Origin of the sequence: Desulfogranum marinum, assembly GCF_016918565.1 — a bacterium.
Classification (GTDB): Bacteria; Desulfobacterota; Desulfobulbia; order Desulfobulbales; family Desulfobulbaceae; genus Desulfogranum; species Desulfogranum marinum.
This window is the reverse complement of record NZ_JAFFQD010000034.1, coordinates 1-57,671: the sequence shown is the minus strand read 5'-3', so window position 1 is coordinate 57,671 and position 57,671 is coordinate 1. Positions and strand designations below refer to the sequence as shown.

General features: G+C 48.0%; 45 protein-coding genes and 2 tRNA genes (1 of these 47 running past the window's edge). 34 read left to right on the top strand and 13 right to left on the bottom strand.

All coding sequences use genetic code 11. The annotated features are described in order from the left end of the window. Both JWH17_RS17150 and JWH17_RS17145 read left to right on the top strand, forming a co-directional pair. Nucleotides 1-164, top strand: the 3' end of a protein-coding gene (locus JWH17_RS17150; RefSeq protein ID WP_205223883.1) for a roadblock/LC7 domain-containing protein. Its footprint begins 190 nt before the window's first position; 164 of the gene's 354 nt are visible here — the last part of the coding sequence; its start codon lies off the left edge, out of view; its stop codon occupies nucleotides 162-164. A 57-nt stretch (nucleotides 165-221) separates the two neighbouring features. Next, nucleotides 222-1,298: a cache domain-containing protein gene (locus JWH17_RS17145; RefSeq protein ID WP_205223882.1), complete on the top strand. Its 1,077-nt coding sequence runs from the start codon at nucleotides 222-224 to the stop codon at nucleotides 1,296-1,298. A 284-nt stretch (nucleotides 1,299-1,582) separates the two neighbouring features. Here the strand turns inward: JWH17_RS17145 and JWH17_RS17140 are convergent. The 5 genes from JWH17_RS17140 to JWH17_RS17120 all read right to left on the bottom strand — a co-directional run bounded on the left by JWH17_RS17140 (nucleotide 1,583) and on the right by JWH17_RS17120 (nucleotide 4,987). Continuing rightward, nucleotides 1,583-1,659 (bottom strand) — tRNA-Met (locus JWH17_RS17140). Between the two features lie 181 nt (nucleotides 1,660-1,840). After that, nucleotides 1,841-1,917, bottom strand: a tRNA-Met gene (locus tag JWH17_RS17135). Nucleotides 1,918-1,972: 55 nt separating this feature from the next. Next, nucleotides 1,973-2,431 (bottom strand): acyl-CoA thioesterase, encoded by a 459-nt coding sequence (locus JWH17_RS17130; protein ID WP_205223881.1) that lies wholly within the window; start codon nucleotides 2,429-2,431, stop codon nucleotides 1,973-1,975. Further along, complete coding sequence (locus tag JWH17_RS17125) at nucleotides 2,424-3,656, bottom strand: cofactor-independent phosphoglycerate mutase (protein ID WP_205223880.1); 1,233 nt, start codon at nucleotides 3,654-3,656, stop codon at nucleotides 2,424-2,426. The genes JWH17_RS17130 and JWH17_RS17125 overlap by 8 nt, the downstream gene beginning before the upstream one ends. A gap of 20 nt (nucleotides 3,657-3,676) precedes the next feature. Continuing rightward, a complete protein-coding gene (locus JWH17_RS17120; RefSeq protein WP_205223879.1) occupies nucleotides 3,677-4,987 on the bottom strand; it encodes a homoserine dehydrogenase in 1,311 nt (436 codons plus the stop codon). A 464-nt stretch (nucleotides 4,988-5,451) separates the two neighbouring features. Here JWH17_RS17120 and JWH17_RS17115 point away from each other — a divergent pair, with 464 nt between their 5' ends. The 6 genes from JWH17_RS17115 (at nucleotide 5,452) to JWH17_RS17090 (ending at nucleotide 10,827) form a co-directional block, all read left to right on the top strand. Next, the gene (locus JWH17_RS17115) at nucleotides 5,452-6,126 is read left to right on the top strand and encodes an adenylate kinase (protein ID WP_205223878.1); all 675 of its coding nucleotides are present in this window, start codon (nucleotides 5,452-5,454) and stop codon (nucleotides 6,124-6,126) included. Between the two features lie 102 nt (nucleotides 6,127-6,228). After that, on the top strand, nucleotides 6,229-6,813 hold the full coding sequence (locus JWH17_RS17110) for a D-sedoheptulose-7-phosphate isomerase (RefSeq protein ID WP_205223877.1): 585 nt from the start codon (nucleotides 6,229-6,231) through the stop codon (nucleotides 6,811-6,813). Nucleotides 6,814-6,861: 48 nt separating this feature from the next. Continuing rightward, entirely contained in the window at nucleotides 6,862-7,821 is a 960-nt protein-coding gene (locus JWH17_RS17105) for a GSU2086 family protein (RefSeq protein WP_205223876.1), read from the top strand. A 60-nt stretch (nucleotides 7,822-7,881) separates the two neighbouring features. Next, nucleotides 7,882-8,814, top strand: coding sequence for a hydroxymethylbilane synthase (gene hemC, locus JWH17_RS17100; protein WP_205223875.1), 933 nt, complete (start codon nucleotides 7,882-7,884; stop codon nucleotides 8,812-8,814). Nucleotides 8,815-8,869: 55 nt separating this feature from the next. Then, nucleotides 8,870-10,453: a uroporphyrinogen-III C-methyltransferase gene (gene cobA, locus JWH17_RS17095; RefSeq protein ID WP_205223874.1), complete on the top strand. Its 1,584-nt coding sequence runs from the start codon at nucleotides 8,870-8,872 to the stop codon at nucleotides 10,451-10,453. Nucleotides 10,454-10,545: 92 nt separating this feature from the next. Continuing rightward, a complete protein-coding gene (locus tag JWH17_RS17090) occupies nucleotides 10,546-10,827 on the top strand; it encodes a hypothetical protein (RefSeq protein WP_205223873.1) in 282 nt (93 codons plus the stop codon). A 27-nt stretch (nucleotides 10,828-10,854) separates the two neighbouring features. On the opposite strand, the gene JWH17_RS17085 is transcribed toward JWH17_RS17090, so the two are convergent. After that, nucleotides 10,855-12,048, bottom strand: a complete 1,194-nt coding sequence (locus tag JWH17_RS17085) for a glycosyltransferase family protein (protein ID WP_205223872.1) — start codon at nucleotides 12,046-12,048, stop codon at nucleotides 10,855-10,857. Nucleotides 12,049-12,494: 446 nt separating this feature from the next. Between JWH17_RS17085 and JWH17_RS17080 the strand changes: the two genes are divergently transcribed. Continuing rightward, nucleotides 12,495-12,977, top strand: a complete 483-nt coding sequence (locus tag JWH17_RS17080) for a hypothetical protein (RefSeq protein WP_205223871.1) — start codon at nucleotides 12,495-12,497, stop codon at nucleotides 12,975-12,977. A 322-nt stretch (nucleotides 12,978-13,299) separates the two neighbouring features. On the opposite strand, the gene JWH17_RS17075 is transcribed toward JWH17_RS17080, so the two are convergent. Then, nucleotides 13,300-13,506: a hypothetical protein gene (locus tag JWH17_RS17075; protein ID WP_205223870.1), complete on the bottom strand. Its 207-nt coding sequence runs from the start codon at nucleotides 13,504-13,506 to the stop codon at nucleotides 13,300-13,302. Between JWH17_RS17075 and JWH17_RS24420 the strand changes: the two genes are divergently transcribed. Beyond that, nucleotides 13,499-15,238, top strand: a complete 1,740-nt coding sequence (locus JWH17_RS24420; RefSeq protein WP_205223869.1) for an FG-GAP repeat domain-containing protein — start codon at nucleotides 13,499-13,501, stop codon at nucleotides 15,236-15,238. The two genes, JWH17_RS17075 and JWH17_RS24420, sit on opposite strands and share 8 nt — an antisense overlap. A gap of 417 nt (nucleotides 15,239-15,655) precedes the next feature. Beyond that, the gene (locus tag JWH17_RS17065) at nucleotides 15,656-16,900 is read left to right on the top strand and encodes a hypothetical protein (RefSeq protein WP_205223868.1); all 1,245 of its coding nucleotides are present in this window, start codon (nucleotides 15,656-15,658) and stop codon (nucleotides 16,898-16,900) included. Between the two features lie 124 nt (nucleotides 16,901-17,024). Here the strand turns inward: JWH17_RS17065 and JWH17_RS17060 are convergent, their stop codons facing one another. After that, nucleotides 17,025-18,845 (bottom strand): response regulator, encoded by a 1,821-nt coding sequence (locus tag JWH17_RS17060; RefSeq protein WP_205223867.1) that lies wholly within the window; start codon nucleotides 18,843-18,845, stop codon nucleotides 17,025-17,027. Nucleotides 18,846-19,431: 586 nt separating this feature from the next. Here JWH17_RS17060 and JWH17_RS17055 point away from each other — a divergent pair. The 9 genes from JWH17_RS17055 to JWH17_RS17015 all read left to right on the top strand — a co-directional run bounded on the left by JWH17_RS17055 (nucleotide 19,432) and on the right by JWH17_RS17015 (nucleotide 28,902). After that, nucleotides 19,432-19,875, top strand: coding sequence for a HEAT repeat domain-containing protein (locus JWH17_RS17055; RefSeq protein ID WP_205223866.1), 444 nt, complete (start codon nucleotides 19,432-19,434; stop codon nucleotides 19,873-19,875). Next, complete coding sequence (gene yoaA / locus JWH17_RS17050; RefSeq protein WP_205223865.1) at nucleotides 19,868-21,847, top strand: DNA repair helicase YoaA; 1,980 nt, start codon at nucleotides 19,868-19,870, stop codon at nucleotides 21,845-21,847. Before JWH17_RS17055 ends, yoaA begins: the two co-directional genes overlap by 8 nt. Beyond that, nucleotides 21,834-22,847 (top strand): polyprenyl synthetase family protein, encoded by a 1,014-nt coding sequence (locus JWH17_RS17045; RefSeq protein ID WP_205223864.1) that lies wholly within the window; start codon nucleotides 21,834-21,836, stop codon nucleotides 22,845-22,847. The genes yoaA and JWH17_RS17045 overlap by 14 nt, the downstream gene beginning before the upstream one ends. A gap of 9 nt (nucleotides 22,848-22,856) precedes the next feature. After that, a complete protein-coding gene (locus tag JWH17_RS17040) occupies nucleotides 22,857-23,783 on the top strand; it encodes a divergent polysaccharide deacetylase family protein (protein WP_205223863.1) in 927 nt (308 codons plus the stop codon). Nucleotides 23,784-23,785: 2 nt separating this feature from the next. Then, complete coding sequence (locus JWH17_RS17035; protein ID WP_205223862.1) at nucleotides 23,786-25,060, top strand: glycosyltransferase family 4 protein; 1,275 nt, start codon at nucleotides 23,786-23,788, stop codon at nucleotides 25,058-25,060. A gap of 145 nt (nucleotides 25,061-25,205) precedes the next feature. Next, nucleotides 25,206-26,342, top strand: coding sequence for a glycosyltransferase family 4 protein (locus JWH17_RS17030; RefSeq protein ID WP_205223861.1), 1,137 nt, complete (start codon nucleotides 25,206-25,208; stop codon nucleotides 26,340-26,342). After that, complete coding sequence (locus JWH17_RS17025) at nucleotides 26,339-26,956, top strand: histidine phosphatase family protein (protein ID WP_269755877.1); 618 nt, start codon at nucleotides 26,339-26,341, stop codon at nucleotides 26,954-26,956. Before JWH17_RS17030 ends, JWH17_RS17025 begins: the two co-directional genes overlap by 4 nt. Before the next feature lie 6 nt (nucleotides 26,957-26,962). Then, a complete protein-coding gene (locus tag JWH17_RS17020; protein ID WP_205223859.1) occupies nucleotides 26,963-28,114 on the top strand; it encodes a glycosyltransferase family protein in 1,152 nt (383 codons plus the stop codon). Next, nucleotides 28,111-28,902, top strand: a complete 792-nt coding sequence (locus tag JWH17_RS17015) for a DUF2334 domain-containing protein (protein ID WP_205223858.1) — start codon at nucleotides 28,111-28,113, stop codon at nucleotides 28,900-28,902. The genes JWH17_RS17020 and JWH17_RS17015 overlap by 4 nt, the downstream gene beginning before the upstream one ends. Here JWH17_RS17015 and ispH read toward each other — a convergent pair. Continuing rightward, complete coding sequence (gene ispH, locus JWH17_RS17010; RefSeq protein ID WP_205223857.1) at nucleotides 28,899-29,819, bottom strand: 4-hydroxy-3-methylbut-2-enyl diphosphate reductase; 921 nt, start codon at nucleotides 29,817-29,819, stop codon at nucleotides 28,899-28,901. The genes JWH17_RS17015 and ispH overlap by 4 nt on opposite strands. Before the next feature lie 135 nt (nucleotides 29,820-29,954). Between ispH and JWH17_RS17005 the strand changes: the two genes are divergently transcribed. The 6 genes from JWH17_RS17005 to JWH17_RS16980 all read left to right on the top strand — a co-directional run bounded on the left by JWH17_RS17005 (nucleotide 29,955) and on the right by JWH17_RS16980 (nucleotide 41,642). Then, nucleotides 29,955-31,271, top strand: a complete 1,317-nt coding sequence (locus JWH17_RS17005) for a BamA/TamA family outer membrane protein (protein WP_205223856.1) — start codon at nucleotides 29,955-29,957, stop codon at nucleotides 31,269-31,271. Between the two features lie 83 nt (nucleotides 31,272-31,354). Beyond that, nucleotides 31,355-32,005: an ABC transporter permease gene (locus JWH17_RS17000; RefSeq protein ID WP_205223855.1), complete on the top strand. Its 651-nt coding sequence runs from the start codon at nucleotides 31,355-31,357 to the stop codon at nucleotides 32,003-32,005. A gap of 79 nt (nucleotides 32,006-32,084) precedes the next feature. Next, nucleotides 32,085-32,813, top strand: a complete 729-nt coding sequence (locus tag JWH17_RS16995; RefSeq protein ID WP_205223854.1) for an ABC transporter ATP-binding protein — start codon at nucleotides 32,085-32,087, stop codon at nucleotides 32,811-32,813. Continuing rightward, the gene (locus JWH17_RS16990; RefSeq protein WP_205223853.1) at nucleotides 32,803-37,653 is read left to right on the top strand and encodes an FtsX-like permease family protein; all 4,851 of its coding nucleotides are present in this window, start codon (nucleotides 32,803-32,805) and stop codon (nucleotides 37,651-37,653) included. The genes JWH17_RS16995 and JWH17_RS16990 overlap by 11 nt, the downstream gene beginning before the upstream one ends. After that, complete coding sequence (locus JWH17_RS16985; RefSeq protein ID WP_205223852.1) at nucleotides 37,650-39,641, top strand: DUF6785 family protein; 1,992 nt, start codon at nucleotides 37,650-37,652, stop codon at nucleotides 39,639-39,641. The genes JWH17_RS16990 and JWH17_RS16985 overlap by 4 nt, the downstream gene beginning before the upstream one ends. A 42-nt stretch (nucleotides 39,642-39,683) precedes the next feature. Next, nucleotides 39,684-41,642 (top strand): peptide transporter, encoded by a 1,959-nt coding sequence (locus tag JWH17_RS16980; protein ID WP_205223851.1) that lies wholly within the window; start codon nucleotides 39,684-39,686, stop codon nucleotides 41,640-41,642. A 130-nt stretch (nucleotides 41,643-41,772) separates the two neighbouring features. Here the strand turns inward: JWH17_RS16980 and JWH17_RS16975 are convergent, their stop codons facing one another. Then, the gene (locus JWH17_RS16975) at nucleotides 41,773-43,512 is read right to left on the bottom strand and encodes an AAA family ATPase (protein ID WP_205223850.1); all 1,740 of its coding nucleotides are present in this window, start codon (nucleotides 43,510-43,512) and stop codon (nucleotides 41,773-41,775) included. Nucleotides 43,513-43,909: 397 nt separating this feature from the next. Here JWH17_RS16975 and aat point away from each other — a divergent pair, with 397 nt between their 5' ends. Beyond that, nucleotides 43,910-44,611, top strand: a complete 702-nt coding sequence (gene aat / locus JWH17_RS16970; RefSeq protein ID WP_232371156.1) for a leucyl/phenylalanyl-tRNA--protein transferase — start codon at nucleotides 43,910-43,912, stop codon at nucleotides 44,609-44,611. A 209-nt stretch (nucleotides 44,612-44,820) separates the two neighbouring features. Here the strand turns inward: aat and JWH17_RS16965 are convergent, their stop codons facing one another. Then, nucleotides 44,821-46,929, bottom strand: coding sequence for a RelA/SpoT family protein (locus tag JWH17_RS16965; protein ID WP_232371155.1), 2,109 nt, complete (start codon nucleotides 46,927-46,929; stop codon nucleotides 44,821-44,823). A gap of 163 nt (nucleotides 46,930-47,092) precedes the next feature. On the opposite strand from JWH17_RS16965, the gene rnr reads away from it, so the two are divergent. From rnr to JWH17_RS16950, 3 genes are all read left to right on the top strand, one after another. Next, nucleotides 47,093-49,297 (top strand): ribonuclease R, encoded by a 2,205-nt coding sequence (rnr, locus tag JWH17_RS16960; RefSeq protein ID WP_205223849.1) that lies wholly within the window; start codon nucleotides 47,093-47,095, stop codon nucleotides 49,295-49,297. Between the two features lie 276 nt (nucleotides 49,298-49,573). Next, nucleotides 49,574-50,080 carry a hypothetical protein gene (locus tag JWH17_RS16955; protein ID WP_205223848.1) on the top strand — a complete coding sequence of 169 codons (507 nt, stop codon included), beginning with the start codon at nucleotides 49,574-49,576 and terminating at the stop codon, nucleotides 50,078-50,080. 115 nt (nucleotides 50,081-50,195) lie between these two features. Next, nucleotides 50,196-50,951, top strand: coding sequence for an RNA methyltransferase (locus JWH17_RS16950; RefSeq protein ID WP_205223847.1), 756 nt, complete (start codon nucleotides 50,196-50,198; stop codon nucleotides 50,949-50,951). Here JWH17_RS16950 and JWH17_RS16945 read toward each other — a convergent pair. Together JWH17_RS16945 and JWH17_RS16940 are read right to left on the bottom strand one after the other, a co-directional pair. Continuing rightward, on the bottom strand, nucleotides 50,937-51,578 hold the full coding sequence (locus JWH17_RS16945; protein WP_205223846.1) for an endonuclease III domain-containing protein: 642 nt from the start codon (nucleotides 51,576-51,578) through the stop codon (nucleotides 50,937-50,939). The two genes, JWH17_RS16950 and JWH17_RS16945, sit on opposite strands and share 15 nt — an antisense overlap. 8 nt (nucleotides 51,579-51,586) lie before the next feature. After that, nucleotides 51,587-52,675: a 6-phosphofructokinase gene (locus JWH17_RS16940; protein ID WP_205223845.1), complete on the bottom strand. Its 1,089-nt coding sequence runs from the start codon at nucleotides 52,673-52,675 to the stop codon at nucleotides 51,587-51,589. Nucleotides 52,676-53,039: 364 nt separating this feature from the next. Here JWH17_RS16940 and JWH17_RS16930 point away from each other — a divergent pair, with 364 nt between their 5' ends. From JWH17_RS16930 to JWH17_RS16915, 4 genes are all read left to right on the top strand, one after another. Next, complete coding sequence (locus tag JWH17_RS16930; protein WP_369125065.1) at nucleotides 53,040-53,372, top strand: IscA/HesB family protein; 333 nt, start codon at nucleotides 53,040-53,042, stop codon at nucleotides 53,370-53,372. Nucleotides 53,373-53,737: 365 nt separating this feature from the next. After that, complete coding sequence (locus JWH17_RS16925) at nucleotides 53,738-54,073, top strand: IscA/HesB family protein (protein ID WP_205223842.1); 336 nt, start codon at nucleotides 53,738-53,740, stop codon at nucleotides 54,071-54,073. 177 nt (nucleotides 54,074-54,250) lie between these two features. Continuing rightward, nucleotides 54,251-56,842, top strand: a complete 2,592-nt coding sequence (gene clpB, locus JWH17_RS16920; RefSeq protein WP_205223841.1) for an ATP-dependent chaperone ClpB — start codon at nucleotides 54,251-54,253, stop codon at nucleotides 56,840-56,842. A gap of 228 nt (nucleotides 56,843-57,070) precedes the next feature. After that, nucleotides 57,071-57,358: a hypothetical protein gene (locus JWH17_RS16915; protein ID WP_205223840.1), complete on the top strand. Its 288-nt coding sequence runs from the start codon at nucleotides 57,071-57,073 to the stop codon at nucleotides 57,356-57,358. Nucleotides 57,359-57,671: the final 313 nt, after the last annotated feature.

Sequence of the window (57,671 nt, the reverse complement as noted above, 5' to 3'; positions counted from 1 at the left end):
GTTCCCTTAGCTTTGCGCAGAGCAAGGGGCAAGGATTACACATATTCCCGCTCCAGCAATATTATCTCGGAGTCATCCAACAACCGGGTTACCCGGTTGAAAAAGTGATCAGCCAGGTAAACCACCTGCTCAGCCATGTTAAAGCTGGTAGCTCAAAAAAGTAAAATACCCTGAGTGCACTGTTCATTCGTTATCCCAGAAAAATTATAGCGGAGAAAGAAATGGAAGCGAAAGTAAAATTTGGAATATCGCAAAAGTTATCAATTATGCTTCTCATAGTGGCATTGGTCCCACTTATGGCTATCTGGTTCCTGAGTTATAAAAATATTACGAAACTTACCAATGACAAGGTCAATCTAGGGCTTTCAGCTATAAATGAACAGCTTGTTACCTATGTCGATGCCTGGATCGATATGAACGAAAGGATGCTCATCCAGAATGCGTCCCTTGCTTCGATGCAGTCCATGGAAGCTTATCAACAGACTTCGATTTTAAAATCAATTATCAAATATTACGATTGGTCGTATCTCACCTTTACCGTTGACATCAAAGGAGACAATGTCAGTCGCAGCGATGGTAAGCCATTAAAGTATTATGGTGACCGCGCATATTTTAAACAAGTTGCAGCAGGCCAACAGATAGGCAGACAAGTTTTGATCGGGAAGACATCGGGTAAGCCGGCAATGGTATTAGCAACAGGCATTTTTGATGCTGACAGTAATCTAAGAGGTGTCTTAGCCCAGGCTATGACCTTGGCAGAGCTCTCTGAAAAAATTGTTAACAATACAATAGGCGTGACAGGCTTTACGTTCCTGCTTGACGAACATGGTCAGGTCATCGCCCATCCTGATGCTGAAATGACCGAAGCAAGGGTAGACCTGAGCAAGCATCACGCCTTTACCGCTCTGCAAAACGGACAGGCCAAAACGATTTTTGAAAATTTGAATGGAGAGAAAATCGTTGCTGTTGCCCAGAAAACAGCGCAAGGATTCACGATGATAAGTCAACAGAGCTACGCTGAAGCCTATCAACTGATTAAAGCGGAAAACCAAAAAAATCTTATTTTATTCGCGATTACCCTGGCCATGATTATGGTGAGTGCATTACTCGTTTCAAAATGGCTGACCGGGCCAATCCGTAACTTGACTGATATCGCAGACAAATACAGCCAGGGACAACTCGACCTGGAAATAACCGGCCTAAAAAGAAGTGATGAGATTGGTCAACTCAGCCGAGCCATCGAACGTATGGGAACAAGTATTCGTCTGGCAATGAAACGGCTCCGGAAAAAGAAATGATTTTTCTTCACCACTAAACACGTTGTTTGGGCTTCGATTTCTCAAAGGCAAATCAGACAAAATAGACCGAAAGAGTATTGCCGACAAAATTTACTCCTCCCCCAAAAAGGGTATGTAGCTTTAAGCTACATACCCTTTTTCATTTGGCGGCACTGTGCGCCTATCTCTACAGTTTATTTTTTTTTTACAACCCTTTTTATTTGGATTGATCAGTCTGCTGGCAATGCACTTAAAAACAAAAAAAAAGGACTCACAGCAAACAAGCCGTAAGTCCTTGAATCTATTGGTAGCGGGGGCCGGATTTGAACCAGCGACCTTCGGGTTATGAGCCCGACGAGCTACCGAACTGCTCCACCCCGCGTTCCGTGCGAGGCACTATATCAGAGACTGAGATATTGTCAAGGGAAACAGTGAACAGGTCACGTTTTCTCTTTCCAAAAGGTACCCTGTACCGAATGGCGCTCATTTAAGCTGTTTTTATTCAACGTGCTTACAAAAAAAAAAGGACTCACAGCAATTATACTGTAAGTCCTTGAATCTGTTGGTAGCGGGGGCCGGATTTGAACCAGCGACCTTCGGGTTATGAGCCCGACGAGCTACCGAACTGCTCCACCCCGCGTTCCGTGCGAGGCACTATATCAGAGACTGAGATATTGTCAACAATATTTTTAGCATTACACCTCTTTTTGGGGTACCAAGGCTGAAATTTTTTCCATCAACTCGTCGGGAAAGGCAGTGAGCCTGCCTTCTGCATTGATGCAGGCAAGGCTTGTAAAGCCTCTTACAAGCAACTGTTCCCGCCCACCTTCCTCTGTGCGATAAATAGCATAGTGGAAACGGCATGAGACTCTTTTCACTTCGACCAGTGATGTTGCGATGGTCAACAAATCATCATAGCGGGCTGGTGCTTTAAAACGGATATAACTTTCGGTAATGGGCAGCACACACCCCATCTGTTCCACTTGGCTATACGGTATAGCCCATGCCCGCATCATCTCGGTGCGCCCTATCTCAAAATAACGGAGATAGTTGGCATTATACACCACGCCTGCGGCATCTGTATCACCGTAAATAACTCGGTAGTTCGTCCTGAAAATCGGTTCGTGGAGACTTGCTGAAAAAGATTTAGCCATTATCAACCACCCGCTCCATGAAACGGCTGAAAAATGCTGCGCCGGAAGCCAGCTTCAAGCCATTTTGCTCTACCGCAGCCAACACCTCTTTTTCGGTATAGGGTCGACCGGAAGGGTTTTCCAGGCCACGGCTATCATACATCAGCATGGGCACAGGCCAGTCTTCATGGGTCCGGCGATAAACAGGTGTATAATGATCCATGGTGACCACAACCCGAAATGGTTCTTCGCTTGCCTCAACTCCTTTGATGATGGGCGCTACAATCTGGTGGTCAAAGTCTTCGATGGCCTGCACCTTTTCAGCTGCCAACCCTTGATGGCCGGTCTCGTCAGGTGCCTCGACATGAACAACCACAAAATCTTTTTCAGCCAGTACCTGCAAGGCAGCCTCAGCCTTACCTTTATAATTCGTATCCAGATAGCCGGTTGCGCCTTCGACTTTTACCACTTCCAGACCACTGAGAACGCCAAGCCCCATCAACAGATCAACCGCTGAAATCATACCGCCATTCACCTTATAACGTGCGGGTATAGTCTCCATTGCCGGCCGCTTACCTTCCCCCCACAGCCAGAGAGAGTTGGCTGTTTTTTTCCCCTCTTTTGCTCGCTGCGCGTTGACAGGATGATTTGCCAGTACTTCAGCAGCCTGTTCCATCAATTTGAACAAAGCAGCATCATGTTTATAGAGATTATAATACGCAGTAACGTCTTGATCCATGTGATCATGGGGAGGGACTGTCTGGAGCGCACTTGGAATAGCGCCCTTATACACAACCAGGTGCCGGTAACTGATCCCGGGATACAGCCGTAAAACCTCAGTCCCGCAGGCTTCCTGTACCGCTTCTATCAGTTGCCGACTTTCCTCAGTGGAAATATGACCGGCACTGTAATCGATCATCGTCACCCGATCACCCAGCCACTCGACATTCACCAGATTACAGCGAAAAGCCAGCTCATCGGCCTCAATTTCTACGCCCATACTGGCTGCTTCAAGCGGCGCTCTGCCGGTATAATATTTCTCCGGCTCATAACCAAGCAGGGAAAGATTGGCAACATCGCTGCCCGGTGGATATCCGTCTGGAACGGTCTGCACAAGCAACAGTTCTCCTTCTTTGGCCAAACGATCCATGGCCGGGGTGGCAGCAGCCTCCATCGGCGTCTTATCGCCGAGCAAAGGGACAGGCACGTCGCCCATGCCGTCGCCGATCAGTAATATATATTTCATATCTTTTCCCCTGGCTCAGGTTACTCCTGTTCTTCTTCAAGAAGACGAATTTTCACAATCGGTGCCACAACAGCATCAAGCGCCTTAATTTCCTCCAACGCTGCCGCCACGGATGATTCTTTGGCTGTATGCGTCAACATGACCAACGGTACGGCACTGTTTTGCTCGCGTATCTTCTGCACCACCGATTCGATGCTGATATTATGCTGACCAAGGATGCCGGAAATAGCTGCCAACACTCCGGGCTCGTCCCGCACGGTAAAGCGGAAATAGTAGGGCCCGAACAGTTCGTTCATGGGTGTGATCCGGCGGTCCTGAATTTGATCCGGCATATATGCCAGCGGTGGGACTCTGCCCACTGAACCGGAGTTGATATTACGCGCAATGTCAACCACATCTGCAGCCACAGCACTGCCGGTTGGCACCTTCCCTGCTCCCAATCCATACAGCAGCACGTTGCCGACGGTATCACCGGTGAAATGAATGGCATTATAGGCCCCATTAATAGAGGCAAGCAGATGATTCTCCGGCACCATGGTTGGGTGTACTCTCGCCTCGACATGTTCGCCATGGTTACGACTGATCGCGAGCAGCTTGATCCGGCAGCCGAACTCACGGGCCAACTCAATGTCCAGCGGCTCTATCTGAGAAATCCCCTCAGTGGCGATTTCGTTATGGGTGATATTCATCCCATAGGCCATGCACATAAGAATCGCGAGTTTATGGGCCGTATCTATCCCTTCAACATCATAGGTGGGATCAGCTTCTGCAAAACCCTTTTCCTGGGCATCCTTAAGCACGACGTCAAAAGGCACGCCTTCGTCCGTCATCCTGGTTAAAATATAATTGGCGGTCCCATTCATGATACCCATGATGGACAAAATCCTGTTGGCAACCAGCCCTTCACGAAGCGACTTAATAACCGGTATGCCTCCACCAACGCTGGCTTCAAAACCGATTTCAACTCCATGTTCAGCAGCAGCACTAAAAATATCATGCCCTTCCTGGGACAAAAGGGCCTTGTTGGCGGTAACCACGTGTTTACCGGCCTTAATGGCTTCCATGACAAAAGTTTTAGCAGGTTCTATGCCCCCTATCAATTCCGCAACAATGTCAATATCAGGGTCATTGATTATCTCTTTGGCATCTTGGACCAAGGTAACATCACTAAAATGATCGGGCAGGACAGTCAAGGAGGTGTCAGCAACTTTGGTCAAGGAAATATCTATCCCCGTTCGTTTCATAATCCGTTCCTGCTGGCTATACAAAACCTCAGCAAGCCCGCTGCCTACCGTACCAAAACCAATTATTCCAACCTGAATTTTTTTCATGGTCAATCAACCTATATTGAGGGTATCTTGAATTGTTAGTAATTTCGTTCGAGATCAAGGCATGTGAAAAATTTTACCACAGGCATATATTTAATATTCCAAGGATAAAATTTTGAGCATAACGCTGAGGTCGGGCGAAATGGCAATTATTCAAGATAGCCTTGAGTTTAAGGGACATACAACCTCGCACGTTTTTTTAATCGCTTTACCATCGGTTGTCAAAAAATATAGCTTCTCTCTTTCTGGAATATAACTTCACTAAACATCAGTCTGGGATTCTATGTTGTTGAATTGGCGACAAGCCAAAGCTCACCTGACCAATCATTTTCATAGCCAAAGCTTTCGACTTGCTGTATACTCGGCGAGTTAATGAGAGACTATTCATTTTTTCCGCCTTGTTTTCTTATTAGAATTCAAGACGTTAGACACTTATTACCATTGAAAAATACTCAAAGGAGACCGGCATGAACATTCTTACTTTCGGCCCTAACGGCAGCGGTAAAGGTACCCAAGGTGCCATCGTAAAAGAGAAATATGGTATCGACCACATTGAATCCGGAGCAATTTTCCGTGAGCACATCAAAGGCGGCACTGAACTTGGTAAGAAAGCAAAAGAATATATTGACCGAGGCGATTTGGTACCGGACGACATTACCATCCCTATGGTTCTGGAAACCCTCAACAAATCTAAAGAAAATGGCTGGCTCCTTGACGGTTTTCCACGTTCTCTTGCACAAGCAGAGGCTCTTGACAAGGCACTGAAAGAAGCCGGCATGAAACTCGACTGTGTCGTTGAGATCGAATTGGACCGCGAAATTGCTAAAGAGCGCATCATGGGTCGTCGCCTGTGTGCCAACGACAATAACCATCCAAACCACATCGCTTTTGACGCCATCAAGCCGGTAGAAAAAGACGGCAAGCTGGTTTGCCGTGTTTGTGGCGGAGAATTGTCCACCCGCGCAGATGACCAGGATGAAGAAGCAATCAACAAGCGCCATAACATCTACTATGATGACAAAACAGGCACCATGGCCGCTGTTAACTACTTCAAAAACCTTGATGGTATCCCTGTGATCTCTGTTGATGGTTCCATGGCCATCAAAGAAGTATCTGATGCTATTATGAAAGACCTGCCGTAAGCAGCCTTATTTCATACATGACAAAAACGTTTCCGTACATAACTTGTACGGAAACGTTTTTTTATTTGACAGCTGCCCTTTTTTCAATCATTGATGGTGGTCATGAAAGCACTTATAGTTTCAAATCTTGTTCAATCCATCACAGCTAAAGAAGCCTTTGCACAAAGCTCCATTGACAAAATCATTGAGCTGACCGAGTGGACCCAAAACACGCTTGAATCCGGCGGGAAATTGCTGATTTTCGGCAATGGTGGCAGCGCAGCAGATGCACAGCACCTTGCCGCAGAGTTTGTCAATCGTTTCCTGATTAACCGCCGTCCACTCCCTGCCTTGGCACTCACCACCGACACCTCGGTTATCACCTCCATCGGCAATGATTTTTCCTTTGACGTTATTTTCGCAAAACAGGTTGAGGCCTTTGGCAAACCCGAAGACCTGGCCCTTGGGATATCTACCTCAGGAACATCTACCAATGTGGTCAAAGCAATGGAAGCAGCCGAAAAGATCGGCATGAAAACCGTTGCGCTCACGGGCGGAACCAAAAGACCCGGCGGAGATCTGGCTGAGATCTGTGACATGGTCTTGAATGTACCATCAGACGAGACCCCGCATATCCAGGAAGCCCATCTTTGGGTCGAGCATATGCTTTGCGAAATTGTTGAAATGAAAATGTTTGCCGACCAGTAGTAATAGTTTCCAGTTTCTTCCAGAAATTCACTCCTCCCACTGTAGACAATGTCTAGATATACTATCGACCCTCTGCAATTTGACAAACTGAATACCTACTCTGTCCATGACCGGCACTCCAAGGTCAGCGTTGACGACTTTGCCGGACCGGTTCACCCGGCAATGACAGTCAGCCAACTGATAAACTGTTTACCCACTCAACTCATGGGCATTGATTTCCCTGAGTTTATCAGCCGGACAGCACTGGCACATCAGCAACAGCACCCAATTATTCTTGGCATGGGAGCCCATGTAATCAAGGTTGGTCTTAATCCGATCCTTATCTCACTTATGGAACAGGGCATCATCTCCGCCATAGCGCTCAATGGAGCGGGAATTATCCATGATACGGAAATTGCCATGGTCGGACGCACCTCAGAGGAAGTTGCCGATGTACTCGGCGAAGGTGCATTTGGTGCTGCCAGAGAGACGGGAGAACATCTTAATACCGCCATCAACCAGGGAGCAGCACAAGGGATCGGGATAGGTGAAGCAGTCGGCAAAATGCTCTGTGAGCAAAACTTCCCCCACAATAAGCACAGCCTCCTTGCTGCAGCCTATAAGCTCAAGGTACCGGTAACAGTACACGTTGCCATGGGCACCGATATTATCCATATTCACCCCAGTGTTGACGGTGGCTCCATCGGCAGTGCAGGGCACCACGATTTCAGGCTATTTTGCAGCCTGATCAGTCATCTCCAGGGAGGAGTTTACCTCAATGTCGGCTCGGCAGTGCTGTTACCGGAGGTTTTTTTAAAAGCCCTTACCGTGGTCCGCAATCTAGGCCACCAGGTGACCCAATTCACCACTGCTAATTTTGATTTCATTCGTCATTACCGCCCTGCAACCAACGTTGTCCATCGTCCCAACCTGGAAGGCGGCAAGGGATTTAATTTCACCGGCCATCATGAGCTGATGCTGCCTCTGTTTGCTGCGGCCTTACTCGATGAAATTGACAAATCTCAGTAGAGCCTGTATATGGCTCCTGTGACATACACCTGATAATAACTCAACACCGGAAGATACTTCATGCGTCCCCTGTTACGTATAGGAACTCGAGCCAGCCTGCTGGCAGTCACCCAATCTACCTGGGTCAAAAATCAGATTGAAAACCAATACCCTGACACGAAGGTTGAACTCGTTCGAATCACTACCAAGGGTGATAAGATCCTAGATGTTCCTCTGGCCAAGGTCGGCGGCAAAGGACTTTTTGTCAAAGAGATAGAAGACGCTCTCCTGGCCGACGAAGTCGACATTGCTGTACATTCCATGAAGGACGTCCCCACCGAACTGCCCGCAGATTTGCATGTCGCGATAATTCCTGAAAGAGAAACTGCAGCCGATGCCTTTGTTTCCGTCCACTACAAAAGCATTGAAGGCCTTCCCCAAGGGGCAAAAATTGGGACATCCAGCCTACGCAGAAAATCACAGCTAGCCGCAATGCGTCCTGATTTATGCATACTTGACCTGCGAGGCAACCTTGACACCCGGTTAAAAAAAATGGAGCAAGGAGAGTACGATGCCATCATTCTTGCCGGTGCAGGACTCAACAGACTGGGCATGCAAAAACGTATAGCAGCCCTCTTTACTCCTACCCAAATGCTGCCTGCAATTGGTCAGGGGTCACTGGGCTTGGAGCTGCGCAAAGATGATACAGAGCTCCTCCAGGGATTGCAATTTCTTCACCACGATCATACCGCAACCACAGTCTCTGCGGAAAGAGCCTTTCTCATCCGACTCGATGGCGGCTGCCAGGTTCCTATCGGTGCCCATGCAACCCTTGAGGGCGACAAGGTATGCCTCACAGGGCTTGTGGCAAGTGTTGACGGTACCACCATTTTAAAAGACTCCATCGAAGGACCTGCCGTAGAAGCGGCTCAACTCGGCACTCAACTGGCAGAGATCCTGCTCGACCGAGGCGGAAAGGCTATTTTAGATGAAGTGTACAGCGCCCAAGATTGATTGTTCCTTTGGGTCAGCCTTACTCATGATATACTATTCAACGGTACAGTAACCAGTGACCACACAAAAAACAGACCAGAAAAAACCTGCCGGCAAAGTTTATCTGATTGGAGCCGGCCCCGGCGATCCAGGACTTATTACTCTTCGCGGAAAATACCTGCTCGAACGAGCCGAGGTTGTTGTCTACGATTACCTGGCCAATAAAAAACTGCTCAACTATGTGCCTAAAACCGCCAAATTCATTTATGCCGGAAAAAAAGGTGGCGGCCTGCATGCCTACACCCAGGAAGGTATCAACCAGCTCCTGGTGGACCATGCAAAAGCTGGCAATATAGTTGTCCGCTTAAAAGGTGGCGACCCTTTTATATTTGGACGTGGCGGCGAGGAAATAGAAGAAATTGTTGCCGAAGGGATTGATTTTGAAGTGGTCCCAGGTGTCACTTCCGCTACAGCTGCTGCCACCTACGCCGGCATTCCCATTACCCATCGAGACTATACAGCATCTGTTGCCTTTGTTACCGGGCACGAAGACCCCACCAAAAAATATTCCAATATTCAGTGGGACAAACTCGCCACAGGGGCGGGAACCATTGTTATCTATATGGGAATAAAAACCCTGCCGCTTATTACCAAAAAACTGATCGACTACGGTAGATCTCCCGACACTCCGGTTGCAGTTGTTCGCTGGGCGTCCACCCCGCAGCAACGATCGGTGGAAGGAACCCTTGCCACTATTACGGAAGTCGTGCAGAAAGCAGATATTAAGCCCCCTGCCCTGGTTATAGTCGGTGAGGTAGTCAAGCTGCGCAAGACCATTGATTGGTACGAAAAAAGGCCTCTTTTTGACAAGCGAGTCGTTGTCACCAGAACCAGGGAACAGGCCAGTGAACTGGTTGCCAAGCTTGAGGAACACGGAGCTGATTGCCTTGAATACTCAACCATCCACATAGAGCCGGTCAGCGACTACACACCTCTGGATCAAGCCTTTGCCGATATCAAACAATATCAGTGGATACTTTTTACCAGTCTTAACGCGGTAACGTATTTTTTCAAACGACTGTACCAAAGTGGGCTCGATAGCCGCAGCCTTGCCGGTCCAAAGATTGCGGCAGTTGGGAAAGCAACGGCAGAGGAGCTGCTCAAATACGGGCTGCGGGCAGATCTTATCCCGCAACGATTTACAGGTGAAGGCCTGGCAGAGGCCCTGCTGGAATCAAAGGTCGGCGCAGGATCTAAAATACTTCTTCCGCGCGCCCTGCGTGCAAGTGAAGTTTTACCAGAGACACTGGTCGACGCCGGAGCCGATGTCGACGTGGTGCCGGTGTATCAAAACGTACCGCCGCAAGGCAGAAAAGAAGAACTCCGCGACCAGCTGATTGAAGGCGATATCGACCTACTGACCTTTACCAGTTCCTCGACGGTAACCAACTTTCTCTCCATGGTTGACGCCAAGGACAATGACGAGCTACAGCAGCTGTTGAACAAGGTAACCATCGCCGCCATCGGTCCGATTACGGCAAAAACCGTCACAGAAAGCGGCTTGCAAGTAGATATACAACCCGAGAGTTATACCATTAACGACATGGTAAACACCATTGTTGACCACTACAAGAATAGCCCTGCCAAAGACAAGGAGTAGAAGAGCTTTTCCGTTTAATTGTCGTATTCAACTGGACCCGGTCAAAAAGGGAGTGCCCCTGACAGATGATGACTGTGGTCCAGGAGAAAACGATGAGCATGGAATACGCTGCAGCGTCTGCAGCTCCATCATCACCACTTCCAAGCACACTGCTGTTATTAACAACAGCCACGAACACACCTTTTTCAATCCTGCCGGCATCGTGTTTGAACTTCGCTGTTTCCATGAAGCAGTGGGGGTATATCCGGAAGGAAAACCATCAAATGCATTTAGCTGGTTTGCCGGATATAGGTGGCAGATGGTACTCTGCAGGAATTGCCATCGACATATGGGGTGGAGGTTCAGCGGCAATGGCCTGTTTTTTGGTCTTATAAAAAACAATTTACGGCAAGACTGAACTGCTATCCAACCTCACGAAAGACCTGTAGCCGTTGCTTTATGCAGTCTATGCCTCGCAGCTCAAACTGATCCATCGCCTGCTGATAAGGCTGCAGATTAGCCAGCATTCCATTTATTTTTCCGCCTAGCTTTTGCGGTGTCAATTCGTTCCAGGGAAGATAGTCTATCAATTGCTGATGCTGGAAGGCCTGCGCTCTTATAAGCTGTTCTTTGCGTGGCGTCTCACGAGGGATGATGAGAGAGGGCGTTTTCTGACTCAGAATTTCGCACATGGTGTTATATCCTCCCATGGAAATCACCAGATCTGCGGCACCGATCATCTCCTCCATTCTCGGATAAAAAGGGAGCAGCTTTATCTGCAGTTTTCGACCACGCTTTGCTAACTTGCGCCTCATGCTCAGTGGCATAAAAGGACCGGAGATAAGTATACTCTTCCCTTGGCGAAAGATGCCCTCTTCCTGCATTGTCAAAAAACAATCCATAACATCGTAGCCGTCTCCGCCACCGCCGGTGGTTACCACGATCATCTGTTCATTTTTGCCGACACAGAATTTTTTACGGGTCTTGACTTTTGCTTTTTCCCCTGCCACTCTGCGGGGGAGATAACCGGTAAAAACAATTTTCTCTTTTACAGAATCCGGAATAGCATATTCTTTAACTGCATCATAAATTGATTTTCGCCCGTAGATCCAGATTTCCGAATACAGTTGATCGAGAAGACGATACACATCTTTATTCACCCAATCAGCCCTGACGGTTTCGCGATCATCCATTATATCGCGCAGTCCCAGAACAGTTTTTGTATGCGGACAGTAACGCTGAATCCACTCCAAAGTAGGGAGTACCTCTTTTTTTAACCCCAAAGGCTCTTTATCAACTAAAAATAAATTTGGGCGAAAGGTTTTCGCAGTGGTAAGAATAATGGACCGACGAATATTTAATGCATGTTCCGGATCTATCCGAATGGAAAGCGATTGGTATTCATCATTTGTTTTCTTTATCATCCCGGGAATACGCACGAAATCGACGTTTTCGGGAAACGAAAATCGCCCGGCAATGGGCGACCCGGTCAGGATCAGGACATTAACGGTTGACTCTCTCAGGTGCCCGGCAATAGCCATGGTACGCCTGATGTGACCCAGACCGTACGTGTCATGGGAATAAATAAGGATATTGTAGGAGTTGGATGTTCCCATCACGGCTCTTTTGTCAATGGTGGTTATTCCACCTGATTGGCCATACACCTCTATACCGATAACAAGGCAATACGAGGGTGTTCATTTCATAATCGTTTAACTCACATTTTACATGAACATTTTGTCGTTTTTTGAAAATATGAATAATTTCATATTCATACTATCAAAACCAATCAAATATAAAATTGACAAAATACTCACCGAATGTCAGTCCATACAGCACCATCTTCTTCATTATTCCGGCATTATAAAGTTGAAACCAGGCACCGCCTGAGCTGATGAGAATTCCGGGCTAGCCTAACGTGTACCAGCTGTTCGGGCAACAAAAATCGATGTCATCAAATATGTCATTTTTCTCTCAATAAAAAATCAATTCCAGTATATTATGCGTCAATATATTGTGTATGCCTTGAGGCTTTCAACCTTCCTGCGCAAAGGAAAAAATCATGATCAACCGTATACCCTTACTCCTGCTGTCTATTCTTTTACCTGTTTTTCTGTCCATTAGCTGCGTTGCCAAAGGACCTACCGGTCACTGGCAACAGAACCAGGAGGCGCAAAAACTTTTTACGTCGGCCACAGTCCTTCGAAATCACACTTATTATTATACCGGCCAAAAAGCTCGTCCCGATGCCATCATTGCCATTGACAATGCCTATAGATTGCAGTCCAACCTTTGGATTCAAATAGATGTTACCCCAAAACTCATCAAAGAATGGCTGGCTTGGTACAAAAGTGAATTCAGTGTGTACTGTCCCTATCGGGGTGGGTATATAGTCACTCCTGATCAACAAATTGCAGGAATATGGTATTCAAAAGAAACAGTTAACACTATTTACTCCCCAGAACCAGGGGTTATCGAGGTGTACCTCCCCTACTCTGCTTCCGGTTCCATGTGTGATCGACGGCGACGCCTTGATGATCTTTGAGCAAGGAGCAATGCAGACCGGCAAGCAACAGCCCGAATTTCTCAGTGAGCATTTTATCATTTTAAAAAGATATGCTCACCCAAAGTCAGTCCATGCGACACCATCTTGTTCAGTATTACTACCAAAAACTTTGAATCCGGCACCACCTCAACTGATGAGGAATTCGGGCCGGCAGGTTTTCCACTACCTATATTTTGAATATTCCCACAAAGAGTTGCCCTTAAAGGCCTGACAGCAGTGCCTTATCACTGAAATTCTTGCAAGATACCTCTTTCTTCAATCTATAAATCAGGTATACTGACCGCTATATTTGACGGAGGCCTCAAGCAGTAACCAGTAATCCGCCAAAGCCGTTTAAGGAGTACTGAAAAACCGCCTCCTTGAGCAGTGTCACAGAGGCAATGGTCCGCCCTTCTTCCCCTTGGGGGAAAGCTGAAAAGGAAACAACCAGGCCGGCTAGATCACTGTTTATATATTTAAAAATATTTCTTTTATAAAAAAGCAGCAATAGGAGTTCTACAGTGTCCACACACAATTCCTTTCACCTCATCCCTGCCACTCCCATTCCAATACAAGCCTTACGCCTTTCATTTGCAGCCTTACTGGTGGTGATGGTATTCATAAGCTATTCCACTGCTTATGCAGAAAATCCTCCCCCTAAAGGGAGCAAGGTGCTTTTCATGCCGTTTTCCGTCAATGTTCCAGGCTCCTACGCTTATCTTGAAAACGGCCTGAGTTCGGTACTCTCAAGCAGACTGGCCACCCGCGCAAAGATACAGCCCATTGCAGGAAAAAGTACCGGCAAACAACTGGCTACCTTCCTGGAGGGCGGTCAATACAATGCTTTTGGTAAATTACTTGCCAAAACAGATGCCGATTATCTCATATTCGGTTCTCTGGACCGTCAGGATAGTCTTTTTACTCTCACCAGCTATGTTTTTCAAAAATCACCAGGCCGGGGGCCGGTCAAGTTTGAAGAACCTCTTGCCAGTATAAACCAGGCCATGGATGCTGTAGACAACATGTCGTGGAAAATCAGCGGTCAAATATTCGGCCATCCCCAACCGACAAAAGCTAAGGAGTCGCCTGCTGCAGATGGTGTAGCAGCTTTCCATACAGCCCACCCGGACCGTACCTACCGAGAAGGTTTACTGCACAGCACAATGGCAGGACTCGGGATCGGTGGCCGATTCGAGCTGGTTAGCTCTCATCGCAGCGGGCGAATCCATGAGGATGTGAAGGATATAAACGCAGTGGATATTGATGGTGACGGCGTTACCGAGATTCTGCTGTTAACAGATTCTCAACTTCAACTGTACCGGTTTGAAAAAAATACCTTTCATACCATAGGCAACATCCCACTGGATAACCATTTGCGCTTACATTCGGTTACCTTTGCCGACATGGACAACAACGGGATACAAGAACTGTACATCAGCGGCAATAGCGGCAACAGGCCTTCTTCTGCCATTATTACCTGGCAGGAAAAAAAGGCAAAGGTAATACAACGTAATATCCCCTACTATTTACGTGCGGTTTCGCAACCAGGCCAGCCCCCTATCCTCTACGGCCAAGTTGGCACGCCCACCTTGCCAAGCAACGGTGCAATATACGAATTGCAAAGAGACAGCCAAGGGGCTTTTACCCGAGTGAAAAAAATCGTCCTCCCAAAAGGCGTTCAGGTATACGATTTTACGGTAGCCGATATAACTGGGGACAAAAGCAAAGAAACAATACTGATTACGCCTGGCAATCGGTTACAAGTGCTTAATGAAGCGGGCAGTGTGATGTGGACAAGTAGCGAACAGTTCGGTGCAGGACGCAATTTTTTCGGCACCCTCTCAAGCAACGAAGAACGTTCCATAACCGTACCGACCTACATCAAATCAAGGCTTGTTATCACCGATCTGGACGATGATGGTATTAACGACGTCCTGGTCGGCCGCAACCAGGCAGAGCATGTCCGTTTTATGCCGAGGCTCAGGTATTTTGACGGTGGTACCATAATGGCGCTTACATGGAAAACCAACATGCTCACCCCATTGCTGGAGACCCAAAAACGACCTGATTACATAATTAATTATCAGGTGATGGGTGCTGCCAAGCAACTACAGGGGCAACAGGATTTTTTCCTTGTTTTCAGCGAAGCAGAAACAAGCTACCCCTTCGCATTCTGGCAGACCAATTCTGCAACCATTAACGGCTATCGCCTGCGATTAAAAGTTGACAGCGACAATCAGCAGCAACCCGCCGACGGATAAATACAAAAATAACAATGAAGGGCAACTTGAATGAGCAGCAATTGAGTTCGAGCTCAGGTAAGCCATTCCCAGGGGGGTGCGATCAATTTCACCACCGGCAGTTATTTGGTATCGAAGTCTATCACATAGCCCCGAGGATAAAATTTTGAACATAACAACGCAAGCACAAGACTCCGGGAGATCTGGCTAAATGGTAACCATCCAAAACAGCCTACTCTCCAAGGTCTAAACAACTGTTTATTAGTCATTATCGCTACCCGCCAACAGGAAAAGTAAAAAAAATTAAACTTTAAGTAAAAAAAACTTGACTCTCCTCAGACAACGTTATACTTTGACAGTGAATCATGACGGAAATTTAGTTTTTTCCTCTTCTAGAGGAAGAGGCGTTAAACAAGACCTTTTAATGAGGAGATCAAGATGAAAAAAGTACTCGCAACAGGCGCAGCACTGCTTATGGCTGGTAGCATTGCTACTGCGGCTGAAATGGACGACCAGTCCGGCGTAAAAATTACCGGTAATGCTCGTGCCCGTGTAATCTACAAAGATTCCTATGATTTCGGCAACAGCGACCCCGAACAAAAGGCCACCACCACCATGGATTCCCGTGTACGTTTTGAAGTACGCGGCACCGCAGCCGGCGGCGCATACATTCACGGTCGTATCCGCCTGGCAGAAGAAAAATTTAATGGTGCTACTGACAGTTCTTTGGATAGCAATATCTATGTAGATAAAGCGTACATCGGTATTCCTTTCAACGACGCCTTCACCCTTGAAGGTGGTAAGTATCGTGTAAGCTATGGTAACGGTTTCATGTACGACGATATCGGACTGGCTGGTTTCCGTGGTATCTATGCTGCTGACGGTATCCGGGTAATTCCTTTCGTCGAGATGCAGTCTGAAGGACAGTCCTCAAGCATTGAAAACGACGTATTAGAAGACAACGATTCCTATCGTTTTGGTGCTGCTTTAGCCGTCACCAGCATTGAAAACTGGACAATGGGTGCTATCGCTGCTTACGACACCGACGATCGTGTTGAAAACGTTGACGGTGTAGCTACCGGTAACGGTAATGCTGATGGTTTCTGGGGCTCTGTATTTGCTAAGGGTACCATTGCTGAAGTATTCGGTCTTGAAGGTGAATTTGCCTACGCAGAAAACGGTGTGGCCCTTGATTATGTTCAAGGCGCTGGCACTGACGACGGATATGGTGGTTATGTTCGCGGTAGCTGGAATATGGACGCTCTGACCCTCGCTCTTGACCTTGGTTTCACCAAAGATGGCTTTGCACCTGACCCATTCTACGGATTCGTAATGATCGGTGGTGAAGAACCTATTAATGCTGTTGCAATCGGAGCAAATGGCGCGGACTATGTATGGGCTGGCCTGCGAGTTGGTTATGCTGTAACTGAAGCCTTAAGCCTCACCGGTAACTTGGTATGGGCTGATGCTGACAGCAACGATGACGCTCCTATCGAGCAGACAAATCGCGTTTATGACCTCCTCGAGATTTCTGGTGTCCTGAAGTATGCTGTATCTAAAGGTTGTACCTTTTCTTGGTACGCTGGTTACCTCCAGCCTGACTACGATGGTCGTCTTGATGCAGCTGGTATAGAAGATGACGGTGCTTTCGGTACCTATGCTAAATTTGATGTAAACTTCTAATCTGATTAGATTAACATCATATAGCAGTTGTTATTAAAAAAAGGCGAGCCCTGTTAAAGGGTTCGCCTTTTTTCTTTGTCCCAGTAAAAAAAAAAGCCCCACCAAAAAACAGCTTGCGCTGTTATCAGGCAGGTAGAGTCACCACCGCCCTTGTTCCTCCATTTGCCCTGGCCTGTATTGTTAATGAACCATGATGGTCTTCAACAATCCGCTGCACAAGCATCAGCCCCATACTGGTACCAACGGTTTGGGTTGTAAAAGCAGCTGACTCAGTCCTCTGCTCAAAGCCGAACCCACCAGCCCCAACGCCAGTATCAGTTAGTATAATTTGCACCTCGCCTTCCCCCTCTACTACCTCTACAGTGAGCTCACCTCCGTCCGGCATTGATTCGATACTGTTGCGGATAAGGTGTACCAATACTTTCTGGATCAGTTGCTGATCAATACAAAGCACAGGCTCTCTATCTGGAAATATAAGTTTGTGGGTAATAGCATGTTCATGTAAACCAGGGTAATGAAGGAGCATGGATTTGTTAATAACTGAAAAAAGCGGCACAGACGCAAAAGAAGGCTGCGATGTTTCCACAAAACTAAAGAGATCCTCAAGGATAGCTTCAATTTTTTCAGCCTCACTGGTCATCATATTGAGAAACTGCAGCCACTGACTGTCTTCTGTTTTTCTTGCAAGTAAGCGGGCTGTACCACCAATGGAAGTAATAGGGTTACGTATGTTATGGGCTAACTCCGCAGCTACATGACCAACCGCTGAGTATCTTTCGGTTTCGATCAACAGGTCTTTATTTTTCTCCAGTTCACGGGTCATTGCCTCAAGCTCTTTAATCTTCCGGTCCATTTCCATGTACAGATGACAGTGCTCAATGGCCAGACTGGCTTGACTTGCAAAACTCTCCAGCGCCTGAACACGTTCAGAGGTAATGGGTTTTTTGGAAATATAATGATCTGCGATAATGACGCCCAAGGAACGATTGGATGAAAATAGCGGGACCACGACAAAAGAATCTTCCTGCAGCAGACCTATTAATTCCACAGGGACCTGGAACTCACATTTTCCGTCGACAACGCTGATGGATTGTCTTGTTCGCACCGCCCGAACAAATAGGTGGTCTTCTTCTTTTACGTCAACACAAATAGCCTTAACAATCCGATTTACTTCTGTATCGCTTGCAAGCACGTTACTGCGGGATAGCAAATCCTGGAAATCCAGGTCAAGCTGCTCAAGATTGTGCCAGATGCGGCCGCCGTCCTCCATGCTGCCGGGCCCTATGGCCATCTGTCCTTGGAGCTGAGTACCTTCATCATTAAACAAGGCTAAAAACGCCCGATTAAACTGCAACCCTTCTTCAGCGGTAATACCGACTAAAATTGCCTGCAGAATTTCATCGAGTTCCACCAGGCTCAGGAAAGCTGTATTCATCTTAATCGCAAGTTCATGGGCAAGCTGGAGACGAAAACGTGCCTGCTCCAATTGTTGCTGATATAATCTGTTATTTATCTGGAGACGGCGTTTCTCAAGGACTTTTTGTATTGTGGTCAACAAGTCTGTAAAATGAACGGGCTTGGCAAGATAATCATCAGCTCCAAGGCGTATACAGGAAAGGGCGGTTTGCAAATCGCTGACCGCCGTCAACATCACAATAGAGAGATCCTGGTATTGTTCTCTTAGCTCCGGCAGCAAGCCCATTCCATCGGCATCAGGAAGCCCGATATCCAATAAAACCAAAGCAACATTATGCTCGCGAAGTGCCTGAAAAAGGCCGGCTGCAGAATTTGCAGTAATGGTGGGGAATTGCTCATTAACCAAAAACTCCTGCAACAAGCCGACAATGTCCGGGAAGTCGTCAACGATAAGTATAACTTCATCCCGCTGCAGCAGTTCATCACTTTGCGGCGCCCCTAGACGAGGCAAGTTTTGCGATTTCTTCATTGGAAATGTGCTTTATTTGTAACCAGTTACAGGTGCCTCGTTTTTGAACAGGCGCAATTTTTGGCAGGTAAGCGAAGACACTGCCAGCCTATCAATGCGGGAGATCGTGACCGCCGAAAAAGGTAAGCGACCAACGGAAGACTTCATGGGCTGCCTGTGAGTAGCAACCTTTATTCAATAATTTGCAGAAATAGTCGCGTACCCCTTGGTTCTACTCATGAAAATATGGTGTGTCAAGGATCGTGATTGCATTCTCACATTGCCTCATCAAGGGTCCCATGGTATGCAGAGACAGCTTATCCGATTTTTTCATGAGCATCTTGTCATTCTTTGCCTGATATGAATCAGTTCATATTTATATTGTTAAAACCTATCACATGGAAAATGTATAAAATATACTCACCAAAGATCAATCCATGCGGCACCAGTACCTTTCGTGTTTCGGCAGGAAAAGGTGACTGGAGACTTGGATAGGAGTCTGCGCTTACCCGGAGTCTGCGCTTACCTATTTACTACCAAAAACTTTCACCCCGGCACCGCATGAACCGAGGAAAGATCCCGGCTAACTGATACGTATCACTCTACTATGCATACACAACCTATTCACGCTACCAAGCAGCCCCAATCCACTGTCAGTGACGATGAACTGCAAATCGTTATCGCAGATTTTTTGGAAATGGGACATGTTGATAATATTATTGCTCTGTTCAAGCAGGAGCCACGCTGTCATACGTGGAGCGGAACGTTACTTACTAACCAGCGTTTTGCCGTCCGGCTTGGTCTTGCAGTGCTCTATGAGCACCTGGTTGTTGAATGCCCCCAAGACGTCCATTTAGCGATTCCCTCTCTTGCAGAGGCTCTCAACAACGAAAAGGAATGGGTTCGGGGGGAAGCAGTTAATCTGCTCGGTATAATCGGCTCAGACCAGGCAATAGCACTTGTCCGATCCATGACCGATGACCCCTCCTTCCAGGTCGTTGAAATAGTTACAGACATAATTGACACAATAAACACAACACCACATGGATGACTACTACGGCAGTAAGGGCCTATTGTCTCGACATATGCCGGGATTTGAGCCTCGAGTTGGCCAAGCCGATATGGCAGCAGCGGTTTATGATCTCCTTACAAGCAACGATGACTTGCCTTTTGGCGAACAAGATCAGGCGCAATGCCTGGCCATTGAGGCAGAAACAGGACTGGGTAAAACCCTGGCCTACCTTATACCGGCAGTTGTAAGCGGTCGCAAGGTGGTCGTTTCCACCAATACCCGCAATCTTCAGGACCAGATTATTAAAAGGGAAATACCCTTTATTCAGCAACATATAGCCCCTGAACTGCAGGCCATGTGCGTTAAAGGTCGGCAAAACTACCTTTGCCTGTACCGATGGCACCAACTTAACACCGAAAAACAATCTTCCTTGCTGGATGGGGAAGAAAAACAAACAATCCATGAATGGGTTGAGGACACCATGTATGGTGACCGTTCAGAACTCTCTTGGCTTCCTTCGAACTCGCCGCTGTGGCAGAAAGTTTGCTGCCTCTCCCATTTTTGTCTTGGCAGTGACTGCCCGGAAAGCAGCCGCTGTTTCCTTAGCAGACTTCGCCGGGACGCAGCTGCAAGTCAGTTGCTTATCGTTAACCACCACCTCTTATTTTCTGATTTAGCTATCCGCAAAACAGGGTATGGAGAGGTTCTTCCTCGCTACGAAGCTGTTATCTTTGACGAAGCGCATCACATCGAAAATGTGGCTTCCACTTTTTTTGGGTACTCTTTTTCTAAATACCAAATAACCGATTTAGTCGGTGATATTGAGCGTAGCGCGTCCACTGCATTAGCCGATGCAAACAAAAAACTCACCCTCGCCCAGACCACTTCCCTTACGGCAGCGATTGAATCGTTGAACCTGCAGCTACCAATGGAAAGGGGCAGGTTTCCTTTGGACCAGGTACTGCAGCATAATTCCACCCTTGAAAATATAGTGCAAAGCATCCTTAACGCACTTGAAAAGCTGGGTGCCAACCTGGACAATATACGAGGAGGCGACGAACCATGGGAGCAGTATGCTAATCGTTGCCATGAACTGGCAGCCAGGCTCACTCTGATTACTGCCGACTCACTTGACGACGGCCCGGCTGATGAACTCCGTTATACCTACTGGTTTGAAAGAACGGAAAGAAACATTGCCCTTTTTGCCACTCCCATTGATGTTTCCCAGGAATTACAGTCTACCCTTTACGCATCTGTCTCAGCCTGTGTGTTCACCTCTGCAACGCTGACCACCGGCGGTGATTTTCACTTTTTTTGCAAACGGCTTGGGCTACCGGAACAGACAAAAACGCTCTCGTTCCCGTCACCCTTTGATTATCTCAACAGAACGTTGCTCTATATTCCGAAAAATAACTTTCCAGAGCCTGCTTCACCCGCTTACACGGCAAAAGTACAGGAACAGATAAAACAACTCATTGAAAGTGCTCAGGGAAGGGCGCTTGTCTTGTTCACTTCTTTTAAAGCGATGGAAACGGCCTTTTACAGTCTCAAAGGACACATCCCATATCCGATGCTTATCCAGGGGGAAGCACCTCGGCATGCATTGCTGAATCAATTCAGCAGGGATATCCGGTCCGTACTTTTTGCTGTTTCCAGTTTTTGGGAAGGGGTAGACATCCCTGGAGAATCCTTGAGTTTAGTGATCATAGATAAGTTGCCGTTTGAAGTACCCAGTGACCCTGTTCTTATGGCCAGGATTAACCGCATCAAGGCAAATGGTGGCAATCCTTTTTTCGAATTCCAAGTCCCCAGGGCCATTCTCGGTTTGCGCCAGGGAGTTGGTCGACTGATGAGAGCCACCAATGACAGAGGGGTGATTGCTATTTTGGACATACGACTTTTTACTAAAGGATATGGCCGCCGCTTTCTAAAAAGCCTGCCGCCGAGTCCGCTTACCAGAGAATACCAGCAGGTTGCTGATTTTTTTCGTGACGACAATGATGCCCACTGAACAAGTTTATATTGAAAACCTCAAGAAACATGCGGCTGCAGCCAACATCAGGGTGGAGTCTGCCATACAGGCTGACCTTTCCCATGTTTTGAGCAAATGCGATCCCCTACTGCAAGAGATAGTCAAGTATGCCGTATTTAGCGGCGGTAAACGGATACGACCGTTATTGGCCATCCTCTGTTCAAGACTGTGCGGACGAGACGATGACGATCTCTACAGGCTGGCTGCGGCCTTTGAGTACCTGCATGTAGCCAGCCTCATCCATGATGACATCATTGATCATGCCCAACAGCGCCGAGGCAAGGCATCCCTGGTTGCCGAATACGGTTTTTCCTCCGCTATCCTGGCTGGTGACTGGCTCCTTTCTAGGAGTATGCGCCTGGTTGGTAAATTGGGCGGCCAAATCGGTTTGACCGTTTTTTGCCAAGCAACCGAAGGCATGGTGGACGGAGAATTTCTTCAGCTTCGCTGTGTGGCCAATCCGGAGGCAACGGAAAAAGACTATTTCCGAATCATTCAATGTAAAACCGGTAACCTCATTTCCTCTACCTGCGAAATAGGAGCACTCTATGGCGGAGCCAGTGATGATGAAAGAAAGGCTCTCTCTCTGTTCGGCGATAAAATAGGCACTGCTTTTCAAGTAGTTGACGACTTGCTCGACTATCAAGGAAAGGCCCGGGAAACAGGAAAAGCAGTGGGAAACGATTTTGTTGAAGGGAAAATCACCCTCCCTTTTATTCGAGCTTATGCCCAGGCCGATGCCCCACATCGAGCATTGCTGCGACAACTGATTACAGGTGATAGGCATTCGCCCCAGGCCTATCAGCAGACACATAAACTGATTGCGTCCCATGACGGCTTCGCTTCTGCAGAAAAAACGGCAAAAGCTCTGATAGAAGACGCAGAACAGTCGCTCCAACTTTTTCACCAGCACCCCGACCAGGAAAGCCTGACCGTACTCCAGGCGCTTGGTCAGTACATACTGCAAAGAAAAAAATAATCGTCCACAATGCTTTTTCTCACTTCCTTACAACGGTTTTTTGCCTGCTTTACCCTCTTGGCTATTCTTCTTCTTTTGAGCAATTGCGGTAATCAACAAAAAAAAGACCAGGTAGCCACCGAGGCTGCACCCAGTTCCCAACTGCCGCACGTGCAGGAGGTTGCTCCTAATGCGTTGCTCATCGTCTTTGAAGAACCTGACCCGCCTCCTCACACGGAGCAACAAGCATCCGTTAGTGTAACAGCCGCAAAGAGCAAACACGTCGTACTTCAAAAAAAGCGTCCCCAGGTTGCAATCATCATCGATGATATGGGCCATCACCAGATATTGGGGGAGCGCCTGTTAGCCCTTGAGCTAAACCTGACCTACTCCTTTCTTCCCTTAGCACCATTTACTGCCACGCATGCGCAAATCGCCCACGAGAAAGGGAGTGATATTCTTGTTCATATCCCCATGGAGCCCAAGGATCCACAATGGAACCCTGGAGAAGGAGCACTGTATCTGAAAGATGACAAGGTCCTTTTACGGACCAAAACCGAGCAATTGATTGGCGTTGTTCCCCATGCCATTGGTGCCAACAACCACATGGGGTCCCTGTTTTCTGAAAACAGGGAGGCCATGCAAACAGTACTCTTAACACTGCAAAAAAAGGGCTTCTTTTATATCGACTCCTTTACCACGGCACAATCAAAAGGACTGGACGAAGCTCAACGTCTCAACATCCCAACTAACCGGCGTCATGTCTTTCTCGATAACGACCATGATCCCAAAAAAATCTGCAAGCAGATTAAAAAACTGATTCAACTGGCTCAAAAAAACGGTTCGGCCATTGGTATTGGCCACCCCAACAAAGCCACTCTCGCCGCACTGACCCAATGTAACAGGGAGCTGCTTGCGACAGTTGACATCGTGGGCGCCCACAATCTGGTACAATAACTATGAATGCTCCATCTCTTTCCCCACCAACCCTTGGTATGATACTCAAGGGGTACCCCCGCATATCAGAGACCTTTATCTCCAACGAGATACTCCTGCTCGAACAACTTGGTATTCCGATCAGGATATTTTCCATGCGCCTGCCAAGGGAGTCTTTTTGCCATGATTCGGTAAAACAAATTAAGGCCAGGGTCGACTACCTTCCCACAGACCTTTTCCTTGATTTTCAGAGGCTACTTTTGCAGACAACCCTGTATGCGGTCAACAATCCGGCACGCTTTCTTGAAGTACTCAAAAAAGCAGGGCAACGGTTTGAGCGTACGCGAAGCCTTGGGACCCTCAAACACTTGATGCAGGGCTGCTACCTGACCCATCACCTGTTGGCCAAATCTCCGGAGGTGGTCCACCTGCACGCACACTTTGCCCACTCCCCCTCTTCGGTGGCTCTGTTTTCCAGTATGCTCAGTGGCCTGCCGTTTAGTTTCACCGCGCATGCCAAGGATATCTACACCTCAAACCCTAATCAGCTGCGGGAAAAAATAGAACTAGCTTCAATGGTCATGACCTGTACCAGGCACAATGTCGACTATCTACGGTCCCTTGCGCAAGAGACGCCCACACCAATCCACTGCGTGTACCATGGAATCGACCTGGACCTTTTCACTGCCACAGTAAAAAAGGCTCCCCCTGCCCCTCCCTATAAAATTCTCACCATTGCCCGACTGACCGAAAAAAAAGGTATTCCCCATATCCTGGAAGCGCTGCAACTACTGAAAAAAAAGGGGATCTCTTTTACATTCACCTTAATTGGTGATGGAGACGACAAAGAGCAGGTCATACAGCAGATCTGCGCAAGCGGCCTGCGCAAGCAAACTCGCTGGCTTGGTACCATGCCCCATGCAAATGTTATTGAAGAACTCAAAGCTGCTGATGCTTTTGTCCTTGGGTGCAAAATTGCTAAAAATGGTGATAGGGACGGTATTCCCAATGTCCTGGTCGAGAGCCTGGCAATGGGGGTTCCTGCAGTGGGTACTGATATTTCGGCCCTGCCTGAGATATTAATCACTGAACAAACAGGCTTGGCAGTGCCGGCAAAAAGCTCGACAGCCCTTGCAGATGCCCTGTTACGTATCCTGCAAGACACACAACTGCGTAGCCGCGTCACACGTGAAGGAAAAAAACATGTGCAAGCCCATTTCGACAATAAAGCCCTGATTAGACAACTGGCAGCACTGTACAGAGAGGCCATGCCGCAGTTAGGGTCTGTAACGAAATAAATGAGCCGGTTGATTGACTGCCTTTTCGCCCAATCTCTTCGTTATGTCACAGTTATTTTGGTACAACACCTTAGCAACAACCTTTTAAAATCTATCCGCTTTGTAGTATTTACGGTTTACGCCTGCTTACTGGAGCTGACATGTAATGCGCATTGCTTTTTACGCACCATTTAAACCGCTGGATCATCCCACGCCTTCAGGGGACCAGATGATAGGCAGAGGTATATATGCAAGCTTATGTAGCCAAGGCCACCAGGTTTTTATTGTCAGCAAATTGCGATGCCGCTGGATCTACTGGAACCCCAGCCATATCCTCCAAGCCCTTATCGAAATAAAAAAAATTATCCACCGTTTACAAAAAGAACCGGTGGATTGCTGGCTCACCTATCATTGCTACTATAAAGCGCCTGATATCGTTGGGCCGACGGTTACTAAAAAGCTCGGTCTGCCCTATATTATCTGCCAGGGGAGTTATGCCACAAAATTTCGCAGACAGTTCCACACCATCCCAGGCTTTATCCTCAACAAAAAAGCATTATTACAGGCAGATCTCCATATCAGCGATCGCTATCACAACCTGGTCGACCTGCAAAGGATAGTGCCCCCGCATCGACTAACCTATGTGAAGCCTGGTTTAGAACCGGCACGTTTTCGTTTTGATAGAGATTCCCGGCACAAAATGCATACACAGTGGCAAACCAACAAAATGCCCGTTATTCTAACAGCGGCCATGTTTCGCGCCGATGTCAAGAGTAAGGGGATAGCCTGGGTGATTGAATGCTGCGGCAAGCTTCGTAAACAAGGTTTTTCATTTCAACTCGTCATTACAGGAGATGGCCCGCAGAAACAGTACCTGCACCAATTGGCACGACAGCACCTGGCTGATAGCGTCGTTTTTACAGGCGCGTTCAAACACGAGCAGATGTATCAAGTCTATTCCGGAGGTGACATTTTCGCCTTTCCCGGTTTTCGCGAATCGCTGGGCATGGTATTTTTAGAAGCACAGTCGTGTGGTCTGCCTGTTGTAGCCTGCGACAATGGTGGAATTCCAGAAGTGGTGATCCATAAAAAAAGCGGCTTACTTTCTCCGGTCACCGACAAAAATGCGTTTACAGCCAATATCAAAACCCTGCTGACAAACCAGCAGCTGCGCCGACAGATGGGTAAATATGCTGCTCAGCGCGTCAGGCAACATCATGATAAAGAAAAAAATTATGGAACAATGGGCTCCCGCATCCAGGATGTTGTCCGGCAAAACCATCCACATCTTGCTTCGCCATGAAAACTGATTCCACACAAATAGGTTTAATTCGACATTCCATGACGCTCTGGAACGAAGAAAAAAAAATCCAGGGACAACTGGACAGCCCTCTTTCCTCCAGAGGAAGAGCAATGGCCGAGACATGGGGAGAAACGCTGGGGGCCTTGGGGTGGCAGCGAATCATCTCCAGTGACCTGGGTCGAGCCAAAGACACTGCCGCAATTATCAATCAACAATTGCACATTCCCTGCAGTACTGACGGTCTTCTCAGAGAACAAGATTGGGGTGCATGGACAGGGCTTACCTTGGCCGAAATCAAACAACAGGACAAGGCTCTTCTCAAAGTAGCTCAAAAAAAGGGATGGCAATTCCGGCCCCCAGGAGGAGAATCACGCCAAACAGTTCTCAAGCGCAGCTTAGAAGCGCTCAATCAAGCAAGCCAAACCTGGCCAGGGCAGCGAATGCTTATCGTGTGTCACGAAGGCGTTATAAAATGTTTACTCTATCACCTTTGCGGCCGCGCCTTTTTGCCTGAAGAACCGACTATTCTCAAAAAATACCACCTTCACATCCTTGCAATGCATAATTCAGCGCTTGCCCTTACCCACCTTAATCATTTACCACTTTCAGCCTGAAGCACCATGCGTATTTTAGTATACTGCCAACATGTGCTCGGTATTGGCCATCTTGTCCGAACTTTTGAGATACTCAAGGCTTTAAAAGGACACCAGATCACCCTGCTTATTGGTGGCGCAGAGATAAACTTGGCCCCTCCTGAGCATGTCACCACTGTTCAGCTCCCACCGCTGATGATGGACGCTACCTTTTCCACCCTCTCCCCCCCCACCGGTGAACCACTTGAGAAAATTAAAAAGCAGCGGCAAAAAATTATCGGTAATTGCTTGCGTGAAGTCCAACCGGATATCCTCCTCATAGAGCTTTACCCCTTTGGCAGAAATGGTTTTCATTTTGAAATTGCCCCACTGCTCGAGCAGGCGAAACAGGAACTTCCTTCCTGCCTCATAGCTTCAAGCGTTCGTGATATACTTGTGGAAAGAGACAACCGAGTGAAATTTGAGCGACGGGCAGTGGAAAGGCTCAACCATTTTTTTGATTTGCTGCTCATCCACAGCGACCCTGCTGTCATCCGCCTGAACGAAACCTTCAGCCGAATGGCCGATCTCAAGATACAAACTGTTTATACTGGGTATGTGCATCGCCCGCCCAAGCAAGAAAAAAGCGTACAGAAAACAACGCCGGCCCTGCCTCTGATAGTTGCCAGTGCCGGCGGCGGAAGTGTTGGCTATGCCTTGTTGGAAGCAACACTCAAGGCGCATACGCTCCTTGCGAGTCAATCTCCATCCATCCTGAACCTCTACACAGGACCGTATCTGGAACAGGAGAAGCAACAGAGGTTGATAAAACTGGCGGGCGACCATGCCCGGATAGCCACCTTCTGTGATGACCTGCCTGCAGCGCTTCGACAAGCAGCCCTCTCTGTTTCCATGGGCGGCTATAACACCACCATGGATGTGGTTGCAGCCGGTTGTCCAGCGCTCATTTATCCTTTCAACCAAAACCATGAGCAACGACTCCGTGCTGAACGGCTCCAACACTATGTGCCAATCACCCTGCTTGAGGCAAAGGATCTGCTGCCGCCTGTTCTTGCCCACCACATGCACGAGGCCTTGCACGTTCCATCGTCCCCGTCAAAACAACCGGCAATGGACGGAGCTAACCAGACAGCGCAAACATTACTGGCAATGGCCAAAGGCAAAAAAGAAACCCTATGAAAAATCTCCCGGCACCGCTTTGGACAGCCCCTCTTCCGCTGAACACCGAAAAAAGCCTGCGTACAATTCTCTCAGCCTATAAAGACACGCCTATTTTTTTTCGTGCAGATGATATCGGTGGAAAAACAGATCCGCTCTTTCATCCGCTGATGGAGCTTTTTCTCACCCACCGTATACCGCTTTGCCTTGCGGTAGTCCCCACCTGGATCGATAGTGCTACCTGGTCTCACTACCAGCAGTACCAACCGCAAAGTAGCCAATGGTGCTGGCACCAGCATGGATACAGCCACACCAACCATGAGCAGGCCGGCAAAAAGGCGGAATTTGGCCGTTCCCGAACTAAAAACGAAGTGAAACAGGATATAGTAAACGGCAAAAATAAACTGGCAAACCTGCTGGGAGAGGCCTTCCACCCCGCGTTTACGCCGCCATGGAACCGATGCTCCTCGCACACATTGGAGACACTTGCGGAACAGCGATTTTACGCAGTTTCACGATCTAAAAAAGCAGCGCCGCTTCCACCTGCGGAACTGCCGGATATACAAATAAACATAGACCTGCATACCCGTAAAGAACAGGACGCTGCAACATCGTGGGAAGCACTGTATGCAGAAATAAACCAGGCAGCCGATTCAGGGATCATGGGAATTATGCTGCATCACCAGCTGATGAACCGACAGGGCTTTGCTTTTCTTGATCTGCTGCTCCGGCTTGTGCAGGAGTACCACCTTCCTGCCTGCACCTTTCAGGATATGAGCAACGAAATTCGATCATCATTTTTTCACTAAACGTCAAGATCCGGGATCTGGAAACGTATATTCTCCTCCTCTCCTTCCAGCTCGGTAACAGGGACATCTTCCTCACCAGCCAAATGCTGAATAACCTCCGTGACCAGATGTTCAGGAGCTGAAGCACCGGCCGTAATACCGACTCGCTCAACACCAGCCAGCCATTCTGACGCTATCTCACCGGCATGATCGATGAGATAGGCAGGAGTTCCCTGCAACTGGGCAACCTCCCTCAATCTGTTTGAATTTGAGCTGTTCTTTGAGCCAACGACCAGCACCACATCCACCTTTTCCGCCAACTTACGGACCGCATGCTGCCGATTTGTGGTTGCATAGCAGATATCTGAACGTTCAGGAGCACTGCTGAGTGGAAATCGCTTGTGGATGGCTTCAAAAATATCTTTGGTGTCATCCACACTCAAGGTGGTTTGAGTGACATACCCGACCATACTCTCATCAGCCACGACAACTTCAGCAACTTCCTCGACCGTCGAAACGACATGCACATTACCGGTGGCATGGCCGCAAGTACCCTCCACCTCAGGATGTCCCTTGTGCCCTATAACCAGGACATCATATCCTATTTTATTGAGCCTGCTTACCCTTCGATGAACCGTTGCCACCAAGGGACAGGTAGCATCAATACTCCGCAGGCCAAGCTTGACGGCTTTTTCTTCAACCGCTGGAGAAACACCATGGGCGCTGAAAATAGCAACCGCACCTTGGGGGATGTCTTCAAGTCGCTCAACAAAAACAGCCCCTTTAGTTCGCAACTCATCAATAACATGGCTATTATGTACTATCTCGTGGAGAACAAACACCGGGGCTCCATGACGCTCAAGAGCTTTATTTACAATGGCAATTGCCCGGTTGACGCCTGCACAAAATCCGCGTGGCCTTGCAAGGAATATTTTCATATTTTTCTATCCAACACTAGTATAAATAATTTTTCTCAATTCAACGCAGTGAAAAGTAGCCATATTTCGATGAAAATGCTACCCTTCAGACAGTACCTACTTTTATAGAAAATGCCAATTTAAGGATATGCTTTCATGAACCTTTTCAATAAAACGTTGCTGCTCGCACTCTGCCTTCCAACCATCCTGGTCACAACCCTTCAGGCCAAACCCATGACCTCGGTAAAAAACACGACCATCCGCGATGAAAACCCAAAAAAGCAGCAATCTACCCTCATCTTACCCTATGCTTTTTCTTCGGATTCCATGGGAACCACGATCGGTGTCGGCGGCATGATGAAAGGCTATGGCCAGGATCAATTGCTGCTGGGCTCAACCGCATTTGGTAGCTTTGATTCCGCAGTCGGTTTGTTTCTCGGCATGTGGGACTACAGGCCCTCCTGGTCACAGCGATTGTTTTTCGGCGCACAGGGAATGGTCGGTCACTATCCGCGGCAGCGAGGCTATAGTGCACCTTTTTTTGAAGAGGGGCAAACCCGGCCGGGCAGTAACGACTCTGATAAAGATGCTTATATTGAAGAAAAGGGGTATGACAACTGGACCGACTTTAGGCTCGAGTACGTTCTTCCCTTGGGAAGCGGTCAGGATAGAGGAATGGTCACCTACAAGTTAAAAAACGGCCTGCTGCAGTCAACGCCGGTGGGTGGTGAAGCATGGAACCCGATGGAAAACGGTATCACAACTCTCCTGCTCAGACAATATAATCGTTATCGCAGCTTTGACACAGACCAGGGGGAACTTGAAGCAACCACCCACCCTGTTCAGCTAGCTGTTAGCTATGATAACACAGACTTCCCCACTAATCCGTCCATGGGGAGCTCACAATACCTGTCTGTTACCCATGATTTTGGGTGGCTTGAATCGCCGGACGACTGGACATTTATAGAGTTTGAAGCGAGCAAATATTTTTCTCTTGGCCCCTCAGAGTATGCCAGACAACGTATTATAGCCCTAAACTTCTGGACCGGCGATGCACCCAGCTGGGAGGAAACAACCAATGCAGACGGTATTACCACAGTGAGCAACCGACCACCCTTTTATGAAGGAGCAAGCCTGGGTGGTTTTTACCGGATGCGCGGCTTTCCACAAGACAGATTTAATGACCGTTCAGTGATTTACACCACTGCTGAATACAGATACACTCTGGATTGGAACCCTCTGGGCAACATCTCGTGGTTACGCTTTCTGCAAAGCGACTGGATGCAGCTGGTTGGCTTTGTCGAAGGAGGCAGAGTGGCCAATGAATATGATCTCTCAGAATTATTTCAAGACTGGAATGTAGACGCAGGGGTTGGCCTCCGCTGTTTGTTTGCCGGCTCAGTAGCCAGACTTGATGTAGCAGTATCAGACGAAGGAACAAACATGTGGGTCATGTTTGGCCAGCCCTTTTAAACTGCAGTCCGAATCTTTTCTAATGCATGTTATTCAACCAGGTAATGTGACTGCAACGGCATAACATTCAATAAGGGAAACATATGGAAAGGCTGCCCCCCCTGCCGTTATCAAAATCCATTGAGATCGCCTATAAATCGATTAAGGTGCGTTTTTTTCGCAGCCTAATCACCACAACCAGCCTGGTGTTGGCGGTTGCTTTTCTCTGCTATATTCAAGTCTGCAACAATCTAGCCAATGCTCTTTTTCTGACCGGCGAGCCTACGGCCCTCCAGGCCCTTGTCAAAGCCGGCTTTGACATCACCCCCCAGACAACAGCCATAGGTGAAGATGCCAAACAACAGTGGATAGTTGTCCTTTCCCTCCTGGTTTGCGTGGTAGGTATCGTCAATGCCCAGCTTATGGCCGTCACAGAGCGTTTTCGTGAAATAGGTACAATGAAATGCCTCGGAGCTCTGGACCGCGTGGTCCTGCTCCTCTTTTTAATTGAAGCAGCCATGCAGGGGTTTGTTGGAGCCACGACAGGAGCATTGCTCGGCTGTGTTAGTGGGATTCTCAGCTCCCTGTCTTCTCTGGGAACCGCCTTGTTTGATTCGTTTCCACTGCAAACACTGCTGCTCACCATGCTCAAAGCTACCCTCACAGGCTGCCTGCTCAGTCTGGTTGGTGTTATTTATCCGGCCATTAAAGCAGCGCGTATGGAACCTGTGGAAGCTATGCGGGTGGAACAATGACACCTCTTGCAAAAATATACTTAAACTGTACACACCCGCTTTGCTCAGTGTCCGGTAACCTTTACCTGTAACGAGTATTATGCAACACTCTATCGTCCGAACCACTGACGTCAAAAAAAGTTTTCAGCTTGGCAAACACCAGCTGGAGGTACTTAAAGGTATCAGCCTGACCATCTCAACCGGCCGCTATATCTCCATAATGGGCCCTTCAGGATCCGGCAAGTCTACCCTGTTCAACATGATAGGCGGTCTGGACAAACCTACCTCCGGAAAAGTCTTTATCGATGAAGTTGATATTGCCCAGTTGGACGCCTATGAGCTGGCCTGGTTACGGTGCCGTAAAATAGGGTACATTTTCCAGACTTTCAACCTCATCCCCGTAATGACGGCCCTGGAAAATGTGACGCTGCCCATGACCTTTGGCGGTACGGGAAATGATGAAGCAGTGGAACGAGGTATGGGACTACTCAAGCAGGTCGGCCTGGAAACTCGTTTCAGCCATAAGCCATCGGAACTCTCCGGCGGCCAGCAACAACGGGTAGCCGTTGCCCGCGCCCTTGCCAATGACCCGGCAATAATCCTTGCCGACGAACCCACAGGAAACCTTGATCTCACCACAGGAGAAGAAATCATAGATCTTCTCAAGCAGATGAGTTCAGATCGGGGAGTCACTATTATTTCAGCGACCCACGATTTTAAAATGCTCAACGTATCCGATGAGGTTATCTGGATTCGTGACGGCAGGATTGACAAAATTGAAAAACGTGAAGAATTAAATATCTCTGTAGGCACCATTGATGAGCGTTAACAGCACAGCAAAAACTTGCGACAGCCAAATACGGTTAGTGCCGCTTTCCATGCCACTCTGTATTGCTTCGTTCATTATATCTATACTGTTTTACACTGGAGCAACGTCCGCCTCTCTCCCCCCTTTGCCGCAAGCAGGCAGTTTGCAAACGGCTGTTTCTTTTTTCTCCTCCCTTGGCGATCGATCGACTGCTACTCCCGGTACCATTGCCGCAGCTGAGTATATTGAAAAACGACTGGCTGCAGCTGGCCCGGTGGAATCGGGATATATTGACTTTGCCCTTCCTCTTCGCCGTCACCATGGATCGAAACTCAGCATTGGCAATACCTCCCTTCCTATCCATCCACTTTACTACAATGCCATCACGCCGCAAAACCTATCTCCAGAAGGCGTACAAGGTGATCTAATCTATGTCGGCAAAGGCGAGCTTGGCGATTTTAATGGTTTGGAAGTTGTCGGCTCGATTGTCCTCATGGATTTTGATTCCGGCCGCAACTGGCTCAATGCGGCTTCACTCGGGGCAAAAGCACTGATATATGTTGGGAGCGACGGAGCAACGCGTCCTCAATTTATAGATAAAATCGAGCTCTCCCCTATTCAGTTTCCCTGCTTTTGGGTAAACGAAACAGAACTTGCCGGCTTCCTTCCCGTACAGCTTTCCCCCAAACGTCAACCGCTTGCCCAAGCCGTCACACTTACAAGTTCCATCCAATGGGGGCGAGGCGCAGGACGTAATCTGTACGCACTTTTTCCCGGCACCGATTCAACCAAAAAAAATCAACTCCTTATTGTCGAAGCTTTTTACGACTCTTCAGTTTTTATTCCCGGTTCTTCCCCTGGTGCGGACGAAGCTCTTTCCATTGCTTCGTTGCTCGATCTGGCCGATTTTCTCCATCACAATCCCCCTCAAAGGCCCTTTCTCCTTGTGGCAACCAGCGGTCATAGTCAGGAACTCGCAGGCATGCGGGAAATGATATGGACAGCCAAGGTTGCCTCCAAAGACCTCCGAAAGATGGGGAAAGAAATCAAGGCTGATCAAAAGCTGCGCAGTAGCTACGTTGATACATTGCAGAGTTTTATTGCAGGAAAAACAGAAGAGCTTGATGGCATGAGCCTGCAAGCTGGGTTGCGAGAAACTCTAAAACTCGATATTGACCGTCTTTCAAACGAGTTAATGGACCTTCGCATGGCCGGCGAGACATCTGCGTCAAAAAAACGCATCAAGGTGCTTGCCCAAAAAAGGCTCCTCCTCCGTCAAATCAGCTGGCGCACGAACTTCAACGACCTGAACAAAAACGAGACAACACTCCTTATACCGCTTGCTCAATCGGCAATCGCTACTCACCTTAACGTGCTGTCTGAACTCAACAGCCAGCAAAAAATGCTGAAAAAAAACAGACGATTCCGTTCTCTGCTTGCTGAATTTGAGCCTCGCGCTATCATTTCTCTTCACTTATCGAGCCACGGCAGCGGATTAGGAGCATTTGAACGCGGTTTCATGTACCCGCTTCGCACTAGAATCAATCGAACCGGTGCCTTTCGTGAAATCGATGATGCCCTGCAGCAGGTTGCAGCAGCAACCCCGGCGACCGCACCCATTTTCATATCAACCCTTCGCCCAGACAGGCTTCATCCCTGGCAGGACCTGCTGCCCGATAAGCCGCACTTGGGTGGAGAAGTGAGCTGTCTCGCTGGATTGCCGGGTCTGTCACTCGTCACCACCGGTGATCTCAGGTCAAAATGGGGTACTCCCTTTGACACTGCTGACCATATTGACTGGAGTAAAGCCAGCCAACAGTGGCAATTGGCCAAGTCGCTGATCATGGGCCTGGACGAAGCGGCGGATCTGCCCCTTGGATACATTCGTGACGGCTTTTCCACAGTCTCAGGCAAAGCCGGTCTGCTCCTCCATGGCGAGCTGTTTGCCGAACAACCAGCTCCGGAAACCATGCTGCTCGCCTTCCAGGGACCTGCCCGCTACCACCTGCTTACAGATCTCCAGGGGCAGTTCCTTCTCAAGGGGGTGGCAGATAAAAAACACGTACAGGACAAGGTTATCCTGGAAGGATATAAATTTTCACCTGTGGATGACGGCACCAACTGGGCCATTGACAAAAAACTCACCGGCAAAGCTTCTTATCGAATTAAGATGCAGCGTCAGGCCATGCGTACCGACCTGGTCATGTTTAACTGCAAACAAGTGACCTTCTTTAATCTTCTTGAGCCACGTAGCCTCCGCTACATGACCAAACTACAACTGATTGACGGCCGCAGGGAGGCACCACCGCTACGCTACTGGTACAGCCGTATTGACACCAGGTCCTCGATCATTGCCAGTCTTTTCCTTGAGCCGGGTACACAGATAAAACTGACCCTTTCAGATACGATCCTTAAGAAAAAGATGCTCCTTACCAATTCAGATTCGCTTCATCCGCTGGGACAAGGGTATCTGGTTGACACCCATCCTTCCCTCTATCACACCAACTACCTGACCGCTCGCGACCACTGGGCACTACTCGCGCCCCGAATAGCCAATCTTGAACGCCATGGCATTCATAATGAGCGGATCAAAAATTTACAGCAACAGGGGGTGGCTGCACTTAAAACCGCCCGCCAGGCTCTGCAGGAAAATCAATATCAACTTTTTAGCGAAGCGGCAAACACTTCGTGGGCGCTTGCCAGCCGAGTGTATGAGGATGTAGAAAAGACGCAGAAGGATGTCTTGTTCGGCGTGCTGTTTTACATCGCTCTTTTCGTGCCCTTTGCTTTTTGCATGGAACGTCTCCTGTTCGGCTATGTCTCAATTTACAAACGAATCACGGCCTTTACCCTTATTCTGTGCATCCTCATCGCTCTCATTGCCCAGGTGCATCCTGCTTTTGCTCTGGCCTACAGCCCAACAGTTGTTATTCTTGCCTTTTTCATCATCGGTCTTTCCTTACTGGTCACCATGATCATTCTCCTCCGGTTTGAAAACGAAATGATCCTGTTACAGCGAAGAGCCTCCCATAAACGACCAGTGGAAATTTCTGCCTGGAAGGCTTTTATGGCTGCCTTCTACCTAGGGGTTTCCAACCTGCGCAGGCGACGTCTCAGAACGGCCTTGACGTGTCTGACCCTGATCATCCTGACTTTTACCATCATGAGTTTTACCACTGTCAACACCACGCGCAGGCAAAACAAACTCAATTTTGATGAACAAGGCACCTATCAGGGGGTACTGTTTAAAGACATCAGCTGGACAAAAATGCCAAGGGAGACCTTATCAACATTCAAATCACTGTTTCATGGCCGGGCTTTGGTAGGTCCCAGGGTATGGCTGAGCGCTGAAGACCCGACCCGAGCAGCGCGTATTCAGGTTAATTGGCAGAAAACCCCTTTTCTCGTTCAGGGGCTTACCGGACTCTCCTCCATGGAACCTAAGCTAAGCGGCATTGATTCCATTCTCCTTCAAGGCCGCTGGTTCAACAGTGACGAACCGAATGGGGTTATTATTCCTGCCAGCCTGGCAGAACGAATAGATAGTGATCCTGATAATGCCGATCAGCCGACCCTCAACCTCTGGGGAATGTCTCTCAAAGTAACCGGTATTTTTTCTGAAAAACGCCTTCAAGAATTCATTGATCTTGATGGCGAAATCCTGACTCCGGCTATTTTTCCTTCGGAAAGCATGCGGGAAATGACGGAAGTGGAAAAAGATGCCCTGGAGTCAGGAGAGGATGTACATAATTTCCAAGGTCGCTACCGGCATATAAGTGCCGACCAGGTATTAATTTTGCCGGCCGAAACACTGCTCAGCCTAGGCGGAGAATTAAAAAGCATTGCCCTGACAACACCTCAGCCCATCAGTGATGAAATGCTCACCACCCTGACGGACCGGTTCAACCTGACCCTGTTCAGCAGCGAATCAGATGGGGTTTTTGTCTATAATGCAAGCGACACCATGCAGTATTCGGGTATGCCCAACATCCTTATTCCACTGGTTATATCCATTCTTATCGTCCTCAATACAATGATCAGTTCGGTGTATGAAAGAAAAAAAGAAATCGCGGTCTACACTTCCGTAGGGCTTGCTCCCACCCATGTCTCTTTCCTGTTCATTGCCGAGGCACTGGCCTTTGCCGTGATCTCTGTAGTTCTGGGCTACTTACTGGCCCAAACCAGCGCCGGCTTTCTTGCCGGTACAAGCCTCTGGGAAGGGATTACGGTTAATTATTCTTCCACAGCCGGGGTGGCAGCCATGCTCCTGGTCATGGGAGTTGTGTTGTTGTCTGTTATCTATCCATCAAAGGTTGCAGCCTCCATTGCCATACCTGACGTCAATAAAAGCTGGGTCATGCCCGAAGCCGAGCAAGATGCGCTGACCGTAACCTTGCCCTTTTTAATGCGCTTTCATGAGCATGGGTCCATCTGCGGTTTTCTGCATGCCTATTTCAGCGCCCATCAGGATGTCTCCCACGGTATCTTTTCCACTGGCCCGATCGAGATTATTGATGCTTCAACAATGGAAACTTACGGGCAACACCGGCTCCCAATGGCCGATGACTGTCTCCATCTGCGAGCCAAAGTCTGGCTCGCTCCTTTTGATTTTGGTATCTTGCAGTGGGTTGATCTCAGGTTTTGCCACGCAAAGGAAGGAGAAGATTTTCTTGAAATTAGTGTTACCCTGACCAGAATGGCCGGTGAGTTCGGGGTATGGCGACGAGTCAACAGTGCGTTTATCCATACCCTTCGTAAACAGCTCCTTGTCTGGAGATCGCTAGACAAGGAAGGCCATGCTCAATATGCCAAGGTCCTTGATCAAGGAACAGCACCCGCTACTACCGAGAAAACAGCATGAATGCTTCTCCCGAAACAGCCCCTAAACCTATCCGCCTGCGGGCGGTACTCCTGGGAACGATGCTGGCCGCAGTCATCTGTGCGCTCACCCCGGTCAACAACATCTATAACCAGGCCACACCCTTAGGAGGAGGCCACTTTCCCCTTGCGCCGTTTTACATCCTCCTCACCACATCCTTGCTGGCCGGAATAATCGCCAGAGTCCTGCCCACAGCACGACTCATAACCGGACAGGAACTTTTGGTCGTCTGGATACAAATGGTCATTGCTTCGGGTATTGCCTACACCGGGCTCACTCGAACCTTTTTCATTAACCTGACGGTTCCCTTTCAATTTGCCACCGCTGAAAACAACTGGCAGGAAACGCTTCAACCACTTTTACCCGACCTCCTCTACCCAGGAGAAGGCGCCATCACGGGCCTTTACAATGGGCTTACCAATGGTCGTCGTATGGGCTGGCTGGAAGTCATTTCCAATATCCCGTGGCAACATTGGATAAAACCACTTTTGGCCTGGGGGGTTTTTATTCTGCTCTGCTACACCGTCATGATTGCCCTGATCAACCTGCTTTCCCGACAGTGGATTCACAACGAACGCATGAATTTTCCACTGCTACGGGTTCCACTTCTCATGGCGGAAAATTTTGACAACAATAGTTTACGTTCCTTTTTATTAAACCCCTATCTCCTGTGGGGACTGTCCATACCTGTTACCCTGCATCTGCTCAATGGGCTTAATTATTATTTCCCGTCTGTTCCATCCGTCCCCACCCTGATCCTTGCCGGACCCTATTTCCCCAAGGTGGGAATCCTTTCAGGTTTTATAAAACTTAAGATATATATTTATCCAGTGTTTATAGGTTTTGCCTTTCTGGCTGCCCGCCAGGTTTCTCTTTCCTGCTGGCTCTTCTTTCTAGTCGGCAGCCTGCTCATCGGTCTGCTTGGCGTTCTTGGTTATAATATACCGGCCTCTTCTCTAGGGGTTACCTTTGGCCCTACCCTGGCTCGCCCGGAAGAAACCCAGATGATCGGTGCCTATGGCGTTTTTTTTGTCTTCCTTGTCTGGCTATCAAGGCATCACCTGCAACACATCGTTAAACAGGCCTTTTCCACAGGACCGGTGGCGGTCAACACCGAGTGGTTTTCCATTCGTCTCTCTTTCTGGATAGCAGTGGCCGGGATGGCAGCCATTGTCGGCTGGGCGATTTTTTTCGGTATGCAGCCAACCACGGCCCTGCTCACGGTTTTCGCCTTTTTTATGATCACCTTGGTTGCCTCCAGGATCATATGTCAGGGAGGGCTTGGTTATTTTACCCTTACCGCTGCCCCTCTTGACGGATTACTGGTCATCTTTGGCCCAGCACTTTTCAGCAAGGTCGGTCTGCTGATTGCGGCGGTGGCACAAAAAGTCTTATTTGTCGATCTCAGGGAATCCCTGACGGCCTCGTTGCTCCATGCACGTGAAGTGCATCACAATATGCATAACAGGCGGTTACTGCTCTTCGGAATCGGCCTGACATTAACAACTGCGGTCATGGTTTCTTTCATGGCCATGCTTGCCCTGTGCTATAAATACGGAATACGGGAACTCCAGCTTGAATGGGCAACCCGAACCTCTTTGGGAGTCTATGAGAATATTGTCCGCCTCAACGATACCGGGATAGAAGCCGGTCACTGGGTAAAAATATTTTCCATCGTCGGGGCAGTGGTGATGGGTATCCTGGTCACCTGTTATCACCGTTTTTATTGGTGGCCCATCCATCCCATTGGCTACCTCACCGCCTATTCGTCTGCCATGCGTATCCTCTGGTTTTCTTTTTTTATCGGGTGGATGTGCAATGCGCTGTGTATGCGCTATGGCGGGGTGGTCTTATTTAAAAAACTACGATTCTTTTTCATCGGCCTGATCATAGGCGACCTCTTTATGGGAGGCACCTGGGCCATAGTCGGTTTGTTCGCTGATGGTAGTTATCAGGTCCTGCCTGATTAGCAACAAAAATAGCAAACACCAGTCAACAGGTAAAACAGTCGCATGTATGATGACAAGGAACTAAAAGAATACAGGGATCTGCTCAAGACTCCTGAAACATTTGAAGAGGGCTTTGATTGGAAAACCGTTGTCGGAGCGATTTTCATCGGTTTTCTCATGATGCCCGGTTCCATGTACCTGCAGTTGGTTATCGGATCTGGGATTGGCCCTGCTGCCCGCTGGGTGACGATTATTCTTTTTGCAGAAATTGCCAAAAGGGCACACACGAATCTGCGGCAGCAAGAAATTTTCATCCTCTATTACATGGCCGGGGCTGCATTGGCATCCCCTTTTCAAGGGTTGTTATGGAGCCAATACCTCGTACAGTCTGATGCAGCCAAGATGCTTGGAGTTGCAGAGTTTATCCCCACGTGGATTGCACCTGGTGCCGGCTCGGAATCCCTTCTGCAGAGAACCTTTCTCCACCGGGACTGGCTTATCCCCATCCTGCTTCTTGTGGGTTCACAGATTATCCAAAGGGTCGACCGATTTGGCCTGGGGTACGCGCTATACAGAATTACTTCAGATGTGGAAAAGCTCCCTTTTCCCATGGCACCGGTCGGGGCATTGGGAACCATGGCCCTTGCCGAGTCTACCGAAGAAAAAAAAACAGGATGGAAATGGCGAGTCTTTTCCATTGGTGCGGTTATAGGGCTGGCCTTTGGCGGCATTTATGTTTTGCTGCCGGTTGTGTCCGGCTTAATTTTTACTGAACCGATACGGTTGATTCCCATACCATGGATTGAGTTGACCAGACACACCGAAGAAGTCCTGCCTGCGGTGGCAACAGGCATCCAGTTAGATCTCGGCCTGGTGTTCATCGGAATGGTGCTCCCTTTCTGGGCGGTTATGGGCGGCATGATCGGGTTAATTATCACGATTTTTCTGAACCCGATCCTCTGGGACAAGGGCATTTTGCACCGCTGGCACCAGGGAATGGGTACGGTGGATACCGTGTTTGCCAATAATTTTGATTTTTACATGAGCTTTGGCATCGGGCTTGGACTCGCCATAGGAGTTATCGGCATCTGGTCGGTCATCCGCTCCTTTAGTAAAAGCGGAGCTGAACGGGGGACACTCAAGGACCTCTTCAACCCACCGGCCGGCAGAGGGGATTTCAACTTCTGGATATCCATTGGTATCTATGTTTGCTCCACCCTGTCCTACGTGCTGCTCTGTATGTGGCTGGTGCCCAACTTCCCCTGGATTTTCTTCCTTGGCTATGGCTTTATCTACACACCCATCATTTCTTACATCACTGCCAGGATGGAGGGTATTGCCGGTCAGTTTGTGAGCCTGCCGCTTGTAAGGGAAGCAAGCTTTATCGCCGGGGCTAAATATTTCGGCTACCAGGGAATTGAGATCTGGTATGCGCCGATCCCTATCCATAATTACGGCGAGGCAACAGTCGGGTTCAGGGAAATTGAACTGACAGGCACCTCGTTGCGCGGCATCATCAAGGCAGAACTGGTAGTTTTCCCGGTGGTCATGATCTCCAGTTTACTTTTTTCCCAGTTTATCTGGCGGCTGGCACCCATACCCTCTGCGAGCTATCCGTATGCCCAAGAACTGTGGCATTTACAAGCCCTGAACACGCTTCTGATGCAGACTTCAACACTGGAGGGCAACTCTCTCTTCTTCCAGGCACTGAAGGCGTCCTATGTGTTTTCCGGCCTGGGGCTGGGTTTGGTCATGTATATGATCCTCAGCGTTCTAGGCCTGCCTGTGTTGTTGATTTACGGGGTTGTCAGGGGACTTGGTCAATCAACCCCCCACGGAATTATCCTGGAAGTTGCAGGAGCTCTGCTGGGGCGCTATTATTTCCACAAACGCTATGGCTCCATGTGGCGACAGTATGCACCTGTTCTGCTGGCAGGCTTTGCCTGTGGTATGGGATTGACAGGTATGTTTGCCATGGGATTTGCGCTCATTCTCAAATCGCTGAGCTACATGGCCTACTGAGAAAGAAACGAGTGATGTATTTACCTCGGATTTCTGATCAGTTCAGGCGGTGGCAGGTTCAAAATTTTTGGTAGTAATACTGAACAAGATGGCGCCGCAAAAGAGATACATTCCTACGGCGCCACCAGTATTAATCTTCTGTTTTCTTCAAGGCATCATTGATCGACACAGCATAGGGGTGATGTTTACGTAAAAAAACAGGCATAATGTTGCGCTCTTTCCGGGCCTGGTCCATGGAATCGTAAATTCCATAATAAACGAACAGAGTTGGAGGCGACGATTTTTTACGCAGAATATAGAGCTGATCCTTAATGTCGTGATACTGATCCTGGACCAACATCCTTTTCAGGTTGCCCTCTGCGTTGTTGGAGGTCAGCATCATCAATTGAATAGTATACCCTCCACGAAAAGCCTCTGCCAGCCAGCCTGCACTTGCTCGACGACGCTCACGGAAAAGCAGCTCACCATCCCGCCCCTTATACATCACCTTTTCCGAAGGTCTCTCTACAGGCTTTTGGGCGGCTACTTCGGGAGGAGGCGGGGGGGGCTCGGCAGCGACAACAGGGGGCGCATCAGGAGCCCGCTTTTTGCCCTCCGGCCGGACTATAATGATAGCCGTTTTTTTTGATTCCGCCTTTTCCTGGGTAGAGGCAGGAGGAGTTTCCTGAACAACAGGCGTATCTAGAGGTTCAACAATGACATCCTCCTCAATGGCAACGCTTTCGGGCACCTGGGTGATTTCAGCCACAGGCGGCGGCACTACCTCTACTTTATTCTCTTCTGTGAGTTCCTTTTCCGGCTCGCCCGCAGGCACTGGAACCGTTTCCAGCGGCGGCTCAACAGCCGGCACGCCGGCTGCCGCTTCGATCGTATTTTCCTGTTCAGGAGGCAAGGACGGAGCAACCGGATCAAGTTGTTCTTCTCCTCCGGAAACCAACATTCCGATCACAAACACCAAAATAATTGCTACTGCTCCGGCACCGGCAAGCAACTTGTTCTCCTGGAAAAAAGCAACTGCACCTTCCAGCTTCTCCATCACCCTCGTTACCAGGGGAGTCGCATGCTCATCAGTCTCGTCGTCAACAGTTACATGATCCAACAGCACCATGAACGATTTCACCGAACAGGAATTCTGCAGTGACTCCTCAGCTAAGATATTGATCATCCGCATGTTACCTTGGGAAGATGCATAAATCTTAGCAAGAGCACCATCAGAGAAAAAATCTTCATGCTGGTCTAAAGAAAGCCCGGCGGCCTCCAACCGATACATGAGGTATTCGCTGGTCTCTTCTTCGTCCAATGGCTCGAGATAATGTCCGGCATTGATATCCACATTGGCACAATAAATCGCCAGCTGTTCAAGGTTTGCATCAAGACCAGGGCGACCGGCAAGAACGATACGCAGCACGTCGCCTTCCTCGGCCTCACAGATAGATCGCACCAGGCGTTCCAGGGTTGCCAGAAAGAGCTTTTCCGCCTCATCAACGATTATCAGCACTTTCTTATTCTGTTGGCGCCGTTTGTCCAGCAACCCATGCAGTTCATGCACAAAGTTGACCGACTCATGTCCGCCCGAAGGATGCATTCCAAGATCCAGACAGATGACACGTAACAGGTCATCAAAGGAACCTATGGGATTATCGATATAGACAACATCAGTATTGCCTGGAACTTTCTTGGCAATGATACGGCAGATGAGCGTCTTGCCGGACCCTTCACTGCCGATAAACTTGACCAAAGGTTTGCCGGTAATGATATCGCTGATTAAGGCCTTACAGACAACTTCTCTTTGACCGCCGGGGTAGAAGATATTGACATCAGGCTCTTCCTTAAACGGCTCGTAATGTAAGTTAAAATGTTCCAGATACATTGGGAATATATATAAATGCTTTGTAAATTTTAGGAAAAAAGCAGTCTCTAGTGCCTAATTTTATCACAAGTCATGCGATTATCAATGACTTAGCATCTCCTGTAAACCTCTTTTTTGCAAAGATGCACTCTTTTTGCTTCTTTTCCGAAATACTATATCCGATTTTCCTTCTATCGGCTCCAGACATTGTTCACAAACAAGCCACGGGCAGAAGCCTTTTCCTCATTTCTTAAAAAACAAGCACAAAAGTGACAGACCATCTCATCTTAATGTAAAAAAAGCAGGTCCTGGAGCTGCCCCGTGAATTTTTCCAACATCCTCGTTTCTTCAGATGAAATTCCATTTATTCCAGGTATAGTGCTCAACAAATAATACACTCTTTCATAATAGCTCATGTATGCTCACTGCACTTTTGCCTATGCCAGTCTTTCGCCTTATAGATGACCTGATCTTCCCTGCAACAGACCTCGCTGAACCAGATGGACTCCTTGCCATTGGGGGTGATCTTTCACCAGAGCGATTACTAATGGCTTATACCAACGGCATCTTTCCCTGGTACGCAGAAGGGGAACCGTTACTCTGGTGGTCACCCGCGCCAAGACTTGTCCTCTTCCCTGAAGAGTTTCACCTGCCACGCAGCCTTCGCCGCACCATCAACAAAAAAAAATTTACCGTCACTGCAGATACCGCCTTTGCAGAGGTTATCGCCTCCTGCTCCCAGGCCGGTCATCGCGACGTGGAAGGAACCTGGATCACCGCAGCCATGCAGCAGGCTTATATCCGCCTCCATGAACTCGGCTTTGCCCATTCCATTGAATGCTGGCATGAGGATACCCTTGCCGGTGGCCTCTATGGGGTGTGTATAGACAGCTTCTTTTTTGGCGAATCCATGTTCACCACCATTACAGATGCATCTAAGGTTGCCCTGGCCACCTTGGCCAACAGCGCAAACGCCTTTAACATTGCCATTATTGACTGTCAAATGACCACAGAACATCTTGTTCGTTTTGGAGCAAGGGAAATTTCCAGAGAGCAATTTCAGGAACAGCTGGAGATGCAGATCGACGCATGCAAACCGCAAAAAAAATGGCGTCTGTAGAAACAGGTAAGGAGGGGACCTGCAAACAGACGCCAATCAGGAAGGACATGATTACCAATTGAAGCGTGTTCAAGACTTCAACCGGTACTGATTGATCCTGCACTGCCATACAATGATCAATCGATAGCAGGTTGTTCTCTCCCTGCCATGACTTGTATTATAAGTACCACAATGTGCCTGTCAAGAAAAATTATTTATCCCCCCATACATTACATGTCCAAGTCAAAATCATAGCGCAGGGAAGAGCGGGCAAAGTGACGGTTAATTTTTTTGAGCCCATACAGGTTAGGGACAGTAAAATTGATTTCCCAGTCACCGACTTGAGAGACGCCACGCCCTAAATAGACAATATCGGTCACTTTCATCTCCAATGGAGCGACAGAAAGCAACATGAACAATCGATGGCGGTTGACTTCCATAACAATCAGCTTCTGTGATTTATCTATTTTTGTTTCCTTGAGCTTCCACCGTACTTCTACTGCGTCTTCCCGTTGAAACTTAATCCGTTGTAACTGTTCACAATCTTTACGGTGCAACGACAAACCACGCTCACTCAACAGGCCAATAACTCCTTTATCCAACGGTGTCGGTTTACAACAGGCAGAAGATTTCATGACCACCGGGTCCAAAGTAGTAAGATCGACCCGGTTAAAGACCCCGGTGGGCTGATACAAAGTGGGCCGACCAACATACAACCCATTGCGAATCTCGTAAATAAGTTCTCGCAGCCTGACATGCCCTACGCCTAGCTGAAGAAAAAGCTCTTCAAGGGAATCAAGCTTAAAGTATGCCAAGATATCGGTCATCCCCTGTTTTTCAATCACCTCAAAAGGCACACCATAACGCCGCATCTCCTGACGCAAAACAGAAGCACCGATGTCCGTGAGTACCTTTTCCCGACGTAACCGAAATGCCTTTGCCAACTCTGAACGTGCACGTGAAGTTTGGCACTTTCTCTGGGTGTCATAATCAAAATTAACAGGCTTGTCCTGGCGCAGTACCTTGACGACATTGCCATCTCTGAGCTTTGCATGGACATCGACCTTACGATTACCAATCATGGCTCCGACACAAGTATGGCCAATGGCTGTATGAACACGAAAGGCGAAATCAAGCACAACTGAGTTGACCGGGAGACAGACAAGATCACCTTGGGGCGTGTAGGTATAGATCTCTTTTCGCCCTCTGGCCGCAATCAGGTCGCGATACGACACCGAATCCTCGCTGCCGAGGATATCAAACATCTCTTGAATTTCTTTAACAAAACGAACTTTAGCCTTACCGCCCTCATTCCAATCGCGGACAAGTCCTCGTTGAGCCCTACGGGCCATACTTTCTGTGCGGATCTTAAAAAGGTACTTGCGGCCGCCTATATTGCATCGCGCATGAAGCCCTTGATAACCGGAGGGCTTAGGATTGGCTATAAAATCTCGAATGGTTCTCGGGATTGGAGGATAGATGACATTCAATGTGCCCAAGGCAGTGTAGCAGTCTTTCCGCTGGCCAACAAGTACCAACACCTCCTGGGGTGTCTCAATCTCCTGAATAAGGATACGGTGACGAAAATCATAGTACCCCCATAACCCTTTGGTTCGTAGTGTTATCTTGCTCTCGATCCCAGCCTTGCTTAATGCCTGCTGGGCATTGGCAATGATTTCCAAAGAAGCAGGATCGTTTTTCAGCTTGTTTATCTTGAGTTGCAGCTTATTTCCCTGACGCGGATATTTATATGCCAAGGCAAGGTTATACAGTTCTCGCTTGATATCAAACAGCCCAAGAATGGTTGCCAGGGGAGCATAAATGTCCAACGTTTCTACTGCTATCTTCTGCCTTTTATGGCGAGGCATGGAAGAAAGGGTACGCAGATTATGCAACCTGTCTGCAAGTTTTACCAGCATCACCTCAAGCCGCGCTGCCGCACCACTAAAAATTTTCCGGTGGACAAGCTTTTTAAAAGTCTGCCGGTCCCCCGAATAATTGGTTACCTTAGTGCATCCGTCAACAATCGCTTCCACAGTGGGACCAAAGTGATGGCGAATCGTTTCATTGGTAATACTCTCAACATCCTCAACCGTATCATGCAACAGCGCTGCTGCCAGCATCTCCGGATCGGTGATATCTAGTTCTTCTGCAAGAATACGGGCAACACTGCACGGATGCATAATGTACGGATCGCCTGAACGACGCCATTGATCCCCATGGGCATCAAATGCGAAATCCAATGCATCCCAAAAGACTTGTCCCTCAGCACTTTGATCGACAAAGCGCCCCATAACCTCTTTATAAGCAGGAATATCAAAAGAGGATTTATGCATCATAGTTGCCCAAATGGACCTGTTTTTCTGTTTTTATCATCCAGATAGTGTAGGATTAAATTCATGCCTTGCTGCAAGCTTGCCCTGCAGTGTAGCAGATTGTCATTATCCAACAAAGTAAATTCTCCTGCCACAGGCTCCTGAAGACCGACATCAACGATATAAAATGACCAGAAAAAACAATCATCGGCTGCGAAACAAATCCGCCGCCAGAAAGAACCATAGAAAATCACGCTCAACAGACTCCAGCATGCCCCTGATTGAGCAAAAAGTGACGAACATACTGGTCAACCAGAAAAAGCCGATATCGCTGTCAGATATTGCAGCGGCCATACACCTTTCCAGAAAGGAGAGACCTCGCCTGGCTAAGCTGCTTGAAGAGATGACGACCAAAAAAAAATTACAGAAGAAAGGGAAACGGTTCTGCCTTGCCTTCGGTAAAGACCTGGTGCGTGCAAAATTAGACCTTACGGCAAAAGGGTTTGGCTTTGCTACAGTAAAAAACCAGGCCCCCAAAGAAAAAGATATCTTTATTGCTGCCAGAGACCTCAACGGTGCAAGCCATGGCGACACGATACTGGTAGCCATAACGCACTTTGCCAGGGGGCGGAGGGAAGGCAGGGTTATCCAGGTACTCTCTCGAGCCATCACAAGTCTTTGCGGCATTTTCAATGCAAGCGGTACAAGCGGTTATGTAACTCCTGATAACGACAGGCTCCCCTACACGGTGCTTATCGGTAAGGATAACACCTCTAATGCAGAGGACGGTATGGCTGTAGTCGTGGAAATAATTGACTACGGTAACGAACGGCAATCACCACAAGGAAAGATCACCCAAATCCTCGGCGATCCCTACAACACCGAGGTGCAAATAAGGATGGCCATACTGGAGGCCAAGCTTCGCGATCATTTTCCCGATGCAGTTATCGCACAAGCAGAAAAACTTCAGCCGCTTACCACATGCAGCGATGATCGGCAAGATCTGCAGCATATTCCACATGTAACCATTGACGGTGCTGATGCCCGTGACTTTGATGATGCCATAGCGGTAGAACAGACAGCCACCGGTTTTACCCTGTATGTTTCCATAGCCGACGTCAGCCACTATGTTAAACCCGGATCTGCAATAGATCAGGAGGCGTACGCTCGTGGTACAAGCGTTTATCTCCCAGACAGGGTACTGCCAATGCTTCCCGAGCGGTTATCCAATAATCTCTGCAGCCTGGTCCCGGAAAAGCCCCGCCCTGCATTTACAGCCATATTACGCTTTGACAAAACAGGCCATCGAATTGATGAACAATATACAAAAAGCCTGATTAAGAGCAGGCGTCGTTTCACCTACTCAACGATTTATCAACTCTTATACCAACAGGACCAGCTTCTTCTCCAGCAACATGCCGACCTTCTGCCCATGCTGGAAAATGCGAAAACGCTCACCACCCTACTCGCAGGGCAAAGAGCTCGACGCGGCAGCCTCGGTTTCAACATACCCGAGCCATCCATACAGGTTGCTCAAGGTAAGGTGACAACCATCACCTTGAGCGAAAGAAATCAAGCACACATGTTAATTGAAGAGTGTATGCTTGCGGCCAATGAAGCTGTTGCCGAAACGCTCGCCACCCATGGCCGCCAGGCATTGTTCAGGATACATGAAAACCCAGACCCGACAAAAGTAGAGAGCTTTGTCGATGTTTGCAAGGCATTGGCCGTAATCATACCAACAACCGCTAAAACTCCAGCCTGGTTTGCAGAGGTTATTGCAACTACTGCCGGCACCCCCCGTGAGTATGTCATCAACAATCTCCTGCTCCGTACGATGCAGCAAGCAAGATATGCTGCTGAAAACACCGGTCACTTTGGACTTGCCGCAGAGTACTACCTCCATTTTACCTCCCCCATCAGGCGCTACCCGGATTTGATTGCCCACCGAGCACTGCATGCCCTGCTCAGACGCGAAACAGGTGACACTCGTCTGCTCCCACAATCATCCGGCTACAACGCTCTTGTAGAGGCAGGAAAAAACCTTTCTGGTTGCGAACGTAAAGCCATTACGGTTGAACGAAACGTCCATGCCCGGTTAGCTGCGGTCTACATGAGGGACAAAGTGGGGGAACAGTACCCGGCCGTTATTTCCGGGGTCACCTCTTTTGGTCTTTTTGTAGAATTACAGAAAGAGTATATCAGTGGAGCCATTCCGGTTCAAACCATGAAAGACGATTATTATCTTCATGATGCAAAACGGCATCGCCTCATTGGAGAACGGACAAACCGTATCTTCCAACTAGGAGATACAGTGGAGGTTACACTCGACCATGTGGACATTCTCAGTAAACGCATTACCTTTTCCCTTGCTACGGCAGAAGACAACTGAGCAGGTTCTGCTCATTGACCATGGATGATTGCAACTGCAGTTTCTCTTGACGAAGCAGCCTATTTCAAATAAAACCCAGCTTGACTATGCGCATGGCTGACAAACTCTAAGGAGAAGAATGTAAATTCCATCCTGTGGACACCCAATTATCCCCAGACACAACTCTTCGACAAAACACGTAGTATTTTACACAGAGGACAACGACAACATAAGCGTAGTGAATGTCAAGTCGCCCTCTCATCTTATAAGAAAAAGGCTTTATTTCGAGGTATCAACATGGAAGAAACAAGCTGGATAGGCAGCATATTAGGTAACCCTTTCCTACGGGGCCTTCTCATTGGACTCGCAATCGCATTTATTCTCTGGGTAAAGGCACTTTTCAAAATACGTGATCTCAACAGCAACCTGAAAAAATTGCGTGAACATCTGCACACCAAACTGGAAATTGACTCTGAAGAAAACGAGCGCCGTAAAATAGAGACCGACAAACTGAAACAGGAACGAGACAACCTGCGCAACATGGTCCAGGTGCTCAATCAAAAACCTGGCCGACAGGAACTCCGCCAGACACAGGTCTACCAGAAAGCAATTGAAATCATGTTTGAGAAATCACCAGGCTTTGCTCCTGCCTGGCAGATTACACTTAAAGACGCCGAAGAGGAAATCAAACGGGCGGAAAGGGGGATTATTCCTTTCTTTAAACGTATGACCACCAACTCTTCAACACCAGCAGAAAAACCCGGCAAACGTCACCTGGAACTCGAAGAATCAACCGGTAGCTGAGTCTAACATTACCAACTTCCTCTTTTTACCGGAACTCCGCCTTGGAGTTCCGGCAATATCTTTTTTCTGCGCTCCTGCAAACACGACCACCTGCCTCTCGCTTCCCTACCCTACAATGAACGACACACAACACAGCCCTGAACACACGATGATCGCTCTCATCCTGGTACGACCGAAATATCCTGAAAACATAGGCGCTTCAGCACGTATAGCCCATAACTTCGGCATTCAAAAACTGATCGTTGTTACCGACGAACAGCCGGATAAAGACAAAATGCTTAAGATGGCCACGCACAAAGCTGCACACATGATCCATGAAATGGAGATATATGCAACAACAGCGGAAGCAGCCCGTCCCTTTCATTCCATCGTAGCAACCACGGCCAGACAGGGGAGGCAAAGGCCGCAAAAGATGAGTCCACGACGGGTGATGCAGGAATTTGCGCCACTAGTGGCGGGGAACAAGGTGGCCATCATGTTCGGTCCTGAAAATGCCGGCCTCACCAACGAAGATGTCGACCTGTGCCAGTTCACCTCCACCATCCCCACAGCGGATTTTTCCTCGCTCAATCTTGCTCAGGCGGTGGCCATACATTGCTATGAACTCTACACAGTCCTGCCCGATGTTGTCCACCCTCACAATAAAACCCAGGAATATGCCAACTCATACGATCTTGAAGGCATGTATGAGCACATAGAACAGGCCCTCCTTCGGGTCACCTTTCTCCACGATACCAACCAAACCTACTGGATGCGTAATATTCGTCAGTTTTTAAGCAGAATCAGACTGAGGAAAAAAGAGGCCAGCATGATTCGCGGGATCTGTAGAAAATTTATCTGGCATCAAACCAAAAAATCAGATCCCGTATAAAGGGCAGCTGCTGCACGCGGGATTTTTTTTTCGGCAATACTGCTTGCCGACCTGTACCAATAACGCGTGATATTCATTGAACACCTTGACATCAGCGTTCAAATTATCCATGAACAATGCCTGCATTTCCTCGTAACTGGTTGTCTCCCCCACAAGGTTATGCCGACTCAAAACGCGATAGGTATACGTATCAACGACAAAAACAGGAAACTGAGCAGCATAAAGAAGAATACAATCAGCAGTTTCCTGACCAATCCCTTTGACACTCAAAAGCTGAGCTCGCAATTGTGTGAGTGGCTGCGCTAAAAAACCAGCCACGGTCCCAACTCCATGAGTGACTATGCAGCGACATAAGTTCAGCAGGCGAGTAGCCTTGATATTGTAGTAGCCTGCAGGACGAATATATTCTGCCAGCAATCCGGAAGGCAATTCGACCATCTTTTCCAGGCTGAGCAGCCCTGCGTCCTTAAGCCTTTGCATGGCCTTTTCCACATTGCCCCAGTTGGTATTTTGGGTCAATATAGCACCCACCATTACTTCAAAAGGTGTTTCTCCCGGCCACCAGCTTTGCGGGCCGAAATGATCCATGAGCCTGGTATACATTTCACTGAGTGCATCTGCGGCCATTGGTTTCTTTAATCCCCCAGACAGATGCCAATTTCACGAGCGGTAAGCACTTTATCACTACTCAAGTCCACCTTTTTTCGCCTGCAGATAGCATCCGCAATGGGTACCGATGTCATTGTAGGCGGGGTCCAGGCTACCATATGATCAAACATTTCCGCCTCAGCCATCCGAACCGCTGCGGCACCGAAGCGAAGGGCAAGGAGCCTGTCAAAGGTCGTAGGAGAGCCGCCCCGCTGAAGATGCCCCAGTACCAGCGAGCGTGTATCCTTGCCAAGCCGGTCACGGATCTCGGCTGCAACCCACTCACCGACACCACCGAGCACCACCTCATCTCTGCCAAGTTCACCTTTACCTTTACTCATTACCTGCCCCCCTTCGGAGGCAGCTCCTTCAGCAACCACTACGATTGAATAATGCTTGTCATGCAATTCATTATCGGCAATCTTTTCGCAAACTGCATCAAGACTAAAAGGGATCTCAGGGATAAGAATAACATCGGCGCCACCGGAGATACCTGAATACAACGCTATCCACCCTGATTCTCGTCCCATCACTTCAACAACCATCACTCTATCATGGGATTTTGCAGTAGAATGCAGCTTATCAATGGCATCGGTAGCGGTGGAAACGGCAGTATCAAAACCAAATGTCCGATCAGTCGCTTCCAGGTCATTATCAATGGTTTTGGGTACCCCGATAACTGGCATCCCTTTCTGAGCAAAACGGTGGGCTATATCCAGGCTTCCATCACCACCGATAGCCACGTGACAAAAAAAGCCCATTCGTTTAAAGTTGCTCAAAATTTTATCCGAAATATCAACTATTTTAATTTCACCTGCAAGATTTTCGACCGGCACTGCAAACGGATTTCCCTTATTGGTTGAGCCAAGAATAGTCCCCCCCACTGGAAGAATCCCCTCAACATCTTCCGGAGAAAGGCGCACCAAATCATCCCGGTCCAATAAGCCGCCATAGCCCGAGCGGCTGCCATACACCTCCCATCCCTTTCTGGTTGCAGATTTAACCACCGCAAAAATTACCGCATTAAGACCAGGGGCATCTCCACCGCCGGTGGATATTAAAATTTTTTCACGCATTCTCTCTGATAATATGAAAATTTTTTTATTTTCTAGATGCACTTCAACTTTGGAAAAGGAGAGAATGCATATTCGACATTACAAAAAACAAAGTGTAGAGACTGGGAACAGTTTTGACAACATCTTTCAACACTTCGCTCTCATTTGCTTCCGATTCACGTCCTCCTCTCCGTATACAAAGAGGACTTCCCTATTTTGACATTCTATGGTAAAGGGCTTTTTCATTTCAGATATACGTAATTTCATGCAGATGACATTGGCTTGTCGCCCTGTATTGACTTTACATATCAACTGCCTTAACGTAATACTTACGTCAGAACACATTCCCTGTAAGGGATAAAGAAAGGAAACTTAGGAGGTATGAATGTTTGAAGTAACGGAATCAGCCATAAAAAATCTCAAATCCTATATGGAGCAAAACAGCATTGATTCTGCTGTCCGCATCGCCTTGATGCAGGGCGGTTGAGCTGGCCCATCTTTGGGATTGGCTCTGGATGAGCCAAAAGATAACGATAAAACGTTTGAAGAAGACGCTATAAAATTCCTGGTTGAAGATAGTCTGTTGACTACCTGCGGTGCAATCAAAGTCGATTTCCTCGAAGCAGGATATAGATCAGGTTTTTCCATAACCTCAACAAATCCAATTGGCGGTGGTGGCTGCAGTTCAGGATCCTGCTCTTCAGGATCGTGCGGTTGATTACAAGAAACTATTTTCTTGTACACAAGCCCCTGCCTCCCGGCAGGGGCTTTTTTTTGATCAAAAGAAAGCCCTGTAACTCCTGGAGGCAGCCAACAAAGTCGTACCACTGGTAACTTTATTTAGCCATTATGCTTGTCCAGTTAAAAACAAGGGGTACATATCCGAGCCCGTTGATTTACTGCCTTTTCGCCCAATCTCTTCGTTATGTTAAAAAAATAATCCTCGGAATATCAAATATATGCCTGTGGTTATTTTTTGATCATGCCTCGACCTTGAACGAAAATTCTTGTAAATCAACAAACTCATATCTCACTATCATGTTTCCCGTTAAATAATTATTTGAGAACTCACAGGAGATACATATGTTTGAAATTACAGAATCGGCCCTAGAAAACCTTACATCTTACCTGCAGCAAAATAACACGGAGTCGGCCATCCGCATTGCGCTGATGCAGGGTGGTTGTGCAGGTCCCGCATTGGGCTTAGCACTAGATGATGTAAAAGATAACGATACCACCTTTCAAGAGGGCACTCTTCAATTTTTGATAGAAAAAGAACTGCTCTCCACGTGTGGGGCCGTAAAAATTGATTTCGTAGAGGCAGAACACGGCTCTGGATTTTCAATAACCTCAACAAATCCCGTTGGCGGTGGTGGCTGCAGTTCCGGGTCATGCGCCTCTGGATCGTGTTGCTCATAGCAAAAATATAATTTCGCTAAAATGCCTTTGTCACTTGACAAAGGCATTTTTTTATGAGCAAAAACAAAACAAAAGCCTGGTGTGCCAAAATCTTGACACACCACTTTTCATCCTTACTTTCTCCGATATAAAATTTTTTACCCTCAACCCTCCCATAGGGAAAAAAGGAGAAATACAATGCAACTCGATAAATTCACTCTCAAGTCACAGGAGGCAATTCAAAATGCCCACAACCTTGCCCAAAATGGCGGCAACCAGGAAATACAGCCGGAACACTTACTCAAGGCAATCCTGGAGCAGCCCGAAGGAGTGGTCGTTCCTGTTTTACAAAAAATGGGAATAACGCCAAGCCTCATCCTCAAAGAAACCAATTCCTTAATTAGTGAATTACCCCAAGTCACGGGTGCCGGAGCAAATCAATCATATGCTTCGCCACAATTTCGCACCCTGCTTGAACAGGCATTTAAAACGGCCGCCAACATGCAGGACGAATATGTCTCACAGGAACACCTCTTCCTGACCATGCTCGCCACACAGAATCTCAAGGTAGCATCCATGCTTAAACGCATGGGAATTACCAGCGATAAATTCCTGCAAGCCCTAACCTCAATAAGGGGTAACCAGAGGGTGACTGACCCCTACCCTGAAGAAAAGTATCAAGCCCTTGAAAAATACGCTCGCAATCTAACAGATGTGGCAAGACAGGAAAAACTTGACCCTGTGATTGGCAGAGATGAAGAGATTCGACGTATCATCCAGGTACTTTCCAGAAGAACCAAAAACAACCCGGTCCTGATTGGCGAACCTGGAGTCGGTAAAACCGCTATTATCGAAGGCCTTGCCCAGCGGATAGTCAACGGAGATATCCCTTCAACCCTTGAGGGCAAACAGGTTATAGCGCTTGACCTGGGAGCCCTTGTTGCCGGGGCTAAATATAGGGGGGAATTTGAAGACCGACTCAAAGCTGTAATCAAAGAGGTAGAAAAAAGAGCAGGCGAAATAATCCTTTTCATCGATGAGATGCACACTCTTGTGGGGGCAGGAGCAGCAGAGGGCTCCATGGATGCGTCTAACATGCTCAAACCCGCACTTGCAAGAGGGGAGCTGCATTGTGTCGGCGCGACCACACTCGATGAATACCGAAAATACATTGAAAAAGATGCGGCTCTTGAACGGCGCTTTCAACCAGTGCTTGTTCAGGAACCAAGCGAAGAGGACACCATAGCTATTTTACGAGGCATTAAGGAAAAATACGAAGTGCACCATGGCGTCAGGATACAGGACTCCGCTACCGTGGCGGCTGTATCTTTGTCAAGCAGGTATATAACCGACAGGTTTTTACCGGACAAAGCAATCGATCTTATCGACGAAGCTGCATCACGATTGCGTATCGAAATAGACTCGATGCCGACTGAAATTGATCAGTTGGAGCGAAAAAAAATAAAACTTGAAATTGAGCAAGAAGCCTTAAAAAAAGAAAAAGACCAAACATCTAAAGAGCGCCTGCAAGAACTCAAACAATATCTGGCCAACTTGGATGACGAATTAAAAGCCATGAAAGGTCGGTGGAGCCTTGAACGTGACATTATCCAGTCAATTCGGGATATTAAAGCAAACATAGATGAAGCGAGAATGGAAGAGCAGCGTGCTGAGCGCAGCGGCGAACTCAGCAAAGTGGCAGAAATCCGCTACGGCAAGATTGTTCAACTCGAACAAGACCTTGAGTCCGCAAACAAAAAACTTGCTGATATTCAAGAAAACAATCCCATGCTCAAAGAGGAGGTTTCAGAAGAAGACGTAGCCGCCGTTGTTGCCAAGTGGACAGGAATTCCTGTTGACAAGTTGCTCGAAGGGGAAAAAGAAAAATTGGTTCAGGCGGACAATGTGCTCGCCAAAAGAGTCATTGGTCAAAAAGAAGCCATCCATGCTGTTGCCAACGCGGTTCGCCGGGCAAGGGCAGGTCTTCAGGATCCAGACAGACCCTTGGGCTCATTTATTTTTCTCGGCCCGACAGGGGTGGGAAAAACAGAGCTGGCTCGTTCACTGGCAGAGTTTCTATTCGACTCGGAATCAGCCATGATCCGAATCGACATGTCTGAGTACATGGAAAAGCATTCGGTAGCGCGCCTCATTGGGGCACCTCCGGGCTATGTTGGGTACGATGAAGGGGGCATGCTTACCGAAGCTGTCAGAAGACGCCCCTATGCTGTCATTCTTCTTGATGAGATCGAAAAAGCCCACCCGGACATTTTTAACGTCTTGCTCCAGGTGCTTGACGACGGACGAATGACAGACGGAAAAGGCCGTACAGTTGACTTCAAGAACACTTTACTGATCATGACCTCCAACCTTGGCAGCCAGCTAATTATGGAGATGGGCCAAACAAACCCGGATGAACTGCGCCGCCAGATTGACGATTTGCTTCACCGGCAGTTCAAGCCGGAATTTCTAAATAGAGTTGACGAGTTAATAACATTCCACAGTCTCAGTAAAGAAGATCTGGAACAAATAGTGGACATCCAGATTAAGCGGATGAGGAAAAGGCTGGCAGACCAAAAATTTGAAATAACCCTTAGCAACGATGCAATTCAATTTCTGGTCAATGCAGGCTATGAACCCGCATTCGGCGCAAGACCACTCAAAAGAGCAATAAGGCGCTACATTGAAGACCCCTTGGCACTGGAGATCCTTGAAGGTAGATTCGTAACCGGTGATCATATACAGGTATCAGCGAGCCTCGACAATCAATTACATTTCAGTAAAAAGTAATCCTCTCCCAGCTTTTCTAAACAGAAGAAAAGCTGGGCTTTTTAACATTTCACTCAACCGTGAAGATTATTTCGGATAAAAAATCCCCAGTCTCCTTATCCAAGCAAACAATTTAATATGGTTCTCTCAATGAGAAGTAAAACAGAGATTGCCATTTTAAAAGGGTTCGACTAGATAGCGCTTTTGCAAACACTCTACCAGGACACCAAGATAAAAAAAGGATAGAAAATGGCATCAGAAATAGAAGAGCTGACAATCAACTATGAGGAAGACGGCTTAGTAGTAGTAAAGGAACTCGACAAAGAGGTCCTTTCAAAGGGAGCATGGACTACTATCCTCTTTTGCTACCAGGAATACAATAGAACCAAAGAAGAATACGGTCCGGAAAAATACTCGATAAGAAGGTATCAAAAAAGAAATGGTCAGTATATTCCAAAATCAAAATTTAATATCTCAAGCGCTGCACAAGCTGAAAAGATCATTACGACCTTAACAAAATGGACAGCCGACAAATAAGAGGAGGATCATACCTAAGTCCGCGCTTCTTCCCACAATTGGCTGCCCCTACAACTGGGTACAAAGCACCGTAAACCGAAAAACGAACGAACAAAAGTCTTTTTGCTTGACTCAAAAAAGCAACTACTGTATATTTGCTGCTCCGCTGAAAACCACAGCGGCTTTGTGCTGTCACAGCACTTTACCTTGATCTTTGACAACTGAACAGTAAACAAGCGGGCCAATTGATTTTGGTTTTTTTGAAGTAAGTAAGTCCAATCGTAAGTGATTGTGGCTAGGATATAAACTGGAGAGTTTGATTCTGGCTCAGAAC

What these genes read in the sequence shown, in the direction of transcription:
- JWH17_RS17005 (WP_205223856.1), top strand. Translation starts at nt 29,955, where the DNA reads ATGAACCTTTTCAATAAAACGTTGCTGCTCGCACTCTGCCTTCCAACC.
- JWH17_RS16945 (WP_205223846.1), bottom strand. Translation starts at nt 51,578, where the DNA reads ATGGCCGCAGATGCACTCAGTGAAATGTATACCAGGCTCATGGATCAT.
- JWH17_RS17110 (WP_205223877.1), top strand. Translation starts at nt 6,229, where the DNA reads ATGAAAGCACTTATAGTTTCAAATCTTGTTCAATCCATCACAGCTAAA.
- JWH17_RS17090 (WP_205223873.1), top strand. Translation starts at nt 10,546, where the DNA reads ATGAGCATGGAATACGCTGCAGCGTCTGCAGCTCCATCATCACCACTT.
- JWH17_RS17130 (WP_205223881.1), bottom strand. Translation starts at nt 2,431, where the DNA reads ATGGCTAAATCTTTTTCAGCAAGTCTCCACGAACCGATTTTCAGGACG.
- JWH17_RS16990 (WP_205223853.1), top strand. Translation starts at nt 32,803, where the DNA reads ATGAGCGTTAACAGCACAGCAAAAACTTGCGACAGCCAAATACGGTTA.
- JWH17_RS16955 (WP_205223848.1), top strand. Translation starts at nt 49,574, where the DNA reads ATGGAAGAAACAAGCTGGATAGGCAGCATATTAGGTAACCCTTTCCTA.
- JWH17_RS16915 (WP_205223840.1), top strand. Translation starts at nt 57,071, where the DNA reads ATGGCATCAGAAATAGAAGAGCTGACAATCAACTATGAGGAAGACGGC.
- yoaA (WP_205223865.1), top strand. Translation starts at nt 19,868, where the DNA reads ATGGATGACTACTACGGCAGTAAGGGCCTATTGTCTCGACATATGCCG.
- JWH17_RS16950 (WP_205223847.1), top strand. Translation starts at nt 50,196, where the DNA reads ATGAACGACACACAACACAGCCCTGAACACACGATGATCGCTCTCATC.
- JWH17_RS17105 (WP_205223876.1), top strand. Translation starts at nt 6,862, where the DNA reads ATGTCTAGATATACTATCGACCCTCTGCAATTTGACAAACTGAATACC.
- JWH17_RS16975 (WP_205223850.1), bottom strand. Translation starts at nt 43,512, where the DNA reads ATGTATCTGGAACATTTTAACTTACATTACGAGCCGTTTAAGGAAGAG.
- JWH17_RS17030 (WP_205223861.1), top strand. Translation starts at nt 25,206, where the DNA reads ATGCGCATTGCTTTTTACGCACCATTTAAACCGCTGGATCATCCCACG.
- JWH17_RS17000 (WP_205223855.1), top strand. Translation starts at nt 31,355, where the DNA reads ATGGAAAGGCTGCCCCCCCTGCCGTTATCAAAATCCATTGAGATCGCC.
- JWH17_RS16995 (WP_205223854.1), top strand. Translation starts at nt 32,085, where the DNA reads ATGCAACACTCTATCGTCCGAACCACTGACGTCAAAAAAAGTTTTCAG.
- JWH17_RS16940 (WP_205223845.1), bottom strand. Translation starts at nt 52,675, where the DNA reads ATGCGTGAAAAAATTTTAATATCCACCGGCGGTGGAGATGCCCCTGGT.
- JWH17_RS17125 (WP_205223880.1), bottom strand. Translation starts at nt 3,656, where the DNA reads ATGAAATATATATTACTGATCGGCGACGGCATGGGCGACGTGCCTGTC.
- JWH17_RS17065 (WP_205223868.1), top strand. Translation starts at nt 15,656, where the DNA reads ATGAAAAAAGTACTCGCAACAGGCGCAGCACTGCTTATGGCTGGTAGC.
- JWH17_RS16925 (WP_205223842.1), top strand. Translation starts at nt 53,738, where the DNA reads ATGTTTGAAATTACAGAATCGGCCCTAGAAAACCTTACATCTTACCTG.
- JWH17_RS17120 (WP_205223879.1), bottom strand. Translation starts at nt 4,987, where the DNA reads ATGAAAAAAATTCAGGTTGGAATAATTGGTTTTGGTACGGTAGGCAGC.
- JWH17_RS17080 (WP_205223871.1), top strand. Translation starts at nt 12,495, where the DNA reads ATGATCAACCGTATACCCTTACTCCTGCTGTCTATTCTTTTACCTGTT.
- ispH (WP_205223857.1), bottom strand. Translation starts at nt 29,819, where the DNA reads ATGAAAATATTCCTTGCAAGGCCACGCGGATTTTGTGCAGGCGTCAAC.
- JWH17_RS17040 (WP_205223863.1), top strand. Translation starts at nt 22,857, where the DNA reads ATGCTTTTTCTCACTTCCTTACAACGGTTTTTTGCCTGCTTTACCCTC.
- JWH17_RS17045 (WP_205223864.1), top strand. Translation starts at nt 21,834, where the DNA reads ATGATGCCCACTGAACAAGTTTATATTGAAAACCTCAAGAAACATGCG.
- JWH17_RS16965 (WP_232371155.1), bottom strand. Translation starts at nt 46,929, where the DNA reads ATGATGCATAAATCCTCTTTTGATATTCCTGCTTATAAAGAGGTTATG.
- aat (WP_232371156.1), top strand. Translation starts at nt 43,910, where the DNA reads ATGCTCACTGCACTTTTGCCTATGCCAGTCTTTCGCCTTATAGATGAC.
- JWH17_RS17115 (WP_205223878.1), top strand. Translation starts at nt 5,452, where the DNA reads ATGAACATTCTTACTTTCGGCCCTAACGGCAGCGGTAAAGGTACCCAA.
- JWH17_RS17015 (WP_205223858.1), top strand. Translation starts at nt 28,111, where the DNA reads ATGAAAAATCTCCCGGCACCGCTTTGGACAGCCCCTCTTCCGCTGAAC.
- JWH17_RS17060 (WP_205223867.1), bottom strand. Translation starts at nt 18,845, where the DNA reads ATGAAGAAATCGCAAAACTTGCCTCGTCTAGGGGCGCCGCAAAGTGAT.
- JWH17_RS17055 (WP_205223866.1), top strand. Translation starts at nt 19,432, where the DNA reads ATGCATACACAACCTATTCACGCTACCAAGCAGCCCCAATCCACTGTC.
- JWH17_RS17145 (WP_205223882.1), top strand. Translation starts at nt 222, where the DNA reads ATGGAAGCGAAAGTAAAATTTGGAATATCGCAAAAGTTATCAATTATG.
- JWH17_RS16980 (WP_205223851.1), top strand. Translation starts at nt 39,684, where the DNA reads ATGTATGATGACAAGGAACTAAAAGAATACAGGGATCTGCTCAAGACT.
- JWH17_RS17025 (WP_269755877.1), top strand. Translation starts at nt 26,339, where the DNA reads ATGAAAACTGATTCCACACAAATAGGTTTAATTCGACATTCCATGACG.
- JWH17_RS17020 (WP_205223859.1), top strand. Translation starts at nt 26,963, where the DNA reads ATGCGTATTTTAGTATACTGCCAACATGTGCTCGGTATTGGCCATCTT.
- rnr (WP_205223849.1), top strand. Translation starts at nt 47,093, where the DNA reads ATGACCAGAAAAAACAATCATCGGCTGCGAAACAAATCCGCCGCCAGA.
- clpB (WP_205223841.1), top strand. Translation starts at nt 54,251, where the DNA reads ATGCAACTCGATAAATTCACTCTCAAGTCACAGGAGGCAATTCAAAAT.
- JWH17_RS17085 (WP_205223872.1), bottom strand. Translation starts at nt 12,048, where the DNA reads ATGGGAACATCCAACTCCTACAATATCCTTATTTATTCCCATGACACG.
- hemC (WP_205223875.1), top strand. Translation starts at nt 7,882, where the DNA reads ATGCGTCCCCTGTTACGTATAGGAACTCGAGCCAGCCTGCTGGCAGTC.
- JWH17_RS16985 (WP_205223852.1), top strand. Translation starts at nt 37,650, where the DNA reads ATGAATGCTTCTCCCGAAACAGCCCCTAAACCTATCCGCCTGCGGGCG.
- JWH17_RS17035 (WP_205223862.1), top strand. Translation starts at nt 23,786, where the DNA reads ATGAATGCTCCATCTCTTTCCCCACCAACCCTTGGTATGATACTCAAG.